Here is a 56,026-nt window from a genome sequence, read left to right as displayed (position 1 = left end):
TACCCGGGTTGACCACGGTGCCGATGGCTGCCTGGCCCATGCGCCCGTTGCGCAGCGCGGCGATCTCGTCGTGCGCCCGGCTGAGCTCGGTCAAGGCGGTGCGCGCATGCCGCACCAGCACCTGGCCGTACCAGGTCGGCTCCACTCCCCGCGCATGGCGCTCGAACAACTTGACCCCGAGCATGCTCTCCATTTCGGCGAGCAGCTTGGACGCCGCCGGCTGGGTCATGCTGGCCGCCTGGGCCGCGCGTAGCACCGAACCGTGTTCGGCCAGCTCCAGCAACAGCGACAACTGCCGCGTTTTCAACCGCGTGGCATTGGCCCAGTTCGTACCGGTCTGACTCATGCCCCGTCCTCAGTATTCTCACGGGGAATATCATATGACGAAAATTTCATTGGTTGAATATAGCTTTACCGCGCATCGTTATGCCCCGATCGCTATGCCTGGCTCCGACAGGCGGGTCCATTGCGGCGACATCGCCGGAATCGATATGCGTTCGCGCCCGGCCCGCTGACAGGCGGCGGCAGACAGGCAACCGTAGATCCAGGGGCAGGAGACACCGGCATGGCCAGGCAGGAAGGCAATACCGATCGCCGCGGCTGCCTGCATGACCATGCGTCCGCGCAGCCGTATTTACATCTCCTGGACGCGGCCAGCCCGGCGGTCCCGGCTGCGCCGCACCAGGCGCGCGGCGACACCTTCGACCAGGCCGACATGGAAGTGACACGATGAAGATCGCCCGCGCAGAAACCTTTCACGCAGCGCCACGCTGGCTGTTCCTCAGGATCGAGACCGACGACGGCGTGGTCGGCTGGGGCGAGCCGATCATCGAGGGCCGTGCCGCGACCGTCGAGGCCGCCGTGCAGGAACTGTGCGAATACCTGATCGGCAAGGATCCCTCTCGCATCAACGACCTGTGGCAGACCCTGTATCGCGGCGGCTTCTACCGCGGTGGTCCGGTGCTGATGAGCGCCATCGCCGGAATCGATCAGGCGCTGTGGGACATCAAGGGCAAGGCCCTGGGCGTGCCGGTGCACGAGTTGCTCGGCGGGCGCGTGCGCGATCGCATGAAGACCTACCGCTGGGTCGGTGGCGACCGGCCCGCGGACATCATCGAGCAGGTGAAAACGCTGAAGGAACTCGGTTACGACACCTTCAAGTTCAACGGCACCGAGGAATTCCGCCCGCTCGACAGCACGCGTGCGGTCGATGCGGCGGTGGAAAAAGTGGCCGAGATCCGCGCCGCGTTCGGCCACTCGATCGACTTCGGCATCGATTTCCATGGCCGGGTCGGCATGCCGATGGCCAAGGTGCTGCTGCGCGAACTCGAACCGCTGCGGCCGCTGTTCGTCGAGGAGCCGGTGCTGCCCGAGCAGTGCGAATACTATCCGCAGCTCGCGGCAGCGACCTCGATCCCGCTGGCCGCCGGCGAGCGCATGTATTCGCGCTTCGACTTCAAACGCGTGTTCGAGCGCGGCGGCCTGGCGATCGTGCAGCCGGACCTGTCGCACGCCGGCGGGATCACCGAATGCGTGAGGATCGCGGCCATGGCCGAGGCCCACGATGTCGCCCTCGCCCCGCACTGCCCGCTGGGTCCGGTGGCGCTGGCAGCCTGCCTGCAGGTCGACTTCGTCGCGTGGAACGCGGTGCTGCAGGAACAAAGCATCGGCATCCACTACAACCACAACGGCGCCGACCTGCTCGACTACGTGCTCAACAAGGACGACTTCGCCTGCGTCGACGGAAGCATTGGCATCCTGCCCGGCCCGGGCCTGGGCGTGGAGATCGACGAGCAGCGGCTACGCGCCGCAGCCGCAGACCCGCCGCACTGGCGCAACCCGGTGTGGCGCCATGCCGACGGCAGCATCGCGGAGTGGTGACGGGATGAGCATGCGCGCAGCGACGGAGTGGCGAGTGGCACCGGCCTATCGCATCCGCCGCGCGCGTTGCTCGCGCCAACCGAGGGGGATCGCTTCGTGATCGCCGTCGACTGGGGCAGCAGCAACCTGCGCGCCTACCGCCTCGGCGCGGACGGCACCATCCTCGAGCAGCGTCGCGCCGACCTGGGCGTACTGTCCTGCGACGGCCGCTTCGCCGAGGTCCTCGCCCGCCAGCTCGATGGCTGGGACGATACGCGCGTGATGATGTGCGGCATGATCGGCGGGCGCGGCGGATGGATGGAAGTGCCGTACGTGGAATGCCCGGCCGGCGAACGCGAGATCGCAGCGGCGATCGTGGCCCTGGAGGGCGGTACGCCCGCCCTGGCCGAGCGCGAGCTGTTGATCGTGCCCGGGATGATCGACCAAACCTCGTCCGAAGTCGCCGACGTGATGCGCGGCGAGGAAACGCAGATCATCGGGCTGCTCGACCGCCTTGGCGACGGCGACCACACCGTGTGTCTTCCCGGCACCCACAGCAAATGGGTCGACATCCGCGGCAGCAACATCGTATCGGTACAGACCACGATGACGGGCGAGGCTTACGCGCTGTTCCGGAACCAGAGCGTGCTGGCCCGGCTGATGGCTGCGGACGAACCACCGCTGCATGTGCCGGCCTTCGATGAAGGCCTGCGCCGCAGCGGCGATGCCGGCGGGCTGCTGCATCATCTTTTCGGCGTGCGCACGATGGCGCTACTCGGCCGCCTGTCGCGCACCCAGTCGCCGTCCTATCTGTCGGGGCTGCTGATCGGCCACGAACTCCGCGGACAGGACCCGCATCCCTCCCGCGTTCACCTGATCGGCAACGATCGCCTGCAGGTCGCTTATGCGCGGGCGCTGGAAGTGTTCGGCATCCAGGTCCAGCGCCATTCGGAGGACCTCGCTGCCGCAGGTCTGCATCGGCTGGCGATGGTCAAGGCCTAGTGCCCAGCCAGGGTGCCATCGATCAGTTGACGTGTCGTTTGCAGTCGCCGGATGGGATCAGCGCGGCGTGAGCTTGAGCAGGCGTGCGTTCGCGCCATCCTCGAGCAGCCAGATGGCGCCGTCAGGCCCCTGCTCGACTTCGCGGATGCGCGCGCCCATCGCGTGGCGCCTGATCTCCTGCGCACCGCCGCTTGCGAATCGAACGCGCACCAGCGCCTGCGAGGCCAGGCCACCGATGAACCCTTCGCCGCGGAAATAGGGAAAGAGGCTGCCGCTGTAAATGATGAAGCCCGAGGGCGCGATCACCGGCGTCCACCATGCTTCGGGCGCGTTGAACTCCGGACGCGTCGAGTGATCGGGAATCGGGGTGCCGTCGTAGTGATCGCCATTGGAAACGATCGGCCACCCGTAGTTGCTGCCGCGTTCGATCCGGTTGAGCTCGTCGCCGCCGGCCGGTCCCATCTCGTGGGTCCATAGCGTTCCGCCCGCATCGAATGCAATTCCCAGCAGATTGCGGTGGCCCAGACTCCAGACCTGCGCGGCGATGCCCCCCTGGGCGGCGAATGGATTGTCCGACGGAACCGAGCCGTCGGCGTTGAGCCGCAGCACCTTGCCCAGGTTCTGCTGCAGGTCCTGCGCCGGATCGAACTTCTGGCGGTCGCCGGAGGTGATCCACAACTTGCCCTCGCGCCCGAATGCGATGCGATGGCTGTAATGGCCGTAGCCGGTCACCTTGGGTGCCTGCCGCCACACCACTTGCAGCCCCGCAAGGCTGCCGCCATTGCCGCTGGAATCCAGATCCAGGCGCGCACGCACCACGACGGCGCCACGGGTGTCGTTCGCCCCGGCCTCCACGTAGCTGAGATAGACCAGGTGGTTGCTGGCAAACTGCGGATGCAGCACCACGTCCCCCAGCCCCCCCTGACCACCATAGGCAACTGCAGGGACGCCCCGGATCTCGCCGGTCGCCCGGGCCGCGACGTCGAAAAGCCGCAGATGCCCGGTCTTCTCCGTCACCAACAAGCGTCCGTCGGGAAGGAATGTCATCGCCCACGGTTCGGTGAATCGGCCCACTTCGCGCGCGACGAAGGGCGGATCGGGAACACGGAACGCCTGTTGGGGTCCGCCGGTGCGCATCGTCTGGACCGCCGTGGCCGCGGCGGACGGCGCTCCAATCGAATCCATGTCGGCTGTACTGCCTCGAACCACCCTGCCTGAGACGAACAAGGTGCTTGGCGCAGTCCGATCGCGCGCGGCCGACTGCCGATCGCTGTTGCGCTCCTGGATCCCTGCGCTGCAGGCCGCAAGCAGCAGGATGAGGGTAGCGGGGGCGAGCCTCCAGACCATGGCGACATCACGGCTGCTCGGGGGAGGCAGTATCCATACCACGATCGGCGTGCATGGGTTGCCACGAATCTGCCATCGCCATGCCGTGCCGATCGACGGTCATGGAATGACGTGGGCAACGCCGCCAGGCTTTCGCTGGGCACGTCACACGTGCGCGCAACAGCCGCGTCCGCGCGGAGCGCGACGGCATTCTGTATCCGCGATGGCTCCTGTAGGAACGCCTCTCAAGCGCGACCGAGACCGATGCCGCACCTTCGGTCGCGCCGAAGCGGCGCTCCTACAACGACGTGCCCCAGACGCAGATCGCTAGCTGCGCCTGAAAGGCGCTCCTACAAGGATTTGGCCAGACGCAGGGCGCCCACCTTCTCCGGTGCGGCGAAGCTGTCGCTGCGCGCATCGGCCCAGAACTCCTGGAACACGGCATGCCTGGGAACCCGGTCCAGCAGTTCACCGGGCTGCAGATACGTATAGAGCGCCGCGAGCGAGCGGATCTCGACCGGCGACACGCGCCGCAGGATGTGCTCGGGCCCCAGCTGCTGCGGATGCTCCAGCCCCGCTGCGCACAGCAGGTCACGCAGTGCCTTGAGCGTGTTCTCGTGGAACTGGAACACACGCGTCGCCTTGTCGGGCACATCGAGCTTGCGCCAGCGTCCGGGGTTCTGCGTGGCCACGCCGGTCGGGCACTTGTCGGTGTGGCAGGCCTGCGACTGGATGCAGCCCAGCGAGAACATGAAGCCACGCGCCGAGTTGCACCAGTCCGCGCCCAGGGCGATGGTCCGGGCGATGTCGAACGCGCTGACGATCTGCCCGGCCGCGCCGAGCTTGATCCGGTCGCGCAGGCCCAGGCCGACCAGGGTGTTATGCACGAGCAGCAGGCCCTCGTGCATCGGCACGCCGACATGGTCGATGAATTCCGCCGGAGCCGCCCCGGTACCGCCCTCGGCGCCGTCGACCACGATGAAGTCCGGCAGCAGCCCGGTCTCGCGCATCGCCTTGGCGATCCCGAACCATTCCCAGGGGTGGCCGATGGCCAGCTTGAAACCCGCGGGTTTGCCGCCGGACAGTTCGCGCATGCGCGCGATGAACTCGAGCAATCCCACCGGCGTGTCGAACACGCTATGCCGCGCCGGCGATACGCAGTCCACCCCGATCGGCACGCCGCGGGTTTCCGCGATCTCACGCGTGACCTTCGCCGCCGGCAGCACTCCGCCATGACCCGGCTTGGCGCCCTGGGACAGCTTCAGCTCCACCATCTTCACCTGCGGGTCGCGCGCCACCGCAGCGAAGCGCTCCGCGCTGAAACTGCCGTCGGCGTTGCGACAGCCGAAGTAGCCCGAACCGATTTCCCAGACGATGTCGCCCCCATGCTCCCGGTGATACGGGGAGAGCGAGCCCTCGCCAGTGTCGTGGTAGAAGCGGCCACGCCTGGCGCCGGCATTGAGTGCACGGATCGCGCTGGCCGAAAGCGAACCGAAGCTCATCGCGGAGATGTTGAACACGCTGACCGAGTACGGTTGCGCGCAGCCCTCGCCCACCAGGATGCGGAAGTCGTGGCGATCGCCCGGCACCGGCGCCATCGAATGGTTGATCCATTCGTAGTCCACGCCATAGGGATTGAGCTCGCTGCCGAACGGCACCGTGTCCTGCACCGACTTGCTGCGCTGGTAGACCAGCGCGCGCTGCTCTCGCGAGAACGGCGCCTTCTCGATGTCGGCCTGGATGAAGTACTGGCGGATTTCCGGCCCGATCGATTCCAGGCCGTAACGAAAGTGAGCGAGGATCGGATAGTTGCGGCGCAGCGTGCTCCGGCGCTGCAGCAGATCCCAGCTCCCCACCAGCGCCAGCGCCGCGGAGATCACGGCTACCACCGCCCACCCATCGCGGCCGCGCCACCACAGCATGCCCAGCGATACCAGCAGGGCGGTCACGCTCAGCACGTACACGGCATAGCGCAGCGTCCCCGAGTCCAGCGGGAAACGGGGCAGATGCCGCAGCCGTGCCTTCATTTCATAGCCGTCCGTCGACGGTGTCTTTGGGGAAGATGCTCTTGATGTCGTAAACCACGACGTCGGGCTGGCCCAGTCGGCGCACGCCCTCGATCCCGAGCGCGCGGTACTGGTCGTGCGCCACCGCCAGCAGGACGGCGTCGTAATCGGCCTGGTGCGGCAGCGTGCCCAGCAGTTCGATCCCGTATTCGTGCCGGGTCTGTTCCGGATCGGCCCACGGGTCGTGGATGTCGACCTTCGCACCGTACTGTTCGAACTCCCGCGCAAGTTCCACCACGCGCGTGTTGCGCAGGTCGGGGCAGTTCTCCTTGAAAGTGAGGCCCAGGATCAGGATCCGCGCATCGGACAGCGAGATGCGTTTCTGGATCATCCGCTTGATCACCGACGCGGCCACGTGGCGGCCCATCGAATCGTTGATCCGGCGCGAGGCCATCAGGATGTCCGGGTAGTAGCCCAGCGACTGCGATTTCTGGATCAGGTAGTAAGGATCCACGCCGATGCAATGCCCGCCCACCAGGCCGGGTCGGAACGGCAGGAAGTTCCACTTGGTCTCGGCCGCCTCCAGCACATCGTGGGTGTCGATGCCAAGGCGCTGGAAGATCAGCGCAAGCTGGTTAATCAGGGCGATGTTGACGTCGCGCTGGGTGTTCTCGATGACCTTCGCCGCCTCGGCCACCTTCAGGCTGGATGCCTTGTGGGTGCCGGCGCGGATGATGCTCGAATACAGCGCGTCGATGAAATCCGCCGCTTCCGGCGTCGAGCCGGAGGTGACCTTGGGGATGTCCGGCAGCCGGCGCAGCTTGTCGCCGGGATTGATGCGCTCGGGGCTGTAGCCCACGAAGAAATCCTGGTTGAAGCGCAGGCCCGAGACGCGCTCGAGTTCCGGAACGCAGATCTCCTCGGTGGCACCGGGGTACACGGTCGACTCGTACACCACCACGTCGCCCGGCTTGAGCATCGCGCCGATGGTGCCGCTGGCCTTCACCAGCGGCGACAAGTCGGGCCGCTTGTGCTCGTCGACCGGCGTGGGCACGGTGACGATGTAGACATTGCGATCGCGCAGCGCCTGTGGGTCGGCGCTCAACTGCAGGCGGGTGGCCGCGGCGATCTCGGCCGGCTCGCACTCGCCGTTGCTGTCGTTGCCCTGCTGCAGGCGGCCCACCCGCGCCTCATCGATGTCGAAGCCGAGCGTCTCGTAGCGCTTGCCGAATTCGACCGCCAGCGGCAGCCCCACGTAGCCCAGGCCGATCACGGCGACGCGGGCATCTTCTAGCTTGAGCATGCTGTTCCTTGGATTGGTGCCCGGAGTCGGGATCGAACCGACATGGCCTTGCGGCCGAGGGATTTTAAGTCCCTTGCGTATACCAGTTTCGCCATCCGGGCGGTGCGGGACATAGGGTGCCTGACGCGGGCCGGGGAAGAAACCGGCCATGAATCCGCCCATGACGGAGAGGACCAGCCCGCCCAGGCAGTCGACCGCAGATCAAGTGGCCACAAACACGAACCCCGGCCGCGCCGCGATCAACCTCCGCCGTGACTGCCTTCGCGCCGCCGCAGCGGCCCTGGAAACCCGCCAGCCCATGCTTCAAAAGGAAAACCCGGCCGAAGCCGGGTTTAGCGTGCGCGCGAGGCAATCGCGCGAATTGGAGGCCGAGGTCGGAATTGAACCGGCGTACGCGGATTTGCAGTCCGCTGCATAACCACTCTGCCACCCGGCCGGTGACTGCTTCATTCTTTCACATCGCGTCGCCGGATGGGCCGGCGATGGGCATGAAAAACCCCGGATCGCCCGGGGTCTGGTTCCCTGGAACACTGGCCTGACTCGGCCGCAATGCGTTCAGGGAGGAACATCTTGGAGCGGGAAACGAGACTCGAACTCGCGACCCCGACCTTGGCAAGGTCGTGCTCTACCAACTGAGCTATTCCCGCGAAAGAGGCGAGATTTTAGCGTCTGCCTGCGAACTGTCAACCTTGTGCAGGTCGACCGCGTGACCTTCCCCCGCCCTGAGCACCGGCCACGCGGCGCGCAGGTATTCGTAACCCGACCACAACGTCAGCAGCGCGGCCGCCGCCAGCAGCCAGTCGCCGATCTGGAATACCACCCCGCCCATCCAGGGCTCGGGTTGCGGTGGCTTGGCCGGCACGATGGCGTACAGCAGGCAGCTGATCGCCACCATCTGCACGATGGTCTTGATCTTGCCGATGGCCGCCACCTGCACCCGCGCGCGCTGCCCCAGCTCGGCCATCCATTCGCGCAGCGCCGACACCGCGATCTCGCGGCCGACGATGACCGAGGCCCAGAACGCCATCCAGGCGGTCGGATGCCCCTGCACGATCAGGAACAGGGCGCTGGCGACCATCAGTTTGTCGGCGACGGGATCCAGAAAGGCGCCGAACGCCGAATACTGGTGATAGCGCCGGGCGATCCAGCCGTCCAGCCAGTCGGTGAGTGCGGCCAGGATGAACACCGCCGCACTGGCGAAGTTGGTCCACTTGAACGGCAGGTAGAACACCAGCACCAGCACCGGAATCATCACGATCCGGGCCAGCGTGAGCATGGTGGGTACCGTCAGCTTCATTGCGTTCCGAGGTCGGGCTGGGTGCCGGGCAACCCGTGCAGTGTCGCGTAAATCCGCTGCGCGAGGGCGGCATTGACGCCTTCGACACGGGCGATTTCCTCGATGCCGGCGGCCTTGAGGCCAACCAGGCCGCCGAAATGCTTGAGCAGGCTGGCGCGCCGGCGCGGTCCGATGCCGGGGATGTCCTCCAGCCGGCTGCTGCTGCGCGCCTTCTGCCGCCGGCCGCGATGGCCGGTGATGGCGAAGCGGTGCGCCTCGTCGCGGACCTGCTGGATCAGCTGCAGGCCCGGCGACTGCGCGCCGGGCCGCAGTTCGCGCCCTGGCTGCCCATTCACGCCCGGCAGCAGCAGCGTTTCGTGGCCGGCGCGGCGCTCCTCGCCCTTGGCCACGCCCACCACCGTCACATCGTTCACGCCGAGGTCGGCCAGCACCGCATTGGCCTGCGCCACCTGCCCCGCCCCGCCGTCGATCAGCAGCACATCGGGCAGCACGCCGTCCTCCTCCACCGCGCGCCGGAAGCGGCGGTCCAGCGCCTGGTGCATGGCGGCGTAGTCGTCGCCCGGCTCGATCCCGGCAATGTTGAAGCGCCGGTACTGGCTGCGCACCGGGCCGTTGGCATCGAAGACCACGCACGAGGCGACCGTCGCCTCGCCCATGGTGTGGCTGATGTCGAAACATTCGATCCGCTGCGCCGGCGCTTCCAGCCCCAGCAATGCGCGCAGGTCCTCCGCGCGCGCCGCCTGCGCGGCATGGCTGCTGATTTCGCTGGCCAGCGACAGCTCGGCGTTGCGCCGCGCAAGATCCAGATAGCCGGCGCGGTCGCCGCGCACGCTGGTCTTGATCGAGACCTTGCGCCCCGCCGCGTCCGACAGCGCCTGCTCGAGCAGCTCGAGATCGGCGATCTCGCGATCCAGCACGATCTCGCGCGGCGCCGGCAGCTCGGCGTAGTACTGCGACACGAAGGCCGACAGCACTTCCTGGGCGCTCTCCTCGCCATTGGTCCTGGGGAAGAAGCTGCGCGTGCCCAGGTTGCGCCCGTCGCGGAAGGCCAGCAGCAGCACACAGGCAGCGCTGCCCTGCATGGCGACAGCCAGGACGTCGAGCTCGGCGGCCTTGCCGTCCACGTACTGGCGCGCCTGGATCTTGCGCAGGGTCGCGACCATGTCGCGCAGGCGCGCTGCCTGTTCGAAATCCAGCCGCCCAGCGGCCGCTTCCATCTCCTGCCCGAGTTCGGCGTTGAGCTCATCGCTGCGCCCTTCGAGGAACAACGCGGCCCGTCGCACCGCATCGGCATATTCGCCCGCCTCCACCAGCCCCACGCACGGCGCGCTGCAACGTCCGATCTGGTACTGCAGGCAGGGGCGGGAGCGATTGCGGAACACGCTGTCCTCGCAGCTGCGCAACTTGAACAGCTTGTGCATCATGCCCAGCGTCTCGCGCACGGCACCCGCGCCCGGATACGGGCCGAAGTAACGCCCCGGCATGCTGCGCCCGCCGCGATGGAACGCGATCCGCGGCCACTGCTCGTCGGTCAGCAGCACATAGGGATAGCTCTTGTCGTCGCGCAGCATCACGTTGTAGCGCGGGCGGTGCGCCTTGATCAGCTGGTTTTCCAGCAGCAGCGCCTCGCCTTCGGTGCGGGTGACCGTGACCTCCATGGATGCGGTCTGGGCCAGCATGGCCTGGGTGCGCGGCCCCTTGGGGGCGCTGTTGAAGTAGCTGGCGACGCGCTTCTTCAGCGCACCGGCCTTGCCCACGTACAGCACGCCGCCATCGGCCGCGAGCATGCGGTAGACGCCAGGCGCGGTGCTCAGGCCGCGGACGAAGGCCTTGCCATCGAAGACGGGGGTAGTGGCGGGCTTGGCGACGCTCATACGCGGCCATTATCCCGCAGGATCGAATGCGGGTCGGCGCGACGACGTCGATGCGTCGTCGACTCGGCCTGCGGGGAGGCGACGCATGCCTGCGCACGCGTCGGGGGCGCGGCGGCTACCGGGACAAACGGCCAACGATGGCCCGCGCCATGCCGTCGGCCAGTTCCCAGGCATAGTCGAACTCGGGCGTCCCGCCTGTATATGGGTCCGGGATCTCCACCTCGCCCTGCCCTGCGTAGGCCGACAGCAGCATGCAGCGTTCGCGCGCGCCATCGGGTGCGAGGGCGGCCGTCTCGCGCAAGGTGCTGCGATCGGCGCACAGGATGTAGTCGAACGCCTCGAAGTCGCGGCGCGACAGCTGCCGGCCGCGCAGGCCGGCGATGTCGACGTTGTTGCGCGCCGCGCAGGCGATGGCGCGGCGATCGGGCGGCTGACCCACGTGCCACTCGCCGGTGCCCACCGAATCGACTTCCACCACCTCGTCCAAACCGGCTTCGCGCAGACGCGCACGCAGCGCGCCCTCGGCCATCGGCGAACGGCAGATGTTGCCCAGGCAGACCACCAGCAGGCGCAGCGTCTCAGCCATGCGTCCCGGCCAGCCGTGCCTCGGCGCGCGCCAGGTCTTCGGGTGTGTCCACGCCGGGTGGAAAGGGTTCCGGGGTCAGGTCGACCGCGATCCGCCAGCCCGCTTCCAGCGCGCGCAGCTGTTCCAGCGACTCGAGCCGCTCCAGCCGTCCCGGCGGCAGGCGCGTGAACGCGCGCAGCGCGCCGGCACGGTAGCCGTAGATGCCGATATGGCGCAGGCATTCGCCCGGTTCCACCGCTGCTCGATCGTACGACCAGGCATCGCGATGCCACGGCACCGGCGCGCGGCTGAAATACAGCGCGTCGCCGGCTGCGTTGCGCACCAGCTTGACCGCATCGGGATCGAACATCGTTTCCGGATCGAGGATCGGCGCGGCCAGCGTGGCCATCGGCGCGCCGCTCGAGGCGACCAGCTCGGCCACGCGGCGGATGCCGCTGGCCGGGGCGAAAGGCTCGTCGCCCTGCAGGTTGACCACGATGGCATCGTCGTTCCAACTCGCGAGATCCGCGCATTCGGCCAGGCGATCGCTGCCCGACGCGTGCGCCGGCGAGGTCATCGCGATGCGCACGCCCGAGCCTTCCAGCGCCCGGACGATCCGCTCGTCATCGGCCGCGACCCAGACCTCGCGCGCGCCGGCGGCCAGCGCGCGGCGCGCCACGTGCAGCACGAGCGGCTCGCCGCCGAGCGGCCGCAGCGGTTTGCCCGGCAGGCGCGTGGCGGCGTAGCGCGCGGGGATGGCGACGACGAATTCGGGCGCGTTCATGGCGCGGCGGGGCGCGCGTGTCGCACGCGATCGAGCAACGCCACCCAAAATGCCTCCGGAAGCTGCGCCTCCACCGGAACGGCATAGTGGCGATCGCTGGCGAAGCCGGTGCACTTGACCGCGTCCTTCTCGGTCATCAGCACCGGCAGGTCGCTGCCGAACTGCAGGTCCTCGGCGACGTAGGCGTGATGGTCGGCGAACGCATGCGGCACCACGCCGATACCCAGCGCGCGCAGCATGGCGAAGAAGCGTTCGGGGTCGCCGATGCCGGCCACGGCATGCACGCGCTGGCCGGCGAACGCCGAGAGCGGGCGGGCGCGCACGCCGACCAGCGGCATCGCGCGTTCGGCGTGCAGGCGCATCGGCCATTCACCGAAGCCCGCGTCGTCCGGCGTATCGGCCTCCGCCGGCGACGTGGCCAGGTTGACGACCCTGAAATCACATTCCGCGCCACGCGCGGGCGGCTCGCGCAGCGGTCCGGCCGGCAGCATCAGGCCGTTGCCGTAGCGCCGGCGTCCATCGATCACTTCGATCTCGAGATCGCGCGCCAGGCGGTAATGCTGCAGGCCGTCATCGCAGACCACCACGTCGCAACCCGCATCGATCAGCGCCCTGCCCGCAGCCACCCGATCGCGATCCGCACGCACTTTCATCCCGGTGCGCCGGGCCACGAGCACCGGTTCATCGCCGCCCTCGGCAGGATCGGTGCGCGCGTCGACCCAGAGCGGTCGCGTCTCGTCGCGGCGTCCGTAGCCACGGGTGGCGACACCGGGCGTGAACCCCTCGTCGCGCAGGCGCTCGACGATGGCGATGGTGAGCGGAGTCTTGCCGCTGCCGCCAGCGATCAGGTTGCCGACCACCAGCACCGGCCGGCCGATGCGGATGCGCCTGCGCCAGCCGCGCGCGAACAGGTCGCGTCGCAGCGCGACGGCGCGCGCGTACGCCTGCGACAGGACGCGCGCGCCCAGCGGCACGCCGATGCCGGCGTCGAACCAGTAGCCGGGCGTGCGGGCCTTGCGCTGCGGACTCATGCCGGCGCGCCGTCGTCGGCTTCCGCTGCGGGCGGCTGGTCGCGGAACTGGCTGCGGTGCAGGTGCGCATACAGCCCACCGCGTGCGAGCAGCTCCTGCGGCGTGCCCTGCTCCACCAGGCGTCCGTGATCGAGCACCAGCACCTGGTCGGCGTGCTCGATCGTCGAAAGTCGGTGCGCGATCACCAGGGTGGTGCGATCCGGCATCAGCCGGTCCAGCGCGTCCTGGACCAGGCGTTCGGATTCGTTGTCGAGCGCGGCGGTGGCCTCGTCCAGGATCAGGATCGGCGCGTCCTTGAGCATGGCCCGCGCGATGGCCAGGCGCTGGCGCTGGCCACCCGACAGTCGCGCACCGCTGATGCCGATGTCGGACTGCAGGCCCTCGGGCATGCGTTCGACGAATTCCATCGCATTCGCCGCGCGCACCGCATCCGCGAGCACAGACTCGTCCGCGCTGCGCATTTCGCCATAGGCCACGTTGGTCGCCACGCTGCCGTCGAACAGCATGACCTGCTGTCCGACCAGTGCGATCTGCCGGCGCAGGTCGGCCAGGCGGTAATCCTGCAGGGGAAAGCCGTCGAGCAGGATCTGCCCGCCGGCGACCTCGTAGAACCGGGGGATCAGCTTCACCAGGGTCGACTTGCCGCTGCCCGAGCGGCCGACGATGGCGGTGACGGTGCCGGGGCGCGCGGTGAAGCTGACGTCCTGCAGCGCCGGTGCGCCTTCGCCCTGGTAGCGCGCGTCGACATTGCGGAATTCGATCAGCCCCTGCGCGCGATCGAGCGTGCGCGTGCCGTGGTCGGCTTCCTCTTCCGAATCCAGGATCCCGAACAGGCGCTCGGCCGAGGCCACACCCCGCTGCAGCATGTTCTGCACGTTGGTCAGCTGCTTGATCGACGGGATGATCGCGATCATCGCGGTCATCAGGGTGACGAAACCGCCCGCCGACAGCCTGCCGGCGCTGGCCTCGTGCCCTGCGGCCAGCACCAGCACCGCCAGGCCCACCGCGCCCATCAGCTGGACCAGGGCCGAGGAAATGCTGCGGGTGGATTCGACCTTCAGCGCGAGCTTGCGGTGGTTGTCGGCGATGGCGGCATAGCGGTCGAACTCCACCTCCTGCGCGCCGTACACCTTGACTTCCTGCTGCCCGCCGAGCGACTGGTTGGCGGTCTGCATCAGCCGCGCGGAGCTTTCCTGGATGCGATGGCTGAAGCGCCGGTAGCGCTTGCCCACCTTGCCCATCACCCAGGCCAGCGGCGGTGCCAGCAGCAGCACCACCAGGGTCACCTGCCAGCTGGTCCAGAGCATCACCACCAGCGCCGCGATCACCTGGAAGGACTGCTGCAGCATCACCTTGGCCGCGTCGATCGCCGCCTGCGCGACGTGGTCGCTGTCGGTGCCCAGGCGCACCAGCATCGAGGTCACCGGTTCGGAATCGAAGCGCAGCCCAGGCAGGCGCAGATACTTGCCGAAGACCTGCACGCGCATGTCGCGGGCGATGCCGCGCCCGGCCCGGGCCATGTTGTAGTCGGCCACGTAGCCGGCGATGCCGCGCACCACGAACAGGCCCACGATCGCCAGCGGCATCCAGTAGGCCGGCCCCTTGCTGCCGGCGACGAAGGTGTCGTCGATCAGCGGCTGCATCAGCTTGGTGAACGCACCGCCGGCAGCTGCCTCGAGCGCCATGCCCAGCAGCGCGAACCAGAGCAGGCCGCGGTAACCGCGGGCGAAGCCCAGCAGTCGGCGATAGACCGGCCAGGCGCGGTCGCTGGCGGGCTTGCTCAACGCGGGCTCCGGGGCGGTGCGTTTGCGCTGGCGGCCGCAGCCTCGGGCGCGGTGGCATTGGCGATCCGGCGGAAGCCGAGCTGGCCGAGCGCATCGTAGGCGGTGATCACCGCCTGCCAGGGCGTGCGCGCATCGGCCCGGATCAGCACGGTGCGGTCGCGATCGTCGCCCGCCACTTCGGCGATGCTGCGCTTGAGCGAATCCACGTCGGTCTGCAGCACTTCGCGATCGCCCACGAAATAGCGGCCGTCGGCATTGATCAGCAAGCTCAAGGGCTTGGCCTGCGCTTCGTTCGGCTCGCCTTCGGCGCGCGGCAGTTCCAGCTTCAGCACCGAGCGTGCGTCGAAGGTCGTCGTGATCACGAAGAAAATGATCAGGCACAGCACCACGTCGATCAGCGGGATCAGGTTGATCTCGGGTTCGTCGTCGGCGCGGAAATCGCGGATGCGCATACGTCAGTGACCCTAGTCCCGTCAGCTCGCAGCGATCGGCGGCGTGATGCCATGCGCGCCCGGGGCCACGCGGGCCGAGGCCGGGCGCAGTCCGCCCGCTTCATGCGGATCTTCAGGCGCGTCCAGGGTGTCGAGCAGCTGGATCGCCTCGTGCTCCATGTCCACGATGTAGCCGGCGATGCGGCCGCGGAAGTAGCGATGGAACATGAGTGCCGGAATCGCCACGATCATGCCTGCGGCAGTGCACACCAGCGCCTTGCCGATGCCGCCGGCCAGTTCGTTGGCATCGCCGATGCCGTGGTCGAGGATGCCCAGGAACATCTGGATCATGCCGACCACGGTGCCGAACAGGCCCAGCAGCGGCCCGGCGGCGGCGATCGTGCCGAGCCCGTTGAGGAAACGTTCCATCCGGTGCACCAGGTGCCGGCCCACGTCCTCGATCCGCTCGCGGATCTGGTCGCGCGGACGGTTGCGCACGTCCAGCGCCGCCGCCAGCAGCGCGCCCAGCGGCGAGGTCTGGCGCAGGGACTCGATGTGCTCGGGATTCAGGCGCCCGCGCGAGGCCCAGGCGCGCACCTCGGCGCCCAACCCGGGCGGCAGCACCGCCTTGCGCCGCAGCGACCAGAAACGCTCCACGATGATCGCCAGCGCCACCGCCGACAGCAGCAGCAACGGGATCATCGGCCATCCCCCGGCCTTCACCAGCTCCAGCACGCGCAACACTCCCGCTCTGCGGCCGCGAACGCAGCCGATCCGTCGATAGGATAGCCGCGCGGGCCTTGAGCCGCATTCCAGCGCGCTGCCGCCTTCATTCCTCGACGGATGCTTCGCCCACGTGCACAGCGCGGCGCACCGCATCCCACAACCGTGGATGCGATGTACGTCTCAGATCCACCCCCAGACCGCCACGCCCCAGCCGGATCCGGACCGCGCCGGTCTCCGCGCTGACCGGCACCTGCGCACCCGCGGCTTGCCAGCGCTCGACCACATCGCCGGCCGGATGCCGGAACCGGTTGCCGTGCCCGGCCGAGACCAGCGCGACCGCAGCGCCGATCGCTTCGACGAACCCCGGATCGGAAGAGCTGCGGCTGCCGTGGTGCGCGACCGTCACGATCCTGGCCCGGATCGCGCCCGGCCGCTCGCGCAGCAGCTTGCGTTCGATCACCTCGCCGATGTCGCCGGTCAACAGAGCAGCGCCGTGCGCGGTTTCCACCCGCAGCACGCAGCTGGAATCGTTCTTCAGATAAGGAAAATGCAGCCCCGGATGCAGCACCCGGATACGCACGCCATCCCAGCGCCATTCCCGGCCGGCGATGCAGTCGCGGGTCTCCGGCAACGGGTCGCCCGGGGCGCCGAACAGGCGCGCCGACGGGAACGCCGCCGCGACCGCCGCCAGTCCGCCGGCATGATCGTTGTCGCCGTGGCTGGCCATCGCCACGTCCAGCCGGCGCACGCCCAGCGCGCGCAGCGCCGGCACGACCACGCGTTCGCCCGCATCGAAGCCCTCCTCCACCTTCGGACCCATGTCGTAGAGCAGCGCATGGCGATGCGTGCGCACCAGCACCGACAGTCCCTGCCCTACGTCGAGCATGGTGACCTCGACTCTCCCCGGCTCCGGCAACCCCCGTGAGGGCCACAGCAGCGGCAGCCACAGCAGCAACGCCAACGGTTTGCCGGGAACGCCGCGCGGCAGCAGCAGCCAGAACGCGCCGGCCAGCGCGAGCGGCAACGCGAACCAGCGCGCCTCCGGCAGCCACCACAGCGCGAACGGCGAGCTCGCAAGCCGCTCGAACAGCGGCCACGACGCGTCGAACGCGGTGGCCGACAGCGACCACAGCACCTGTCCCGCGCCGGCGTGCAGCGACTCGGCGGCGGTGCCGAGCAAGGCCAGCGGCACCACCACCAGGCTCCACCACGGCACCGCCACCAGGTTGGCGAACGGACCGGCCAGTGAAGCCTGACCGAACAGCACCACCGTCAACGGCAGCAGGCCCAGCGAAGCCACACCCTGCGCCCCGAGGAACTCGCGCAACGGATGCTGCCGTCCCTGCGGCAGACACCACAGCAGCCAGGCCACGCCCGCGAAACTCAGCCAGAAGCCAGCCCCTAGCGGCGCCAACGGGTCCACCAGCAGCACCGCGATCGCCGCCAGCGCAAGTGCATCCGCAGCCGGCTGTTGCCGGCGCCACAGACGCGCAGCCACCACGATCACGATCATCAGCAGCGTCCGCACCGTGGGGAGCGCGAAACCCGCCACCGCGGCATACACCAACCCTCCGCAAGCAGCGGCCAGACCCGCCGCCTGGGTGCGCGGCCAGCGCCGTCCAAGCGCGGGCCACAGCCACCACAGGCCCCGTGCGAACAGGGCGAAGAAGCCGGCCGCAAGTCCCACGTGGAAGCCGGAGATCGCGATCAGATGGGTCAGGCCGTTCGCGCGCAGCACGTTCCAGTCGGCATCCTCGAGGCCGCCGGTGTCGCCGAGCGCAAGCGCCCGCACGAAGCGGGAAGACGGCTTCGGCACGGCGGTCGCGATGCGTCGCGACATGCGATCGCGCCATGCGTCGATACCATGACCGGGCGCCAGCCTGCGCGCCTGTTCCGGATCGCGCACGTAGCCCATCGCGGCGATGCGCTGCGCCAGGGCATGGCGCTCGCTATCGAAACCGCCGGGATTGCGCAGCCCACGCGGCGCGCGCAGTTTCACCCGCAGGCGCCAGCGTTCGCCCGCATGCAACCGCATGCGCGGCCCGGGTGTCGTGCTGCCGTACTCGTCGTACCACGCCAGCCGCAGGCGCTTGCCGCGCAGTGCGGCCGCCGATGCCATGTTTGGCGCCGTGTTTTCGACCAGGAACAGGAAGCGCGTGCGTCGGGTTTCGACCTGGGGCAGTTCGAGCACGCGCCCGCTGAGTTCCACTTCACCGCCTTCCAGCGCCGCCGGAAGCTGTCCGTCCAGCGCGCCCGCAGCGTGCAGGCCCGCGAGACCGAAGCCCAGCAGCGCAGGCCCGACCAGACTCAGATGCCCGCCGCGCAGCCAACTACCCAACCCGCAGGCGAACGCCAGCGCGAGACATGGCCACCAAGGCAAAGCGGGCAACAGCAGACAGCCCAGCGTGCCCGCCACCAGCGACGCTGCCGCGGCGATTCCCAAGGGCGTGCGCATCGCTCAGCGGTCCAGCGGACTGAGCACGCCGCCGGCGCCACGCTGCAGCACGTGCGTGTATATCTGGGTGGTGGCCACATCGCTGTGCCCGAGCAGCTCCTGGACCGTGCGGATGTCGGCGCCAGCGTCGAGCAGATGGGTCGCGAACGAATGACGCAGCGTATGGCAGGTGGTGGGCTTTTCGATCCGCGCCGTTTCGCGTGCGACCCTGACCGCCCGCTGCAGCACGCTTTCATCGACATGATGACGACGCACGCGTCCGCTGCGCGGATCCTGCGACAGGCGCGGCGCCGGAAACACGTACTGCCAGCCCAGCTCGCGACCGGCGTTCGGGTACTTCTTCGCCAACGCGTGCGGCAGCCACACCTCGCCCGCGCCCTGGGCCAGGTCGTGCGCGTGCAGCACCCGCACCCGCTCCACCGCCGAGGCGAGCGCGGCGCGCAACCGCTGCGGCAGCGGCACGCGGCGGTCCTTGCCGCCCTTTCCGTCCCGCACCACGATCTCGTTGCGCGCGAAGTCCACGTCCTTGACCCGCAGGCGCACGCATTCCATCAGGCGCATGCCGGTGCCGTACAGCAGCGCCGCCATCAACCAGGGCTGCCCGTCGAGCACCGCAAGCAGGCGGCCAACCTCCTCGCGCGTGAGCACCGACGGAATCCGGCGCGGCCGCTTCGCCCGCACCACATCCTCCATCCACGGCAATTCGACGCCCAACACCTCGCGGTACAGGAACAGGATCGCCGCCAGCGCCTGGTTCTGGGTCCCGGCAGCCACGTTGCGGTCGGTCGCCAGCCGGGTGAGGAAGGCTTCGACTTCGCGCGCGCCCAGATCGAGCGGATGCATGCGGGCGTTCGCCAAGATGAAGCGCCGAATCCATGCCACATAGGCCTGTTCCGTCCGGCGGCTGTAGTGCCGCACCCGAATCGCCTCGCGCACCCGATCCAGCAACCTGGGCGACCCGGTGCCCGCCCCTGTTACACCCTCCCTTGTGCCTGCGTATTTCATACGCCTCTCTTCCCGCCTGATAACGCAGGAAGGATGGCCCAACGCCTACATCCGGCCTATCGGCTAACAGATTGAATCCGGGTGGGATTTTTCTGATTGGCGGGCCGCCCCAGCTGCCGCATACTTCGCGCAACGCCCCGTTTCGGGGGTCGAATAGTTGTTAGAACTCATGCCAACCTTTCTCGCTAACTGGAAAAGGCTTATCGGCTGGGCCGTTCTGATCTTCGTCGTCTTCCAAGCCGTGGCCCTGCTTGTATTCGCAACTCCATTCGACTCCGCCAGCTACTTCGCGGCGCAGTCCTGCGCCTTTATCTTGTACTTCTCGTTCTTCCGCCGAACAACTAATCACAAGGTGTTGCTAGGCATAGCTCTATTCGTGCTAATCCAATTGATAGATCTGGCCGTTCTTTTCGTTCTATCGGGGTCCCTAAATGGGTGGCTGGACCTTCCTGGCACTGCCATCAACTTCGCCGTTTGCATGTTGGCTTACATTGCATCGCTGATGAGTTCTAACAATTCGTTCAAGCCGAAGCCGCTCCGCGGCTCGGCTTAACTCAGGTGTTAGGCCGCAAATGACAGATCTTCGCTATTTGAGATTCGACTGCGGTCCGTGGCCAGCACCTGGACGCGCAGTCAAGCTTCTCTCAATGATTCTGCCTCGTGCCAACCCAGACTTTGACGAGGCGTACCAAAGAGTCACTCATTGGTGGCTCGAGATTGACGTCGGCGGGGAAGTGCTGCGCGAGATTGGCTTTGATGCAAATGATCAGCCCGTGGCGATTGCTCCGTATCGCAACAACTATGGCATCTTTACTGACTCGGGCTCGCCTATCCAGGCAGGCTTACCGGACGTTGATCCACAGGATTTTGCGGATACTTGGCGGGCTGCAGAGCTCAGGTTTGCGGCCTAACAATTCATTCAAGCCGAAGCCGCTTCGCGGCTCGGCTTAATTCAGGTGTTAGCGCTCATGAAGGCTTTATTCCGCGTCCTTGTTGTCGCATCTATCGCCGCCGCGAGCGTCGCGTTATTGATTCCGTTTGATCACTCTTACCCAATTTCCGTCGAATTGGATCAGCCGCCACCTCTTTGGTTGGTAGCTGCGCTACTCGGAATCGTTGCTATCCCCTTACTTCTTGTCTCGGCACTTGGCCTCTTGGCCTTCCGTCGCTGGTCTAGATCACTTTCTATGCTGGCGTCCTTTTTGTTAGTTATTTCTACCGTTACCTTTCTGTCGGACTTCCCGTTTGGGAGCACTGCATCCCCAGTTGCCATTGCCCTCCTGGTGATCTCGGCAGCAGCATGGTTCGGTGCGCTGGTACTCTCTTACAACAAGCGCATCGCCCCGCAGTTCCTGGCTGAGCGCTAACAATTCATTCAAGCCGAAGCCGCTTCGCGGCTCGGCTTAATTCAGGTGTTAGGCCTCATCCGGCAGCCACTAGAGATTTGACACAAGAGCATGTTGGCCAATCGCGATTGTCGTTTGCTTCTTGAGAGGCTCTGTGTAGAGCTAGGCTTTTGCTTGCCGCCGGATGCTGCCCTCGCGATCGCAGCAGATCCGCCCGATGATGTTGAAGCCTTTGTATCGGCTGTGTTCAAGGCTGAAGGGCTTGATGCCCAACATGCAGGCCGTCGCCTCTACCGGCAGGTCAGAGACATGGTTCAATCTGCCTTCCATGACGCAGTTATCCAAAGTGACATACGGCGCGTGTCCGACAATGGGCATGAGGCCTAACAATTCATTCAAGCCGAAGCCGCTTCGCGGCTCGGCTTAATTCAGGCGTTAGGGGCTATGTCCAGCATTCTCGTAATCTTGGCCATAGGAGCTGTCGCGTACTTCTTACTGCGCGACCGCTTTAGCAGCAGTCACTCGCCTTCGGTGCAAGGGCATCTCCCCGGTCCCGGCACCTACGAGTTCGACATTGTCGGCGAGTCGAAGTATCAAGACGCGCTTGAGGCGATCTGCGGCGGTCGCACCGAGGACGGTGCCGAGCACCAAACGGAAGCAGTCTTGTACCTTGAGGATTCAAACCCTTACGACAACCTTGCTGTACGCGTGGACATCGGAGGCCATACGGTTGGCTACTTGTCGCGCAAAGACGCTCGCTCCTACCGCCAACAACTCAGGCAACTCGGGCATGAGCGGATAGTCTGTAGGTGTGATGCAATGATCGTAGGCGGGTGGCGTCGATCTCGGACAGACCAAGGACACTTCGGTGTCAAACTTGATCTACCGGTCGCATAGCCCCTAACAATTCATTCAAGCCGAACCCGCTTCGCGGGTCGGCTTAATTCAGGCGTTAGGCCGCACGTAGAACCAACATGGAGTGGTCAATTCGCGCCATGCCGCCAATCGTTCTCCGGTTTCTGTCCGACCTGGCTCGCCTTGGCGCCCGAGTGCTCTCGCGGCATCGGGGCATCGGTGCTTGGTCGACCCATGTTGCGTTTCCAGCGGCATTCTTGGGCTGCGCCCTGCCGTGGTCGGCTGCCGGCCACATGGGGCGGCGGTCCATCGCCTCCTCACTGTTCCCGGGCCGCGCTACAGTGCGGCCTAACAGTTCGTTCAAGCCGAGGCCGCTTCGCGGCCCGGCTTAACTCAGGCGTTAGGTGCCATGGGCAAGTTCTCTGCATTCATAGCTGCCACTCTCGCAACTGCCACGCCGCTTTGCCTTGGCGCGGCCCCGGGGCAGACGACTGCCTTCGAGCCGACTTCGCCGACCCCTGTCGTCGGCACCGTGATTGAGTTCAAGCAGAACGACTCGATCGTTCACTTCGACCGTGGCTCGGCAACTTTTGATGCCGTTGTAGTGCAACTGCGCCTGCCACGAGAGGCCAAAGGCGCAGTGGTCCCTGTGCTGTATCAAGGCGAGCCCATGGCGGCGGGCCAAATCATCAAGGTTGGCGACACAGTTGAATTCACCATGCCGCCGTCTGACGGTCGCGGTTATCCTTGGGGCATCTACCTCTCCCAACTGTCAGACTTCCGAGTGCTGTCGGATGGCACCTAACAATTCGTTCAAGCCGACGCCGCTTCGTTCCGCCACAGGCATGGCAGGAAAAGCTTGCCATGCCTGCAGCCTCCACTACGCAGCGCGGCTTAACTCAGGCGTTAGATTGCACACATGAAAACCTACCGCGTGATGATGACGGTCTCTATTGACGAACCTGCAGACTCTAATCATGAGATCTGGAAGTCTGTAGCCGCGTCAGATGAGAGAGAAGCTTTGGATAAGGCTCGTGAGCTTGTGCGTGCCGAGAATCCCGAGATTAATCCTGCAAAGATTTGGGCGTGGGCCATTCAGCGCAGCCGTGACTAGCATGCAAGTATCGTCGCTGGTGCAATCTAACAATTCGTTCAAGCCGACGCCGCTTCGTTCCGGCACCAGGCATGGCAGAGAAAGCTTGCCATGCCTGGCACCTGCACTACGCAGCGCGGCTTAACTCAGGCGTTAGGTGCCTATGAAAGTTCAATGGCTGTCGTTTTCTCTAATACTTGCACTCGGAGGTTGTGCCGCCAATCTAATGGGCGGTCAGTTGACCAACATCCCTCTTGCCAAAAAGCCAACCGTTCCAACCACTGAGCAAGAGTGCTCCGCTGCTGGGGCATTCTGGACGGAGCAAGGCCTTCCCGGTGGCAGCAAGTCTTGCGCCGTCAAAACGACAGACTCTCGCAAGATCTGTACTGAGAGTGCTCAATGCGAAGGTTCTTGCCTCGTTTCTGACTCTTTGCCAGCTGGTTCCAAGGCAATTGGCAGCTGCTCAGATTGGGTGGCAACCTTTGGCTGCTACAAGTTCATCGAGGGTGGTCTTGTCCGTGAGATTTGCGCGGACTAGGCACCTAACAATTCATTCAAGCCGAAGCCGCTTCGCGGCTCGGCTTAATTCAGGCGTTAGGGCCCTATGCAATCAGTGCTAATTCTTGAGAGTTCTTTAGAGCATGACGGCGACGGGCTTGTTCGCTATTACCTGACAGTCGAGAGCGATCGATTTCGCGCAAGCACCTCTGCTTGGGGATACGAGGACGAGCATCTAAAGTTTGCCGGCTCGCTCGCTGGGTTTCCGGCGGCATCGTCTTCCAGCCTCAACTACAAATTCGGCACTGACGGCACCGGCACTTGCATGCTGGAGTTCGCCTGCTTGGACAATCTCGGCCACCTGGGTGTATGGGCCACGCTTGAGGCAACCTATCCCGTGGGCCGCTCGGGGCGCTATGAGCATGCGTCCGTGTTTCATCGCACTGATCCGGCAAGTATTGATCAGTTCGTTTCGGAGATCCGAGCGTTTGTGGCAGGCTCACCCAATCGGGCCCAGCTATCCGGGTCATGGCCCTAACAATTCATTCAAGCCGAAACCGCTTCGCGGTTCGGCTTAATTCAGGCGTTAGGCAGCATGGGTAGGTCGCCAATAGTCTTCAGGTGCATTTCGGAAGCTGAGTTGGCTGTCCTGGAGCGGGCCGTCCGGAAGGCACAGTGCTCAGACACTAAAGAGCCACCTGATCTAGCGCAGGCTGCGTCGCTTCAGGTCGTGGGTCGCTGCGACTGCGGGTGCGCGTCCGTAGACTTCTCGCACCTCCCGCCGGGAGAGATTGCGGAGCTCGTAGCGGACGCTGTCGCAGAGTCGCCCTCCGGTGAGCACCTTGGTGTATTTGGTCTGGGCCAGCCGAGGGCGCTATACCGGCCTTGAAATTGTCGGGTACAGCGACAATCCGGCTCCTCTTCCCGCTTTAGAAACGATACGCGGCTGGGGACCTGAGGAGACGTAGAATGCTGCCTAACAATTCGTTCAAGCCGACGCCGCTTCGTTCCGGCCACAGGCATGGCACAGAAAGCTTGCCATGCCTGCAGCCCCCACTACGCAGCGCGGCTTAACTCAGGCGTTAGGCATGTCTCACTTTACGGAGGAGTTCTGATGAACAGAGTCGTCTTCATCCTCAGTTTTGGAATTGCATCATCGCTTCTTTCGTCTGCGTCGTGTCCGGCAAGTGCGCAGAGTAGCCCCCGCTCGGCAGCAGTAGAGAACACGCTTCGCCGTGGTCAGCCGCTAAGAGCTACGCTAAACGGAGCTCAAGCTGTACCCGCTGTTCTGACGCCCGGCTCAGGGGAATTCAAGGCTTTCATCGAAAACTCGCAGCTCATCCGCTATGAGCTGCGATACTCCGGCTTAATCGGTGGTTCCGTTGGCTTTATCAGCATACATTTTGGTCAACCTGGAGTTAATGGCGGATTTATCGCCATCTTGTGTGGGGTCAATGAGCCCCCGTGTCCTTCGTCCGGAAACCTTCAAGGTTCAATTACTGCTTCGGACATTCGGGGCCCCGTGTCGCAGGGGGTTCCAACGGGAGACCTTGCCGCAGCGATACGCGCCCTCCAAAGCAAAAACAGTTACGTTGTCATTCGCACCAATAGGTTTGCCCCTCCTGGCGGCGAGATTCGAGGACAAATCCGCGCTGGAAGACCATAGGCACATGCCTAACAGTCCATTCAAGCCGAGGCCGCTTCGCGGCTCGGCTTAATTCAGGCGTTAGGCAACACCAAGGATCCTCCATGCGAAGTCTGCTGCTATCGCTCTTATTGGTACCGCTTTGCGCGTCTGCCGTTGAAAGCACGCCTGAGGCGGCGGTTTCCACGCTGTGGAGCGCTTTGTCCAACGATCCTGGCACCAGTGCGGATCTCGCCGCACTCAAGCGGATTTTCCATGAGGATGCCGTGATCTTCGGCGGGCGGTACCAGGCGGGTGTCCCTGTCATGCGCCGCTCGACAGCCGAAGATTTCCTCAAGCACTACGAGAGCGCCGGGGAGAAAGGCTTCTATGAGTGCGAGGTCTCACGAGTCATACAGACCTACGACCGTTTCTCGGTCGCGTATAGCGTCGTGGAGTCGAGGACCGACAAGACTTCAACCGCCCCCGATTTCGTCGGCGTCAACAGCGTCCAGCTGTACAAGGTGGGGTCGCAATGGCAGGTCCTGTCGCTGTACTACCATGTGGAAAAGCAAGGGCTGCCCATTCCTCTAGGTGGTGGAAGCTCAGGCAAGTGCGTTGCCTAACAATTCACTCAAGCCGAACCCGCTTCGCGGCTCGGTTTAATTCAGGCGTTAGTCGTTGCTCACCGTTGGGAGACTCATGTCTCGTAGATCAATGATCGGCATCGCCACCTTCTTCTTAATCGCATTCGGCATTCCATGGGCCGGGTGGCTTCTCGTCCGCGACGAGAACATGAGTCTTTGGTTGTTCCCGCTGTTCGCGAGCATCGCTGGGTTCTCGGCCGCCTATGCAGAGGGTGGCAAGGAAGGACTGAAAGTGTTCTCGCGCCGGGTTTTCGCAATTGCTCCCTCAGTGCCGTACGTGTTGGCGGGGGTAGCACTTCCGCTGCTTCTTGGTCTGAGCTATCTGCTCACAATGGGTGTACCTCTTTTCAGCATGCCGTGGTCCCCTGCAGCCGTACTGGCGCTGTCGCTCGGTGCCGCACTCGTGACAGGTCCCATCGCTGAAGAGTTTGGATGGCGCGGCTATCTCCAGCACCGCCTACTGAACCGTTTTGCACCGTTTTGGACGGCGCTGATTGTTGGCGCCATCTGGTGGGTGTGGCACTTTGCGTTGTACCGCGCGTCGGTCTTTGCCTCTCCAGTCTCGGCATTCAATTTCTTTGCCTACCTCGTAACTTGGTCACTTTTTATGGTCTTTCTTGTGGAGAGTGGCGGTGGCTCTGTCTGGCCCGCCGTTGCTCTCCACTGGGCAGCCAATACGCACCCGAGTGTTTTGCAATCGCTGCTGCCATACGTAGACGGCGGCATCCTGCCAGGCGGCTCCAAGGGCTCGCTGTTCTATCTCGGTGCTGCATGCGCCTTTGCTGCCATCAACCACCGGTTTTTCTTTGCCAAACGTGCAAGCGGGTCCGTATCGCACGCAACGGCCGACAATTCGTTCAAACCGAAGCCGCTTCGCGGCTCGGCTTGATTCCGGCGTTAGGCTTCAAGCAAGGTCCTCGTGAATCTCAACCAACTCACCCTGCCCGTTACAGACTTTGATCGCTCCGTCGCGTTCTACCGTGAAATGGGCTTTAAGCTGATCGTTCACTCGCCGCCACGCTATGCCCGCTTCGGGTGCCCGGACGGTGACTCAACGTTCTCACTACACACAGTGGATCATCCGGTAAACACCTCCGGCGTGGTCGTGTACTTCGAGTGCTCCGACCTGGACACACGGGTTCAGCGCTTGCTCGCAGCAGGGTTCGAGTTCACGCAACTCCCCACGGATGAGCGCTGGCTCTGGCGCGAGGCGCGTCTCACGGATCCTTCTGGCAACATTCTCTGCTTGTTCTGGGGTGGCAACAGTCGCAAGAATCCACCCTGGCGTGTTGCGACCTAACGGTTCATTCAAGCCGACGCCGTTCCGTGGCTCGGCTTTACTCAGGTATTAGGGCTCACACCCATTTTCACGCGAGCCGTCATTGCGTTTCTGGCGTTGCCTGGGGTCGTGGCTTTTTTTGTGCCTGTCGCCTGGGCCTGGCTCGCCCGACTTCCACTGCAGTCGCCCTTCGGCTTGGTTCTTGTCGTGCTCGGGACCTTAGGCTTGCTATGGTGTGTTCGCGACTTCTACGTGTCCGGCAAGGGCACGCTCGCCCCATGGGCTCCGCCGCAAAAACTGGTGGTTGTCGGCCTTTACCGGTACAGCCGTAACCCGATGTATGTGGCCGTGGCTGTCATCTTGCTCGGCTGGGCGGCCGCATTCCGCTCGGCCGGCATGCTGGCCTATGCGTTTGCCGTCGTCGTTGCTTTTCACCTACGGGTCGTGCTCGATGAGGAGCCTTCGCTGGCCCGGAGGCATGGCACGGCTTGGCAGCAGTACACTCGTCGCGTTGAACGTTGGTTCTAAGCAGGGTTCCGTCAGTGAACCCTCACAATTCATTCAAACAGAACCGACTTGGTAATGAACATTCCGGGGAAAAGTTGATGACGCAAGATTTCTCGATGGCCGAGCCAAGAACCAAGGGATTGGCGCTGCACTTGAAACCTGGTGATGAGCATTACCGTGCTTATGTCGGGCCTCCGAAGGATTACGATCTTGTTTCTGCCATGGCATTCAACCTCCTTACATGCCTTGGCCTCCGCCAACATCATCGCGTGCTGGATGTAGGCTGTGGATCGCTGCGCATAGGAAGACTTCTCATACCCTATTTGAACGAGAGCCACTACATTGGAGTTGAGCCAAATAAGTGGCTGGTAGATGACGGAATCGCGAATGAACTAGGTATGGACCTCGTTAGAATAAAGAAGCCACGGTTTTCATTTCGCGCGTCAATGTGCGACTTCAAGGATTCCTTGCATCTTGATTACGCGATAGCACAATCAATTTTCAGTCATTGTGGCGACGATCTGATCAGGCAATGGCTGTCGCAGATGTCTTTCCATTTGAAAGACGACGCAGCGATTGTGGCCACATTTCTAATTGGCAATGAAGACTATCGTGGAGACGGCTGGGTATACCCCGGGTGCGTAAGGTATAAACCAGAAACGCTAGCCGGAATAGCTGCTGAGTTTGGCCTCGACTTTCGCGTACTCGATTGGAGTCACCCGCGCCAAACCTGGGCGCTGTTTTCAAAAAGATGCTACGACACGTCACTGATTGATGGCGGCCCTATATCGTGGAATCGATTTGTTGCGAAGACCGTGAAGTCCAATACCTAGCAGATGATTCATGAAGCGATGCTTCCCTTCGCAAAGAGCGCACAAATGACGCCATCAATTTGTTTTCTGATGCACGGAAGGAAATTGTCTGCCCATCGGTAGCTCTTCAATACGGGCATCAATAGGACGTGCCCGGGCTCCGTTACACAAGACAGAAAATTTGTGATAGAAGGGCGTAGGGAGACGGCTCAAGCCCATATTGGTTGCTCTGGCAGCTGGCCGCACCCCGGGGGAATATCCGTGCATGCGGCTGAGGAAGCTTGGATCGCTACTGGTCCTAGAGTTTGGCCGCCTGCCGCGCGGAATATCCGCGCAGATAAATCAAATCACTCATCATGCCTTTCGGGGAAACTGTCATGAGCCTTAAAAGAGCAGTATTTCGCAATTCGTTGATCATGTCGTTCCTGCTCCTGCTCCTGCTTGCGAGCGGGGCTGCTTTTGCCCAGGCAACGCGCACATGGGTGTCGGGCGTAGGTGACGATGCCAATCCCTGCAGTCGTACTGCCCCATGCAAGACATGGGCTGGCGCGATTTCCAAGACGGCGACAGGCGGCATGATCAACTGCATCGACCCAGGCGGTTTTGGCGCAGTAACGATCACCAAATCGATTACGATTTCATGCAAGCATGTCGAGGGTTCTGGCCTAGCGTCCCTCAGCAACGGCATCGTCATCAATGGCGCTGGCATCGATGTTGTGCTTCGCGGCCTCGATATCGACGGCAGCCCGACTGCCTCGCCAGGTCTCAACGGCATCCGCTTCCTTCAAGGTGCATCACTGATCGTCGACGATTGCGTGATCCGCGACTTCAAGGGTGGGGCGCCGAATGGCAACGGCATCATCGTCATCAACAGTGCGCTTGTCGCCAGCGTCCATGTCATCAATTCGAACATCAGCGGCAATGGCACAGGAACAACCGGAGCCGGGATCCAGATCGCACCAACCGGCACAGGTGGCGCCAATGTCACCATCACGAACTCCGTCTTCTCGAACAACATCGTTGGTGTCCGCGCGGACTCAGCCGCGACGAGCGGAGCGATCGACGTGACCGTCACCGATTCGACAGCGGCCGGCGCGCCTTTTCATGGGTTTGTCGCGCTGGGTGCCGGCGGCCCCGTTCGCATGATGCTGAATCGGGTGACCTCGACCAACAATCTCGGAGAAGGAGTGCGGGCCGCCGGCGCCAATGCCGATATCCGGATCGGCAGTTCGGTCGTGACAGGCAATGGAACCGGCCTCGCCGCTGCCAGCAGCGGCCAGATCCTGTCCTACGGAAACAATCAGATCAATGGCAACACGGTGGACGGCTCAGCGACGGCTGTCCCTCTGAAATAGCACCGCCGCGTGCGGGCAGTCATGGTCGCGCTTTATATCGTCAATGGCTGTTCCCGTCATGCCCGCCGCCTGAGTGGCGGCGGGCTGACGGGCTCGCGAGCCATCCAGGCAAGGCGCATTTCGCCCGAACGCATCCACAGACGAAGAACGACGGCTATGGATAACGCAGCATCCGTCACTGCGGCATAGCGTGCAATGTCTCAGGGCGCTGCGAGCGAATAGGGATTGCTATGTTGCGATGACGCCAGCGTCGGCACGCCCAGGGCCGCCTTTGCTGGGCAACCTTTAGCTGCCAGGGGATTGCGTGCAAACGCGGGGTTTTCCAGCCCCCTGCAAGTGGACAAGGTCGCCGTCGCGATACAAGGACAACTCCTCGCCTAGGTAGGCCTCGCCGCTGCCGTTGGACACGGATTCTGCGCGCGACAACATGGTCGACCCTGTGGGCAATTTCACCAAGGCACCATGTTCGTCGTAAGTGACGGCCAGACCGCTTCCATCATCGCAAGCGTATACGACCATGCTGCCGGGCTCAGGATCGATTGCGGGAACGGCTGGCGTGGGCCCTGGCGATTCGGCAGTGGGCAGTGGTTCGGACATGGACTCCGCCGGTTGCTCGACCTCAGGTTGGTTTGGGGGTGGGGACGGGCTGCAAGCCGCCATCGTTGCGACAAGTATCAATCCGGTCATCATTCGTACGCGCTGACTCATTCGAGTTCTCCTGCCACACCGGTCAGAATGATAGTCCGTGTCACACGATCACGCAGCGGCGGTCCCCTGCCCTAAAAATGACTACAGAGACAAGATTTCGGTCCATGCGGCGTGGGCCGCGAATTGCGCGTGGATATTAGTTACCCGAAACCAAACTCGGTGGCGTTCTATCGGGACGGTCAATGCGGGATGAGACGACTTTGCCCTGCACAGGGAACCATGTCCGGAAACGGCTGGTTTCATTACTGCCGTCCGGGTATCTACCGGTCACAATACCCACTGCACTGACCCGGAGCCCACCATGCGACTGCTGCCCTGCCTGCTGTTTTCGATCGCCCTGCCGATCTCGTTCGTGTCTTCGGCATCGCAGAGCGAGGACGTGGCGGCCATCCTCAAGGTCGAGCGCGAGATCTGCGCAGCGTTCGAACGTGAGGATGCGGACTGGCTGGAGGCGCACCTGGATCCGACCTTCACCCTGACCAGTTCCACCGGCAAGGTGACGTCGGCGGCGCAGGAAGTCGCGGATCTGCGCGGCGGCACGCAGTACGACGTGTTCCGCAATCGCGACGCGAAGATCCGCCTCTATGGCGATGCCGCGGTGGTCACCGGCATCACCCGGGTAGAAGGCAAGAGCGATGGCCAACCGTATGCGCTCGAATTCCAGTTCACCGACACCTACATCCGCAAGCCCCAGGGCTGGGTGATGGTGGCCAGCCACGCCTCACGCCTGGGGCAATGAACCGCGCAATACCGGCAGGCACCGGGCGACCCGGTCCTTGTCCGGAAACGGCGAGTAATCCCGCGGACCCAGGCGCATAACTCCGATCGCGCCGCATGTCACGCGGCGCACCGAACCACGACTTCCACGCCGATCGCGTTCGCGCATCGCGACGGGATCGGCCGCCCCGGAGAAAGCCATGAAACGCGCGATTCCACATTCCGTGCTCGCCACCGCACTGCTGTCCGCCTGTTACCTGCTGCATGCCGGCTCCGCGCATGCGCAGGCCGCGGACGCCACGACGGCCCGCTACACGGTGAAACTGCTCAGCAAGGATCTGGGCGCCAAGCCCACCATCGGCTACAGCATCAACAACCTGGGCTGGGTCGCCGGCCGCGCACAGACCACCCAGGGCGGTCGCCAGGCGATCCTGTGGCGCGATGGCAATCCGACCCCGCTGGGCGCACTGGGCAAAGACAGGAACAGCATGGTGCGCTGGCCGGTGAAGAACACCATCGGCCTGGTCTCGGGCATTTCCCATACCAGCCGGATCGATCCGCTCAACGAAAGATTCAGCTGCGGCGCCTTCCTGCCGGCCGCCGCCAGCTACGTCTGCCGCGGCTTCGTCTGGCGCAACGGTGCGATGCGCGAACTTCCCACGTTTGGCAGCGCGGACACCCACGGCTTCGCCACTGGCACCAACAACCATGCGCAAACCGTCGGCTGGGCGGAATTCGACGCACTCGATGCCAGCTGCGTCCCCGGCAACGCCTTCAACCAGCAGCGGCGTTTCTCGGCCGCGTTGTGGGGGCCCGAACCCGACCGCATCCGCGAACTGCCGCCGCTGCCACTGCCAGGCCACAGCACCAGCGCGGCCACCGCGATCAACGACCGTGGCCAGGTGGTCGGAATCTCCGGCAAGTGCGATCAGGGCGTCGGCCGCGAAAGCGCGCTGGAAGCCGTGCTCTGGGAAAACGGCCTGCCGCAGCGCATTCCGAATCTCGGCGGCAACGGCTGGCACACGCCGAACATGATCAACGAGAACGGGGTCGTGGTCGGCTTCTCCGCCTACGACCCGGCCTTGCCAGCCGATAGCGCCAAGACCCAGGGCTTCCTCTGGAGCCAGGCCACGGGCCTGGAGCCGATCGCGTTCCTCGCGGGCGATGACGACGCAACCGCCAACTCGATCAATAATCACGATCAGGTGGTCGGGATGTCGTGCGGCGCGGTCTGCCGCGCGTACGTGTGGCAGGACGGGCGCAGCGTCGATCTGAACGCGTTGCGCCAGCCCGGTTCAAGTTCGAATGCCATTCTGGTCAGCGCCAACGACATCGACGATCTCGGGCGCATTACCGGGCAGGCGCTGTATCGACCGAAGGGCGCCAGCGCGGATGTCGTCGTGGCCTTCGTGGCCAGCCCGGTCCAAGACTGAGTCATCGATCCGCCGGCCGCCTGCCCCTCCCCTGGCTGGCGGCGCTTCGGCCGGGCGCCTTGCGTCCGGCCGTCTTTTTTTGCGGCGCATCAGCGCACGGATCGGCGCGGGCGGGCTTTGTCGCGGGGCCGCTCACATTTTTTCGCCTGGCGTGTCGATTCCGGACATGCCGCCTCGTCGTACTTGTCGAACGCCGGCAACAAGCCGCCGGCACCCTGCCACGACATTGCTTTAAGCAACGGGAGCGAATGATGCGCGTCATCGTGATGGTCAAGGCCAGCCAGCAATCCGAAGCGGGCGTCATGCCCAGCCAGCAGCTGCTGGAGGACATGGGCCGATACAACGAAGCGCTGGCGAAGGCCGGCATCCTGCTCGCGGGCGAGGGCCTGCATCCCAGCAACAAGGGCGTGCGCGTGCGCTTCGAAGGCGCGACCCGGACGGTGATCGATGGACCCTTCGCCGAAACTGGCGAGCTGCTGGCCGGATTCTGGCTGTGGCAGGTGCGCTCGATGGAGGAAGCCATCGAATGGGTGCGCCGTTGCCCGAATCCGCATGACGAGGCTTCCGAAATCGAAATCCGACCAGTGTTCGAAGCCGAGGATTTCGGCGAGGAACTGACGCCCGAGCTGCGCGAACGCGAAGAGCAGCTGAGGGTCGAACTGGCCACACGCCACTGATTCCCCAGCCGATTGCCGTTGATTTCCCGTTTCCAACCATGCAAAGGAAAGATCCCATGCAGCTCGTCGCCTACCTCAACTTCGAAGGCAATGCCAGGGAAGCCATGGATTTCTACGCCCATGCGCTTGGTGGCAAGGTCACCCAGCGATTCACCTACGGCGCATCGCCGATGGCCGAGCAATGCGGCCCGGCGGCCGCCGACCATGTGATGCATTCGCAGGTCGAAGCCGGCGGCGCGATCCTGATGGGCGCAGACGGTCCGCCGCCACATGCGGCGGGCAGCACTTGCGTCAACATCCTCACCGAGACGCCCGAGGAAGCCGAACGCGTTTTTGCGGCGCTATCCGAAGGTGGCACCGTGCAGATGCCGATCGCCGAGACGTTCTGGGCGCACCGCTTTGGCGGGCTGCAGGACAAGTACGGCAAGGGCTGGCTGGTGAATTGTCTCAAGCCGCTCGACGCCTGAACCGCGCGACCTCTTTCCCTCCTCCAAACACCCAACCGCAAGGACTCCCCATGCCCCGCCAGCTGTTCGTCAATCTCCCGGTCAAGAACCTGGACCGTTCCGTGAAGTTTTTCACCGCGCTCGGCTTCGAATTCAACCCGCAGTTCACCGACGAGAACGCCACCTGCATGATCATCGGCCAGGACTGCTACGCCATGCTGCTGGTGGAAAAGTACTTTGCCACCTTCACCGACAAGCCGATCGCCGACGCGACCAAGGGGGTCGAGGTGATCAATGCCATCGGGCTCGACAGCCGCGAAGAGGTCGATGCCATGGGCGACAAGGCGCTGGCTTCCGGCGGCAGCCCGTTCGCGGAGCCCAAGGATTACGGCTTCATGTATCAGCGCAGCTTCCAGGATCCAGACGGCCACTTGTGGGAAGTCTTCCACATGAGCGGCGAGCCGCCCGCGGCCTGAGTCCAGGCTTCAGCGGCGCGCAGGTTGCTGCGCTCCGTTATCTCACCCTTGCAGCGGAGCAGACTCCGCTGTGCGGCAACCCCGAAGAGGAGATTGGTCATGTATGTCGATGGATTTCTGTTGGCGGTTCCGGAAAAGAACCTGGACGCGTACCGCAAGATGGCACGCAAGGCCGGCAAGGTCTGGAAGGAGTACGGCGCGATCGATTATGTCGAATGCGTCGCCGATGATGTCCAGCCCGGCAAGGTCACTTCGTTCCCGCAGGCGGTAAAGCTCAAGCCTGGCGAGGTGGTGGTGTTCTCATGGATCACCTACAAGTCGCGGAGGCAGCGCGACAGCATCAACAAGAAGGTCATGGCCGATCCGCGCATCGCCGCCATGGGACCACCCAACGCAATGCCGTTCGACGGCAAGCGCATGATGTGGGGCGGGTTCAAGTCGATCGTGGAGATGTAATCGTTGCCAACGACCGGGGCATGGGTGTGCATGTCCTTCGACTTCGATGGCCCCGGCGTCTGCGCCCAGGACGAACGGGAACATTCAACGCCGTTCGTCCCCGGTCCAAGTCCGGGCCGCGCCCGGAGAGTAGGCGCGTGATGGTGAGGTCGCAGGAAGTGCGGCACTATCGTCGCTGGAAGACCAAACCCAGGGAACGGAATCTGCAACGAACCTGGAGAATACCCACCATGACCGATGCCAACAGCGTCAACTGGTTCGAGATCTATGTGCAGGACATGCCGCGCGCGCGCGCGTTCTACGAAACCGTCTTTGCGATCAAGCTGGAGACGCTCAAGGTACCGGAAGATCCAGCGGGCGCGGGGCTGGAAATGCTGGCCTTCCCCGGCGACATGGAACGCTACGGCGCCAAGGGCGCGCTGTGCCGGATGCCCGGGGCGCCGTCCGGCCCCGGCGGCACGCTGGTGTACTTCGCCTGCGAGGACTGCGCGGTGGAAGCCGGACGCGTCGAAGCCGCCGGCGGCAGGATCCATCGCCCGAAGATGTCGATCGGTGAGTACGGCCACATCGTGCTGGCCTTCGACACCGAGGGCAACATGATCGGGCTGCATTCGATGCGCTGACCCGCCATGTAGGAGCGTCCCCGGATCAAGTCCGGGGCAGGCTCTTGGCCGCGAATGCCTTCTGGTCTGGTCCCATGACGAGAAAAGCAATCGCGAGCGAGCTCGCTCCCACGTCCGAAGCGTCCGATGCGAAAGGACTCCCGCACCGCGGAGCCATTGCACCCTGCTACTGCAGTCAACCGGCGCAGGCGGCGGCGCGCCGCTCGAACGTCTCGCGCTCGCGCGCGTTGCGGGTGAGCTGGGCGGCGCGCTCGAACTCCTCGCGCGCCTCGGCCTTGCGTCCCAGGCGGTCGAGCAGATCGCCGCGTACGCCCGGCAGCAGGGCGTAGGCCTGCAGCACTTTCTCGCCGCGCAGGCCGTCGACTAGGTCGAGCGCGGCGGCCGGACCGTCGGCCATCGACACCGCCACCGCATGGTTCAGGGCGATCACCGGCGAGGGCGAGACCTCGAGCAGCTGCGCGTACAAGGCCGCGATCCGCGACCAGTCGGTCTGCTCCGCCGTGACCGCACCAGCGTGACAGGCCGCGATCGCCGCCTGCAGCGCGTAGAAGCCGCCTGTTCCGCCCAGGCGCCGGATCAGTTCCAGGCCGGCCAGTCCACGCCCGATCAGCAGACGGTCCCAGTGCGATCGATTCTGGTCGAGCAGCAGGATCGGAGTGCCGTCGGCACGGGTACGCGCCTTGAGCCGGGACGCCTGCAGTTCCATCAGCGCCACCAGCCCATGCACTTCCGGTTCCTGCGGCAGCAGGCCTGCCAGGACCCGCCCCAGCCGCATGGCCTCTTCGCACAGCGCCGGACGCATCCAGTCGTCGCCGGAGGTGGCGCTATAGCCTTCGTTGAACACCAGGTAGATCACGGCCAGCACCGATGCCACGCGCTGCCCAAGCTCCTCGCCACGCGGGACCTCGTAAGGAACGTTGCGTTCGCTCAGGGTGCGCTTGGCGCGCACGATGCGCTGGGCGATGGTCGGTTCCGGAACCAGGAAGGCGCGCGCGATCTCGTCGGTGGTCAGGCCGCCGAGCAGGCGCAGGGTCAGGGCAACCTGGGCCTCGGTCGAGAGCACCGGATGACAGGCCACGAACACCAGGCGCAGCAGATCATCGCCGACCGGATCGTCGAGGGCCTCGACGTCGAGGTCGTTCGCGGCCTGCGCCTCTTCCAGTTCGCGCGAAATGTCCACGTGCTTGCGCGCGTGCAGGCTGCGCTGGCGCAGCACGTCGATCGCGCGGCGCTTGGCGGTGGCCATCAGCCAGGCCCCCGGATTGTCGGGCATGCCGTCGGTGGGCCAGCGTTCGAGCGCAGTGAGCAGCGCATCCTGGGCCAGCTCCTCAGCGGTGCCGACGTCGCCGCCGAGCATGCGCGCCAGCACCGCGACGATCTTCGGAGATTCGATGCGCCAGAGCGCATCGATGCCGGTGGTCTGCCAGTTGGTCATGGAGGCGGATCAGAGCATCATCGCCAAGGGCGCGCAAGGTCCATCCGGACCGCCGACCACCGGAGCCGGTGGCGCGCGCGGCGCGCGGCGCAGTGCCAGACGCCAGGTTGCGTGCGGCGGCGTACATCGCTCACTCCCGGAGCGCGGCGTAGCGCAGATGCGTGACCTGCGCGGTGGCGATGCACGCCGTCGGCTGCAGGCGCGCCGTCAGGCCGTCGGGGAACAGCCGCTCGCCACCGCCCAGCAGTACGGGAACCAGCTGCACGACGACTTCGTCCACCTGTCCCGCGGACAGGTACTGCCGGGCGACGTCCGCGCCCATCAGGCGTACGTCGCGTCCCCCGGCCGCCTCGCGCGCCTGGCGCAGCACGGCATCGATGCCGGAATCGACGAAGGCGAAGCCATCCGCGAGGTCCGCAGGCGGTGGCCGGTGCGAGAGCACGAACGACGGCACCGGAAACGGGGTGCCGTCCCAGTGCGCGACCCCCAGGTCGAACGTGCGCCGCCCGAGGATCACCGCAACGGTACGCTCGACCATCTCCCGCTTCGCCCTGGCATTGTCCGGGCCCGCATCGGCGGAGAACATCCACGCATGCAGCGCTTCGCCGCCCTCCCCCATCGGCATGTCGGAGGAGACGCCGGGGCCGGCGACATAACCGTCCAGCGACATGCTGAATTCGCACAGCACCTTGCCCATGCCAGCGTCCTCAGGAGGATTTGGCCACGGAGGGTTCGGCGATCGCCTCAACCTGGATCCGCAGCTTGACGGTCATGTCGAAGCCGTATTCCTTGCCGGCAGCCATGCCGTACTCGTCGCGCTGAAAGCTGCCTTCGGCGTCGGCGCCGCAGACTTCGCGCTTGAGCATCGGATGCGACGTGCATTTGAAGGCCAGGATCTTCAGCGTGAGCGGGCGGGTCACGCCATGCAGGGTGAAGTCGCCCACCACCTCGCCCGGCTTGCCGTCGGCGAATGCCTGCAGGCGCCCGCGATAGCTCGCCTGGGGATGGCTGGCGCTATCGAACAGCTCCTTGCCCTGCGCCGCCTCGTTCAGCTTTTCATGGCCGAAATCGACGCTGGTCACGTCGATTCGGATGTCGACGCTGCCGGCCCCCGCCGTCTTGTCCAGCACGATGCTGCCTTCGGTCCGGTTGAACTTGCCTCGCCAGAGCGACAGGCCCATGTGGTCGGCCTCGAAGCTTGGATAGGTGTGTTCTGGATCGACCCTGTAGGTCGTTTCCGCTGCCTGGGCAGTTGCGGCGGCTGTGCCTGCCAGGACGAAGGCGAGCAGGAAGCGGGTATGGCGGCAGATGTCGTTCATGGCGTCGGTTCCGGAGTGGGTGGCGCCTGTCGGGCAGGCTTCACTGGAACGACGACGCGGGCGCACTGGAATCGACATCGCCCGAGGGATGCAGATGCGTATCGATCAGGGACTTGGGCGGACAAGCTCAGACTTGCAGGCCGGTTCTGCTTGCAAACTCCTGAGCGCGGGCCCGGATGCCGGGCCGGTCACCCATAAAAGCGAAGGCCCAGTCTCCCAGGTTTCCCTGGTCGGCTGAGCCTTCTTGCCGGAGCGATTGCTTTGGTTGCTTCCGACTTGCGTCTTCCGCTTCCTCTGCTTTTTCTCCGACAGGTGCAGACTAAGGCATGCTCGATTAAAAGTGTGTCAAATCGATGATCGTGCCTGAACATGCCGACGAACGGTCGCCGATGCATTCAGGCCCACGGCCACCAGTCCCGCCCGCTGCGCGCATAGCGATCGGCGGCGCGCTCGAACCGGTTGTGCACGCTGATGCCGCCGCACAGCAGATACAGCGGCAGGAACAGCGGGCCGAGCACCATGTACTGATAGACGTGCGCGCGTTCGTGGTCGGCGAGCATGATCTCTGGCTCGTCACCGTGCCCGGCGCGGTGCGCATAGGTCACGCAGGTCGAATCCAGGCTGTCGCCGGTGTGCAGGATGGTATTGCCGAGCGTGAGCGCACCACCTGGCCCCCACGGCCAGCGATGGAACACGATCGCGCGATCGCGCCGGCTCCAGTGCGCATGTGCGCCGAAGGCGATGCCGACGAGCCCTGCCAACAGTCCCAGCGCCGTGTTGGGCAGCGTCCACAGCGCACCCAGCGCGAACGCGAGGCGCCGCAACAGCGTGGAACCTCCGGACGCTGCGCTCAATCGTTGCCTTCGGGGATCAGCAGCCACAGCACCAGGTAGACCAGGATGCCCGGAAAAGCGATCGACACGATCGAGATCACCACATACAGGAAGCGCAACAGCGTGGAGTTCCAGCCGTAGCGTCGCGCGATGCCGCCGAGCACACCGCCGAAAATGCGGTCGTTGAGCGAGCGGGTCAATCCAGGCGGGCGATTCATTGGACGTTGCGATGCGTGCGTGCGATGGGCCGAGTCTAGCGCTGTGGCTGTGGAAAGCGTAGCGGCGCCGCGCCGATGCACGAAGCTGGCACTGCTCGGATCGCGCGGGCTCCGACTATTTCGAACGCTGCGACAGCCAGTCGTGGATGGTCTGCGGCACTTCCTTTTGCGCACGCCCCGAGACGTAGATGCCGATGTGGCCGCCGCGGAAGCTCAGCTCGGTGTAGTCGTCGGTGCCCACCAGGCCCTTGAGCGCGCGCGATGCATCGGGCGGGACCAGGTGATCCTGCTCGGCGAAGATGTTGAGCACCGGCATTTCGATCAGCCCCAGGTGCACTTCGTTCTCGCCTATGGTGATGCCGCCATTGACGAAGCCGTTGCCCTGGTAGAACTGCTTGATGAACTGGCGGAAGGCCTCGCCGGCCTGGTCGGGCGAGTCAAAGATCCACTTTTCCATGCGCAGGAAGTCCTCGACCGCCTTCTTGTCGTCGAGGATGTCCACCAGACCGAGGTATTTCTGCAGGTTCAGCCGGAACGGCTTGAGCGTGAGGTAGCAGGCATTCATCAGGTCGGCCGGCACGTTGCCCAGCGTGTCGACGAACAGATCCACGTCCATCTCGCGCGTCCAGTTGGACAGCATGTTGTCGGCGGTGTGGAAGTCCACCGGCGTCACCATCGTGATCAGGTTCCTGATCCGCTCCGGATGCAACGACGCGTAGCACAACGCGAATGAACCGCCCTGGCAGATGCCGAGCAGGTTGATGGCCTCCAACCCGAAACGCTGGCGCAGATGGTCGACCGCTCCGCCCAGGAACCGTTCGATGTAATCCTCGAGGGTGAGGAATCGGTCGGAACGGTCCGGATAGCCCCAGTCGATAATGTAGACGTCCTCGCCGCGCTCGAGCAGGCCCTTGACGATCGAGCGGTCGGCCTGCAGGTCCACCATGTACGGGCGGTTGACCAGCGCGTAACTGATCAGCAGCGGCACTTTCGCCGTGGGAGGTTTCTCGCCGACGAACCTGTACAGCACCACCTTGCCGTCGCGCCAGATTTCCTCGCGCGCGGTCGCACCGTAGTCCACATCATCGACCTGGCGCAGCGTTTCCAGCCCCGCGGCAAGCTTGGCCTGCATCTGCAGCGATTCGTTTGCCAGCGCGTCGGCGCCGAAGTTCAGCGGCCCGTTCATCGGCGCTTGCTCCATTTGGTGGGCTTTGCCGCGGCATCGTCCATCGCGGCCGGAGCAATCGGCGCGGTGATTCCGGACAGCAGCGACACCGGTGCGGCGCGACGCGCCGGCTTGCTCGCCGCGCGCACGGCACGCGCCGCCTTGGCGGGTTTGTTCGTCTTTTTCTTCGGTCTTGTCTTCCGCACCACCGGTGGCGACGGTGTCTGCGGTTTGCGTTTCAGTGCAGCCTGCGGCGCGGGGCCCGCGGTGCGCGCGGCGGGCTTCACGGCCTGGCTCGCATCGCGCATCCGGCGCACCTGCCGCTCCAGTTCCGCCACCTTGCGGTGCGCGGCGTCCATCTCGCTACGGGTCGGCATGCCGAGCAGCCCGCTGGCGAGCTCGACTTCCTTCTGGATGCCGCTGCGCAGCCGCATCTGCGCATTCACCAGCGCACCGTAGACGTGGCGGAATTCCTGGGACAGGGCGATCTCGGCGTAGCTTTCCTCGGCCGCGTCGATCCACAGATCGAACAGCGCACGCGCCGAGGCGAGCTGGCGGCCGGGCTCTTCGCGCTCGGCCAGCTTGTCCTCGAACAATTCGAAGGCGCGCTGTCCGGCCTTGAGCATCAGCGCGTTGTAGGCGCTGCTCTTTTCCTGATACTCGACCTGCGCGCGCGCCAGCGCCTGGAGGCGCTCCTGGTGCTCGCGGCCGATGCCGAAGGCCGGCAGCGACAGCCAGGACATGCCTTCGCGCCGCATCGCATCCAGGTAGGGCGATGCGTCCTCGACCCACTGCTCCAGCCCCTGTTGGCCGTGGCCGCGCATCGCGCGGAAGATTTCCGGAAACGGATTCTCGCCGGCAGCGCCCAGCGCCCGCTTCCACGCTTCGGCGATCTGCGCAGCACTCTGGTCCTGCCCGGAAAACTGGGCGGCGACCTGCTGCATCTGCCCGAACCAGTGCCGGGCCTGCGCATTGAAACGTTCGACCAGGTCGTTGGCTTCGGAGCGGCCGCCGTGGGCGAGCTTGCTCCACCAGTCCACGGCGTCGTGCCAGCCCTGCATGCCCGGGGGCACTACCGGCTGTCCGCTGGCCGCGCGCAGCGCTTCGCCCCAGGCATTCCAGTACTGCCGCGACAGCGCATCGAAATCCTGCCCGGACCAGTCGCCCGGATTTCCCGCCATGCCAGGGCCGAAGCCACCGAAAGGATTGTTCGCCATGGAACCTCCGTCTTCGACCGGATATTAGCAACCGGACGTGACGGAAAGCGGCGTTGCGATCAATCCCGGTTGTTCTTTGCGCACGTTCCTCGTGGATGCGGACGAAACCGCGAGGGACCGCGGTGTATTGCGGCGAATCCGCTCCCCTGTCTTCCCGGACGCAAACCCGGCCAGCTCAGGGCTTGGGGATGTGCAAGGTCTTGCTGATCATCAGCGATCCCGACAGTGCATACAACAGCACCAGCGGATGCAGCTGCCAGGGTCCGAGCTGGACCATGCCGAACCACAGCTCCGGGCCGATGCGCCCCATCCATGCGGCTACCGCCAGCAGCCCGACGATGGCCACGCTGGTCGGGATCGGTGTGCCTTCGAAATACCTGACCTTGCCCTCGTCGCCCGACAGCATTTCCGCGGTGACGTTGTAGCGCGCCAGCCTGCTCACGCCGCAGCCGACGAAGTAGCTCAACACGATCCAGTCCCAGCCGCCCTGCAGGCCGCAGGCGTAGCCCAGCGCCGCGGGCGCGACCCCGAACGAGATCACGTCGGCGAGCGAATCCAGTTCGCGCCCCAGAGTAGATGCGACCTTGCGCCAACGGGCGATGCGGCCGTCGAGCGCGTCGAAGACGAAGGCCAGCGGGATCAGGGCCATGCCGATCAGCAAGTCGCGCACATTCTGGGCAGGAGCCGCGCCTTCCTGCAGGAAGCGCATCGCGGCGAAAATCGCACCGGTGCCGCAGAACGCGTTGGCCAGGGTGAACCAGTCGGCGAGATGGAAGTCCCGCAGCATGGAGAAGTGGCGCTGCTTCATGGCGGCATCCGTGGGGCGGTGCGCGCAGCGTGCCAGAAGCGGCGTGAACCGGCGATGCCGGCGCGCGCGTTACCGCGGCAATGCGAGGTTGGCGGGCGCGAGCGGCTTGCCCGTGCCGCGGGGCGTGGTCGGGATCACCGCATCGGCCGGCAGCGGCGCGCCGCCGTCGAGGTGCGTCCAGACCCGATCCAGCGCCGCGTAGAGATACGGCAGCATCGGCAGATACTGAGCCGCATACACCGGCAGGCCGAGGAAGGCATCGAAATGCTGCGCGTGCCGGACCTGCCAGTAGCGCACGTCGCGCCCTGCCGCCTGCGCGGCCGCCACGTAGGGCGCACTGGTGAAGGCCATCGGCACCAGGCCGTCGTCGATGCCATGCAGCACCACTACGGGCAGGCCATCGCGCGGCAATCCGGCGCGGATTTCCTCGATGCCCTTGCGCACGCGGCCGGCATCGGCCCCCTGCCCGTCCCACAGCGCACGCAGGCACACCAGGCCGGCGAATGCGGGATCGGGCGACGCGTCGGCTTTCGTGTCCAGCAGGCCGACGCCTGCACCAGGCGGTATGCCGCTGGCATCGGCCCACCATGCGTTGCGTTCGGCGGTGGTCGCCGCACGCGCCGCCAAGGTCTTGTCCTGCGCCGACCAGCGATAACCACAGGGGTGCTCGTCCACGCCGTAGCGCCCGTAGGCCGAGGCATAGGTCGTGGCCACCGCACGCCACAGGTCGAAGGCCACGCTGATCGCGCCCGCGCGCAGGGCTTCATCCGTCCAGCCGTTGGCGCGTAGCGCTTCGTATGCGGAACGCTGCTGCGCGGCCGCGTCGTCGCCCGCAATCAGGCCGGCATCCTTCAGCGCCGCGCAGCGGGCCGCTGCGTACGGCATCGCCGGCACCCCCAGATGCGGCAGCGCGCAGGGCATCAGCAATGCGGCCTGGATGGTGTAGTCGTAGAGCGGGCGCGCGCCGCGCACGGAGACATTGGGTTCGGCCGCGACCACGGCGTCGAGCCAGTCATCGCCGTCCTCGGCCGCGTGCAGCACGGCACCGCCGCCGTTGGAAATGCCGACCGCGATGACCCGGGTATTGGCGAAGTCGAAGCGCCGTTGCGGGTAGGCCTCGCCCAGCACGTGCAGCGCGAACTGCGCCGCCTGTTTGACGTGCCTGCCCCAGTCGGCTTCCGGATTGTCCTGCGAGTGGGCGTGCTTGAAGGCGACGCCGCTGGCGCCGACCGGGGCATCGGGCGCGAACGCCAGATCGGCGGCTTCACCCAGCGCGCCGGTCACGCCGTCGGAGCGGATGCCCTGCTGCGCGTCGAGGTCGAAGTAATCGGTGCCTGCGCCCTTATCGGTATAGGCCACCGCGCAGCCTTTCGGCAGGCCCCAGGCACCGGCCACGGCGATCGATCCGTAGATGCCGCGCGAACCGGACGAAGCGGTCACGACGATGCATGGCTTTGCCGGATCGAACGCATCGGGTAGCTGCACCATGACCCGGTGCGGCTGGCTGGCGCCCGGCACGGTCGCGTAGGCGTGGAACTCCCGCCCCGGCACCGGCGCAACGCTCCCGTACAGCTCGCCGTATCCGCCGCCCGGCGCCAGGTCGGCGATGCCGCGCCAGTTGCTCCACAGCGCACGCCGTCGAAGTTCGGCCGCCGTAGGCGCTTCCGGATCGACGAACGCCGGCGGCGTCATCGCACGCAGGCCTTCCAGACCCAGCCCGGCGGTCAGCAGGTCGTCGCTGCCGCGATGCTCGCTGCTGCGGGCGTGGCTGAACATATCGGGGCTCGCGTCGCGGGTGCCGCCGCCGCTGGCGCACGCTACCAGGAGTGCGGCCGACGCGACGGACAGGCACAACAGGGGGAGTCTGCTCATGACGGCAAGTTAGCAAGCCGCCCGTCGCCCGGGCATCGTACTTTGGTCCGAAGCCATTCTGTGCCGCGCTTGCTAGGCTCGCGCCGCAGCAGCCTCTCTCCGAAAGCGGACGCCTTCCACATCGGGCGACGTTCCGTCGCAGGGCGCCGGCCACAGATTCCAGATGCCCTGCGCCTGCCCGAGCTACGCTGTCCGCGACCGAACCCATGGCTTCAACATGCCCACCCTGCTCATCGCCGACGACCACCCGCTGTTCCGCGCTGCGCTGAAGCAGGCCGCGGCGGACGCGGTCGCGGACCTGCGGGTGCGCGAAGCCGCATCGCTCGATGCCGTGCTGGCGGCGCTCGATGCCGAGCCGGACATCGACCTGGTGCTGCTGGACCTGCACATGCCGGGCAACCATGGCCTGGCCGGGTTGGCTGCGGTGCGCGCCCAGCACCCGGGAGTGGCGGTCATCGTGGTCTCGGCCAACGACGATCCGCGGGTGGTTCGGCGTGCGCTCGACCATGGCGCCGCCGGCTACCTGCCCAAGAGCGCGGGGCTGGAGGAACTGCGCGAGGCCATCCGCAGCGTGCTGGCCTGCGAGCAATGGCTGCCGGCCGCATTGCGCGGGGCGGTGTCGCGCGCACAGAGCTCGCCGCACGACAGCGCGCTGGCCGCGCGCCTGGCCAGCCTGTCGCCGCAGCAGTTCCGGGTACTCACCCTGGTGGCCGAGGGGCTGCTCAACAAGCAGATCGCCGACCGCCTCGACGTGCAGGAACGCACGGTCAAGGCGCACCTGTCCGCAATCTTCGAGCGCCTCGACGTACGCAACCGCACCCAGGCCGGCGTGGTGCTGCGCGAACTCGAACTCAGCGATCCGGCAAGGCAGGTCGCGTCCTCGTAGCCGCACCGCAGCGATGTCGCGCGTCGCGCCGGCAGCGCCCTCATGCCTCAGAACACCATGACCAATGCAACGGTCAGCGCGCGCTCGGTGTCGTTATCGCCGCTGGCCGCGTTGGCGACACGCACGACCGAGAATTCCGACGTGACCCGCCATTTGTTGTCGAACCACATGCCCAGGGCCAGGCCGGCAAGATCCGCCCGGCGGCCATTCGATAGCGGATCGGAGACCGCCTCGAAGGCATCGTTGTCGATGGCGATCCGGCCTACCCGCCCGGTCAGTTCGACCGCGACCGGCGTGTCCAGTCCAGGCACGACGAAATTGCCCGGATCGACGCCGCCATAGGTGCGGTCTTCGCCGGTCAGCACATAGCCGGCCTGCACTTCCCAGCCGCGATGCGCCACGCTGACGCGATCGGTGCCCAGGCGCACCGTCTCCCGCGACTGCACCACTTCGGCCTGGGCATACCGCGGCCCGCCGTAATAGTCGGCAAAACCGCTGATGCGCCCGGTCGAACCATCGGCGTACGCACCGCTGCGGTAGCGAAACCACGTGGAGCGGCCCGGCGTGCGGTAGCGCGCCAGGCGCGCATAGTCCGCATCGCCCTCGCGGTTGCCGCCGCTCACGCCCAGCCCCAGGCGGAAAGCGCCCTTCTTGTCGAGGGGAAACGTGCGCACCACGCGCGCGGCCGCTTCCGCCCCGCCATCGAGCGAACCCTTGACCTCATCATCGGCGGCGCCATCGAACACGCCGATCTCGTAACGCCAGCGGTCCTTTGGCTTGCCGTAACCGAACAGGATCCCGTTGTCGCGATTGGGCGTCATCGACGCCACCCCGCTCACTTCGGTGGCCGCGACCGCATTGGACGACTTGAGTTGATCGACGCTGGCGGAGGACTTGAACCGACCCACGCGCAAGTCCCAGGCGGCATCGGGCGTAAAGTCCACGTAGGCCTCGAGCGTCTTGTTGGTCTCGCGCGCCAGATCGGGCATGAAGCGCGCGGACCAGCGTTCGCCCTTGTATTCGAATACCGGCCGCAGGCGCCGGATCTCGGAGGTTTCGCCGGGTGGAGACGCCAGGGTGTCGTAGAAGTCGCGATAGTAGTAATGAGCGGAGCCGCTGAACTTGAACTCCCCTGCGAACGACGGGGACGATACGACAGCTGGCACGAGCAACGAGGCCGCGGCAATTCGGACAAAGGGAGTGCGCATCGGTCCTCCTGGGAACCAACGTGGACGGGAAGGATTGGCGGGAAAAGCGCCGGGGGTCAGGGGCCGTCGCGCGGCGCGAAGGCATAGCCGACGCCGGGGACGTGCTCGATCCTGTCGCCGGACTCGCCAATCCGCGTCAGCTTCATCCGCAGGCGATGCACAAGCTGCTTGAGTGCGTCGCGATCGGCGCCGTCCCGATCGGCCCAGACCGCAACGATGATGCGCTGGGCATCGACCGGGCGTCCGCGGTGCCCCATCAACAGCCTGAGCAACCGGAGTTCGAGCGGCGACAACCGGCATGGCGGACCGTCGCCGAAGCGCATCTCGCTGCGAACCGCGTCCACGACCAGATCGCCGGACTCGAGCACCGGTTCGGCACCATCGCTGCCGCGTCGCAGCAGGGCGCGCACCCGCGCCAGCAGTGCGCGCGGGCTGAACGGCTTGCGCAGGTAGTCGTCGGCGCCGAGGTCGAGCCCGCGGACCTCGTCCGCCTCGTCCGCCCGTACGGTCAGCATCATCACCGGGATGTCGCTGTCGCGCCGCAGCTTTTCGAGCACGCCGAAGCCGTCGATGCCCGGAAGGTTGACGTCCAGCACTACCAGGTCCGGCCCGGTTTGTTCAAACACCGCCAGGGCCTGCTCGCCGTCGTAGGCGACGACCACCTCGTAGCCAGCCGTCTCCAGCGCGTAGCGCAGCAGGCCGACCAGTTCGACGTCGTCATCGACAATCAGAATGCGCACGCAGCCTCCAGGGGCAGTACCACCCCGAACCTGGCGCCACTGCAGCGCTGCGGTTCGGTGATGACGATCTCGCCGCCATGGCGCTCGACCAGCGCACGCGCGATCGCCAGCCCAAGGCCGGTCCCGCGTTGCGAAGGTTCCTGGTCCGGCGCGCGGCGAAACGGCGCGAACAGGTCCGCCGTGCGCGCCATCGGCGGGATGCCCGGACCTTCGTCCTCGACCCAGAGCGACACGGTTTCCTCGCCCCAGACGATGTCGACCCAGATGGTGCTGTCATCGGGCGCGAACTTATTGGCATTGGCCAGCAGGTTGATGACGACCTGCGACAGACGCTGGGTATCGCCCGTCAGCCGTTGTTCGCTTGCGGGAAGATGCAAGGCGACTTTCTGATTGCGTTGTTCGGTCAGCGGGCGCATCAGCTCGGCGCACTCTTCCACAAGCTTCACCAGATCCACCTGATCACGTCGCAGCCGCAGTTCGCCGTGTTCCAGGCGGACACTGTCGAGCAGGTTGTCGACGAGCTGGGAGAGCCGCAGCGCCCCCCGGAATTGGGCATCGACCAGGCGTTTGGCGGTGTCATCCCCGCGCCCCGCCAGATGGTCCTGGAGCAATTCGATCGACGCGATCTGCGCGGCGATCGGCGTCTGGAACTCGTGCGAGAGATTGGCGACGATCGCGTCGCGCATGACCCGCGACGCCTCTGCAGGCGTTTCCTCGCGCACGATGGCCACTTGCCGGTTCCGGGAAGGCGCATAGCTCCTGATCACCAGCTTGCGGGCGCCGCCGCCGACCCGATAGTCGCCGGTGGCGTGCGCCGAGCCCTTCAGGCGTGCCTGCTGCAACGGCGTTGTCGCCTGCCCCGCCTCCAGACCCTGGCCTGGCAGTGCGGACAGTACGTCATCGAAGCGCCGGCCGATCACGTCCGCTTCCTTCAGGTCGAGCAGTTCCAGGAAGCGGCGGTTGGCATAGATCACGTTCTCGTCGGCATCCATGGCAACGATGCCATCGCCCACGCCGTCGAGCACCATGTCGAGTTCATTGCGCTGGTGACGCTCGTTCTCGGCCAAGGCACGGATCTGCAGGCGCATGTCCTCGAGGCTGCGCGCGAAGGCATTGGGTTCGACCAGGCGCGTATCTGGTCGCCGGATGCGGCCCTCCAGGTTGCCGACACCAAGGCGTTCTGCGGCCGCCGCGAGCTGGGCGAACGGATCGGCGATCCGTCGCGCCAGCCAGACTGCAACTGCAACGGCCACCGCCACCATGGCCAGCGAACCGGCCATGAAGGCGAACAACCATTCCAGCAGTTCGCTGATGAGCGCCGAACGCGGCAGGCTGGTCACCAGCACCGCCTCGATGCCTCCCGGCTCTCTGCGCACGGGCTCGAGGTGGATCGCGGCTGCGTCGCCGGTCGGTTCCTTCAGGGTCTCTCCCGAGCCGGTGACCAGCACGTGGCGGATCGCCGTTCCAAGTCCATCGGACGCCCGGGCGGTTGGTGCGAGCAACTGCACCCGTACCGCCTCGTCGTTCAAGTCCAGCGCTTCCACCGTCAGCTGTCTGGCGACGACCACGCGATGCCCGGGCGGAGACTCGACGGCTTCGGACGCGACCAGCCAGCGTTGCTCGCCGTCCGCGCCGAACTGCAGCCCGTTGCTCATCAGGTTCGCGGGCGGAGATCCGGACTCGGCGAACAGGACGCCATGCCGGAAGACGCCGATGTAGTCGAGCCGCCCAGTGCGACGGAAATCATCGACGAACGCGCGTGCTGCACTCGCATCGGCACGCGCCAGGAACCGACGCAACGTCGGCCGCTCCACCAGCAGTCCGGCAACGACCGCCAGGTCCTGGCGCTGGTAAAGCAACCGCGCCTGGGCCTCGGTCGCGGCCTGGGCGACCTGGGCCTGCGCCCGCTCGACCAGGGACGCATGGATGATGCCGGTTCCGGTGGCCAGCAGCAGCAACGCCAGCAGTGCGACCAGCCCGACGTGGCTGGCGAGCAACAGATGCAGGAGCCTGAGCGGCCTACCGGCGGCCATCAACCCTGCCCCCTGAGCGGATGCGCATGCTCGATCCAGCTCTTCGCAAACAGAGTGACCAGTCCCAGCATCGCAAGCAGCGACGCGACCGCGAACGCGGCGGTGAAGTCGTACTCGTTGTAGAGGATCTCGACGTGCAGCGGCATGGTGTTGGTTTGCCCACGGATATGCCCGGACACCACCGAAACGGCGCCGAACTCGCCCATGGCCCGGGCATTGCACAGCAGGATGCCGTAAAGCAGGCTCCAGCGGATCGATGGCAGCGTAACGTGCCAGAACGTGCGCCAGCCTCCGGCACCCAGCGTGTAGGCGGCCTGCTCCGGGTCGGTGGACTGCTCCTGCATGAACGCGATCAGCTCGCGTGCCACGAACGGCAGAGTCACGAACAGCGTCGCCAGCACGATGCCCGGTACCGCGAAGACCACCTTCCACCCGGTTGCCTGCAGGATGGGTTGGAACCAGCCCTGGCTGCCGAACAGCAACACCAGGACCAGGCCGGCGACCACAGGCGAGATCGAAAACGGCAGGTCGATCAATGTCACCAGCAGGCTTCTGCCACGGAAGTGGAACCGGCTCAGCACCCAGCCGGCGGCGATGCCGAACACGACGTTCAGCGGCAAGGCGATCGCCGCGACGGTCAGGGTCAGTTTCAGCGCGGCGCGCGCATCGGGCTGGTTGAGCGCCGCGATGTAAGTTTCGTAGCCACCAGCGAAGGCCTGGCTGAAGACTACGACCATGGGCAACCCGAGAAACACCAGCAGAAACACCACGGTGAGCAGGATCAGCCCCACCTTCAACAAGGGCGGATCGCGCAGAGCGGGGCTGTGGTCGCGATGCATGCTCATCCCGCTCGACGCGAACTGCTGTTCCAGCGCTGGGCGAGGTTGATGACCAGCAGCATCAGGAACGAAATCACCAGCATCGCAACCGCCAGCACCGTTGCGGATCCGTAGTCGTATTCCTCGAGCTGCACCACGATCAGCAAGGGTGCGATCTCGGACACGAACGGGATGTTGCCGGCGATGAAGATCACCGACCCGTATTCGCCCACGGCGCGCGAAAACGCCAGCGTGAACCCGGTCAGCGCAGCGGGCATGATCGCGCGCCCCACCACATGACGGATCGCCTGCCCCCGGCTCGCGCCGAGCGTGGAGGCCGCCTCTTCGAATGCCGGGTCGAGGTCCTGCAGCGCGGGTTGCACCGTTCGCACCACGAACGGCAGCCCGACGAATACCAGCGCCACCAGGATACCCAGCGGCTTGAAAGCGACTTCCACGCCCAGCGCCGCCAGCGGACGACCCAGCCAGCCGTTGCCGGCGTACAGCGTCGCCAGGGCGATCCCCGCCACGGCCGTCGGCAGCGCGAACGGCAGGTCGATCATCGCGTCCAGAATGCGACGCCCGGGAAAGCGGTAACGGACCAGCACCCAGGCCGTGATCGTGCCGAGCACCAGGTTGAGCGCGGCGGCGGTGAACGACAACCCGAAGCTCAGCCGGTAGGCGGCCAGCGCCCGTTCACTGGTGGCGATCCGCCAGATCTCCGACGGCGACACGTCGAGCAGCTTCAGGAAGGCCGCGGCGATCGGCAGCAACACGATGATGCCGAGGTAGGTCAGCGTGATGCCCAGGGTGAGGCGGAATCCGGGGTGTGCCCGGATCCGGCGCCTCGTCCCAGGCAAGCGCCCGGCGTCCGCCGCAACCGACATGCTCAGAGTTCTCGGGCCGCGAAGATGGTGTCGAAACGACCGCCATCGGCGAAGTGCTCGGATTGCGCCTTCGACCAACCCCCGAACTGCTCATCGATCGTGAACAGCTCCAGCTCGGGGAAATCCTTGGCGTATTCGGCCAGTATCTTGGGGTCGCGAGGCCGGAAATGATGCTTGGCCGCCAGGCGCTGACCGGCCGGATCATAGAGATAGTTGAGGTAGCGCTTGGCGAGCGCCTCGGTGCCGTGCTGGCGCGCGACCTTGTCGACGATGGCGACAGTCGGTTCGGCAAGGATGCTGATCGAGGGACGGACGATCTCGAAGCGCTCGCTACCGAATTCTTCCAGGGTCAGGATCGCTTCGTTCTCCCATGCCAGCAGCACGTCGCCGATCCCGCGCTGGACGAAGGTGTTGGTGGAGCCGCGAGCGCCGGTGTCGAGGACCGGCACCGACTTGAAGACACGCGTCAAGAACTGTTGCGCGTCGGCATCGGTCCCGCCGCGCCTGAGCACCGCACCCCAGGCGGCCAGGTAATTCCAGCGGGCTCCGCCTGAGGTTTTGGGATTCGGGGTGACAACTGCGACGCCGTTCCGCGCCAGGTCCGGCCAGTCATGGATGTCCTTGGGATTGCCCCGACGCACGAGAAAGACAATCGTCGAGGTATAGGGCGCGCTGTTGTCCGGGAACTCGGCCTGCCAGCCGGGTTCGATCAGTCCGCGTTCGGCGATCGCATCCACGTCCGCCGCCAGGGCCAGCGTAACCACGTCGGCCTCGAGTCCGTCGATCACGGCACGTGCCTGCTTGCCGGAACCGCCGTGCGACATGCGTACATCCACCGCCGGATGGTCGCCTGCCTGCTCCTGCCGGGAGAAGGCGGGGTTGAACTCCGCATACAGCTCGCGGGTCGGGTCGTACGATACGTTCATGAGATTGGCGACGGCGGTCGCCGGCGCCTCGGGATCGGCGCCTGCCTGCTGCGGCGCTTCCGCGCCGCAGGCCGACAGCGCGAAAGCCGCAAACATGGCCAGGGCAGCGGCGTAACCGGGTGCCACGGCGCGGGTTTTGCGCAAGGCTCGGATCGTCATCATTGTTGGCTCCAGATGCTTGAAACGGGGGGCGTCCTGGGTGGCGAGGCGACGCCGCCAAAGTACGAATGCAGATCGGTCCTGGGACGCAGTGCCAGGTCGGTGGCGTCCGGTTGCACCATCAGGAGCGTGGGGCGTCCATCCAGCGCTTGCAGCCAGGATTGCTGCCGGGCATCCAGCGCCGAGCGCGGCCCCAGATCGATGGCGATCGCGTCGGCGGAGTCGCCAAAGTAGGCGGCCGGGTCCTGCGGAGTGGTTTCAGCAGCGGGCACATCAACGGTGAACGGGATGCTGCGCAGCGCCAGCGCGTCGTGCCAGCGCGGTGGCGGTTCCGCCGGATGCACCGCACCCTCGAGATCGCGCACTTCGATTGCCGCCTTGAGCTCCTCGACCATTTCTGCCAACAGACTGATGTTGGGCTGCGCGGCCGAAAACGCGCGCAGCAGCACCAACCACCGTGCGTCCGTCCCGGCGACGAGCGGATCCACGCCGGCGGCCGCCAGCCAGAACTGGCGGGCATCGACGTTCTTGAGCAGTCCGCACACCCTGTCTGGCGACCGCATCGAGGCGGGCAACAGCACCAGGTCGTAGCTTTCGCCGGCCAGATGGACGCGTGCCGCTTCCCACAGGTCGATTCCGGAGGTTCGCGTGTTGATCAGCCGCAGATCTCCCGCGAACAACTGACGGTACTGTTCAAGCGGCGCATGCAGCTCCGGCGCGCCCACGGCGGGTCCAAGCACGGTCACCAGGGCATGCTGGCGCTCGCCGTAGGCCAACGCCGAACGCAGCAGCGCATGACCGCCGGCATCGCCGGGCGCGATCACGAGCAGACGCAGGCTGGGCCGCGAGATGGCATGCAGCTCGTTGGCGAACAACGTCACCCGATCGCCCGCCCGCAGCGGCAGCAGTCGCGCGGTGTCGATGCTGCGCAGCGACTCCAGATGATGTCGACGCCCGCCCGCTGCCTCGACCCGGACGTGCACACGCTCGCTTGCCCCCAGGTACTCCACGCGCTCGACTTCCGCCGCGTGGGTGAACACATCCCGGTCGGCGGGCACCGGCGCATCGCCGCGCAACAAAATCAGCTTTTCCGGGCGCAGCAGCACCTTGACGCGCCGGGGCACGGTATCGGCCGACGCGCGCGAGGTGTCCAGGCGCACGCGCGCGCCTTCCGACGTCAACTCTCCCGGAAGCAGGTTGGCACGCCCGACGAAACCGGCGACGAATTCGGTACGCGGCTGCACGTAAAGCTCGTGCGGCGGTCCATCCTCGAGCAGGCGACCGCGATGCAACACCATGATCCGGTCGGCTACCGCGAAGGCCTCTTCCTGGTCGTGGGTGACGAATACCGCGGTGGTGCCGAGCTTTTTCAGCAGCTCGCGCAGCCCTTGCCGCAGCTCCTGGCGGATGCGTGCATCGAGCGCACCGAAAGGTTCATCCAGCAACAGCATGCGCGGCCGGTGCGCCAGGGCGCGCGCCAACGCGGTGCGCTGGCGCTGTCCGCCGGAAAGCTGGGCCGGATACTTGCGCCCGCTTCCGCCCAGGCCCACCAGCTCCAGCAGTTCATCCCGGCGCCCCTGGCGCTGGCGGCGATCCACGCCGCGCACCCGCAGCGCGAACTCCACGTTGTCGGCCACGGTCAGGTGTTCGAACAACGCATAGTTCTGGAACACGAACCCCAGGTCGCGGGACTGCGGCGGCAACTCCGTCATGTCGGTGCCGTCCACCAGTACCGTGCCTGCGTCGGCCAGGGTCAGCCCGGCAAGGATGCGCAGGATGGTGCTCTTGCCGCTGCCGCTTGGACCCAGCAGCGCGACCAGCTCGCCAGTTCCGACTTCGAACGAGACATCGTGGACCACCGGCCTGCCGCCGAACAGCTTGGTCAATCCGCGGACTTCCAGAGACATGTGTGCGCCATGCAGAGCCAGTCGGCGCATGGTTCAACAGCCGCGGTTACGCTGTCAGTGGTCCTCCGGTTATGACCCGGTTACGAGGTCGCGGGATTCCCCGTCCTGACGGTCCGCAGCACGACGCGCGGAATGCACCCGGATACGCTCAGGTCTGCAGCACGGGCTGGCGACCGCCACCCACCAAAGGCTTGCGCGCGGACGGGAACAGCAACGCAATGGCCGCTGCCGCCAGACCCACCGACATCGACCCGATATACAGCCAGGTGTAGGTCCCGAAGCGGTCGTACAGCCAGCCGCCCAGCAGCGGACCGAGCGCCATGCCCATGCTCGAGAGCAACGACGCCGCTCCCAGCACCGTGCCGAGAATGCGCGGCGAGAACGCTTCGCGTGCCAGCGAGGCATACAGTGGCATGGTGCCGCCGTAGGCCAGGCCGAACACGATTGCCACGACGTAAAAGCCGGTGAGCTGGCTCGCACCGAGATAGGCCGCGGCCGCAAGGGCCTGCACCAGCAAGCCGGCCACCAGCACCGGCTTGGCGCCCAGCCGGTCCGCCAGGACGCCGAACAGCAGCCGTCCGCCCAGCCCGGCGGCGCCTTCCATACTGTAGATCGTCACCGCGGCGGTCACCGACAGGCCGCAGCCGACCGCGTAGCTCACCGTGTGGAAGATCGGGCCCGAATGCGCCGCGCAGCAGGCGAAGTAGGCCAGTGCCAGCACGATGAAAGGTTTTGAACGCAACGCCTGCCCTGCGGTCAGGCTTTGGCTGCCCCTGGTCGCGATGTCCTCGGCCGAGGCGGCGGGCGCCGGTGCGGCACGCACGAACCAGACCACCGGCAGGGTCAGCGCCCAGGCCAGCACGCCCACGATCAGCAGGGTGCTGCGCCAGTCGTGCTGCGTCACCAGCCAGGCCACCAGCGGCGACATCGTCATCGGCGCCACGCCGACCCCTGCCGACACGAGCGAGATCGCCAGGTTGCGGTGCCGCTCGAACGACGAGGCTGTCGCCGCGATCACCGGCGCAAAGAAGCTGGCGACCGCGACGCCCAGCAGCAACCCGTAGCTGAGTTGGAACTCCAGCAGGCTATCCGCCCGGCTCGCCAGCACGCAGGCCAGGCCCAGCAGCACCGAACCGGCCAGCACGCACACCCGCGGTCCGTAGCGATCGCTGAGCATGCCCCAGCCGAAGCCGGCGAAGCCGCCACTGACGAAAGCCAGCGTCATCGCACTGGACAGGCCGGCGCGCGACCAGCCGGTATCGCTGCTCATCGGCTGCAGCAGCACCGCCAGCGCAAACAACACGCCAATGCCCACACAACCGAGGACCGCGCCGGCCGCGACCAGGGACCAGTTGCGATCGACCGGGAGAGAAGAAGCGGATGCGGAGCTGTTCATGCGGGTGGATTGTCCTGTCTGCCTCCCATTCGACGGGTGGAGCATCCCGAAATCGACACGTCGGTCCGAATCGCGCCAGGGCGCTCATTCGCGGCCGCTATCGCTCCTCCGGGGCCATCGAACGGAGTATTCCCCACCTGCCAACTTGCGCATCGATATCGATGTCCGTATCGATCACCCCGGCGGCATCCCGTCGAACTTCGGCACGGCCGGATCAAGCTGGTCCCACGGGTATCCGCGCACGCGATAAGTCGTCATTTGCGGCTTGTACCGGCCCGGATCGTCGAGGCTGCCGGCATGCACGGTGAAAACATCCGGCGCAGCCGCAAACGTCAAATAGACCGGGGAACCGCAAGTCGGGCAGAACGCGTGTGTCTTCGTGTTGCCGCTATCGGCAACGATGTCGCGGTGGGTCGCCATGCCCTCGAGTTTCACGCGCTGCCTGCTCGGAAAGCTCAGATAGGACCCGTGCCCGGTGCCGCTTGCCTTCTGGCAGTCGCGACATTGACAGTCGTTCATGACGATCGGTTCGTCGGAGATCTCGTAACGGATCGCGCCGCAGGCGCATCCGCCGGTATAGGCCTTGCTCATGTCTGTCTCTCTTCTCGTACTGGGGTGGAAGACAGCACGCTGACCGATCGAACGAGGTTCATTGCGATCGGCCCACACGTTCGGCATGCATCGTGGCGCAGGTGCTGGAGTGCTGGAGTTATGGCGCTGTGGCCGGATGGAGTCGGAGATGCACCCCGTCCACTGGCCGCCGAACAGCGCCGTCAGTGCTTCATGCCGGCAAGGCAGAGCACCTCGCGATGCGCACACAGCGCGTGCAGCAGCTCCCGCTCGTCGGCCAGGATCTTCGCCTTCTCCGTCTCGCCCAGAAGCTGGACCACGTAGCTCTGCTCGTCGTTGCCCTGGCGGTCGATGAGCGGGTACACCAGGGTCGCGGGATCGGCGAGATCTGGTTTGGCGCCGATATCCGCGTTGCTGATGCCCGGTGCGTAGTACATGAGGTGCGGCATCGCCATGGTGTGGATCTGCATGTCGGGCGGCCCGGCCGTGCGCATCACCGGCGCCACCATGTACGACACGCCCGATTTCTCGGGAGCGCGGTAGGTTCCGTCTGCGTAACGTTGCTCGACTCTTGCTTTCAACGCAGCGGCATCGATGCCGCTCACACGCAGCGCGGCCGTATCCATGA

General features: G+C 65.7%; 56 protein-coding genes and 3 tRNA genes (2 of these 59 cut by a window edge). 22 read left to right on the top strand and 37 right to left on the bottom strand.

The genetic code is table 11. From position 1 onward, the window contains the following. Positions 1 to 346, bottom strand: the 5' portion of a protein-coding gene (locus MC375_RS12495; RefSeq protein WP_242103716.1) for a LysR substrate-binding domain-containing protein. The gene continues 665 nt to the left of window position 1, outside the view; the window shows 346 of its 1,011 coding nt (coding positions 1–346); it begins with the start codon at positions 344 to 346; its stop codon lies beyond the left edge, outside the window. Between the two features lie 219 nt (positions 347 to 565). Here MC375_RS12495 and MC375_RS12490 point away from each other — a divergent pair, with 219 nt between their 5' ends. The 3 genes from MC375_RS12490 to MC375_RS12480 all read left to right on the top strand — a co-directional run bounded on the left by MC375_RS12490 (position 566) and on the right by MC375_RS12480 (position 2,862). Continuing rightward, positions 566 to 733 (top strand): hypothetical protein, encoded by a 168-nt coding sequence (locus tag MC375_RS12490; protein ID WP_242103715.1) that lies wholly within the window; start codon positions 566 to 568, stop codon positions 731 to 733. Then, positions 730 to 1,881 carry a galactonate dehydratase gene (dgoD, locus tag MC375_RS12485; protein ID WP_242103714.1) on the top strand — a complete coding sequence of 384 codons (1,152 nt, stop codon included), beginning with the start codon at positions 730 to 732 and terminating at the stop codon, positions 1,879 to 1,881. Before MC375_RS12490 ends, dgoD begins: the two co-directional genes overlap by 4 nt. A gap of 96 nt (positions 1,882 to 1,977) precedes the next feature. After that, positions 1,978 to 2,862, top strand: a complete 885-nt coding sequence (locus MC375_RS12480; RefSeq protein WP_242103713.1) for a 2-dehydro-3-deoxygalactonokinase — start codon at positions 1,978 to 1,980, stop codon at positions 2,860 to 2,862. Positions 2,863 to 2,919: 57 nt separating this feature from the next. Here MC375_RS12480 and MC375_RS12475 read toward each other — a convergent pair whose 3' ends face one another. From MC375_RS12475 to MC375_RS12400, 16 genes are all read right to left on the bottom strand, one after another. Beyond that, on the bottom strand, positions 2,920 to 3,999 hold the full coding sequence (locus MC375_RS12475) for a PQQ-dependent sugar dehydrogenase (protein WP_242103781.1): 1,080 nt from the start codon (positions 3,997 to 3,999) through the stop codon (positions 2,920 to 2,922). 539 nt (positions 4,000 to 4,538) lie between these two features. Beyond that, the gene (locus tag MC375_RS12470) at positions 4,539 to 6,110 is read right to left on the bottom strand and encodes an FMN-binding glutamate synthase family protein (RefSeq protein ID WP_242103780.1); all 1,572 of its coding nucleotides are present in this window, start codon (positions 6,108 to 6,110) and stop codon (positions 4,539 to 4,541) included. 106 nt (positions 6,111 to 6,216) lie between these two features. Continuing rightward, the gene (locus MC375_RS12465) at positions 6,217 to 7,497 is read right to left on the bottom strand and encodes a nucleotide sugar dehydrogenase (protein WP_242103712.1); all 1,281 of its coding nucleotides are present in this window, start codon (positions 7,495 to 7,497) and stop codon (positions 6,217 to 6,219) included. Between the two features lie 14 nt (positions 7,498 to 7,511). Further along, positions 7,512 to 7,598 (bottom strand) — tRNA-Leu (locus MC375_RS12460). Positions 7,599 to 7,859: 261 nt separating this feature from the next. Then, a tRNA-Cys gene (locus MC375_RS12455) sits at positions 7,860 to 7,933 on the bottom strand. Positions 7,934 to 8,068: 135 nt separating this feature from the next. Then, a tRNA-Gly gene (locus MC375_RS12450) sits at positions 8,069 to 8,144 on the bottom strand. After that, a complete protein-coding gene (pgsA, locus tag MC375_RS12445) occupies positions 8,135 to 8,794 on the bottom strand; it encodes a CDP-diacylglycerol--glycerol-3-phosphate 3-phosphatidyltransferase (protein WP_242103711.1) in 660 nt (219 codons plus the stop codon). Before pgsA ends, MC375_RS12450 begins: the two co-directional genes overlap by 10 nt. After that, positions 8,791 to 10,668 (bottom strand): excinuclease ABC subunit UvrC, encoded by a 1,878-nt coding sequence (gene uvrC, locus MC375_RS12440; RefSeq protein WP_242103710.1) that lies wholly within the window; start codon positions 10,666 to 10,668, stop codon positions 8,791 to 8,793. The genes pgsA and uvrC overlap by 4 nt, the downstream gene beginning before the upstream one ends. Before the next feature lie 115 nt (positions 10,669 to 10,783). Beyond that, positions 10,784 to 11,242, bottom strand: coding sequence for a low molecular weight protein-tyrosine-phosphatase (locus MC375_RS12435; protein ID WP_242103779.1), 459 nt, complete (start codon positions 11,240 to 11,242; stop codon positions 10,784 to 10,786). A gap of 4 nt (positions 11,243 to 11,246) precedes the next feature. Next, entirely contained in the window at positions 11,247 to 12,017 is a 771-nt protein-coding gene (kdsB, locus tag MC375_RS12430; protein WP_242103709.1) for a 3-deoxy-manno-octulosonate cytidylyltransferase, read from the bottom strand. Further along, positions 12,014 to 13,048: a tetraacyldisaccharide 4'-kinase gene (gene lpxK, locus MC375_RS12425; RefSeq protein WP_242103708.1), complete on the bottom strand. Its 1,035-nt coding sequence runs from the start codon at positions 13,046 to 13,048 to the stop codon at positions 12,014 to 12,016. Before lpxK ends, kdsB begins: the two co-directional genes overlap by 4 nt. Continuing rightward, the gene (gene msbA, locus MC375_RS12420) at positions 13,045 to 14,832 is read right to left on the bottom strand and encodes a lipid A export permease/ATP-binding protein MsbA (protein WP_242103707.1); all 1,788 of its coding nucleotides are present in this window, start codon (positions 14,830 to 14,832) and stop codon (positions 13,045 to 13,047) included. The genes lpxK and msbA overlap by 4 nt, the downstream gene beginning before the upstream one ends. Then, the gene (locus tag MC375_RS12415; protein WP_242103706.1) at positions 14,829 to 15,284 is read right to left on the bottom strand and encodes a biopolymer transporter ExbD; all 456 of its coding nucleotides are present in this window, start codon (positions 15,282 to 15,284) and stop codon (positions 14,829 to 14,831) included. Before MC375_RS12415 ends, msbA begins: the two co-directional genes overlap by 4 nt. 21 nt (positions 15,285 to 15,305) lie before the next feature. Then, positions 15,306 to 15,998, bottom strand: coding sequence for a MotA/TolQ/ExbB proton channel family protein (locus MC375_RS12410; RefSeq protein WP_343223537.1), 693 nt, complete (start codon positions 15,996 to 15,998; stop codon positions 15,306 to 15,308). A gap of 94 nt (positions 15,999 to 16,092) precedes the next feature. Beyond that, a complete protein-coding gene (locus tag MC375_RS12405) occupies positions 16,093 to 18,444 on the bottom strand; it encodes a DNA internalization-related competence protein ComEC/Rec2 (RefSeq protein WP_242103705.1) in 2,352 nt (783 codons plus the stop codon). A gap of 3 nt (positions 18,445 to 18,447) precedes the next feature. After that, complete coding sequence (locus MC375_RS12400; protein ID WP_242103704.1) at positions 18,448 to 19,449, bottom strand: integron integrase; 1,002 nt, start codon at positions 19,447 to 19,449, stop codon at positions 18,448 to 18,450. A gap of 647 nt (positions 19,450 to 20,096) precedes the next feature. Between MC375_RS12400 and MC375_RS12395 the strand changes: the two genes are divergently transcribed. After that, positions 20,097 to 20,360 (top strand): hypothetical protein, encoded by a 264-nt coding sequence (locus MC375_RS12395; protein ID WP_242103703.1) that lies wholly within the window; start codon positions 20,097 to 20,099, stop codon positions 20,358 to 20,360. A 57-nt stretch (positions 20,361 to 20,417) separates the two neighbouring features. Continuing rightward, the gene (locus MC375_RS12390; protein ID WP_242103702.1) at positions 20,418 to 20,816 is read left to right on the top strand and encodes a hypothetical protein; all 399 of its coding nucleotides are present in this window, start codon (positions 20,418 to 20,420) and stop codon (positions 20,814 to 20,816) included. A 141-nt stretch (positions 20,817 to 20,957) separates the two neighbouring features. Here MC375_RS12390 and MC375_RS12385 read toward each other — a convergent pair whose 3' ends face one another. Next, positions 20,958 to 21,125, bottom strand: coding sequence for a hypothetical protein (locus MC375_RS12385; protein ID WP_242103701.1), 168 nt, complete (start codon positions 21,123 to 21,125; stop codon positions 20,958 to 20,960). Positions 21,126 to 22,059: 934 nt separating this feature from the next. Between MC375_RS12385 and MC375_RS12380 the strand changes: the two genes are divergently transcribed. From MC375_RS12380 to MC375_RS12305, 16 genes are all read left to right on the top strand, one after another. After that, positions 22,060 to 22,455, top strand: a complete 396-nt coding sequence (locus MC375_RS12380) for a hypothetical protein (RefSeq protein WP_242103700.1) — start codon at positions 22,060 to 22,062, stop codon at positions 22,453 to 22,455. 114 nt (positions 22,456 to 22,569) lie between these two features. Continuing rightward, on the top strand, positions 22,570 to 22,764 hold the full coding sequence (locus tag MC375_RS12375) for a hypothetical protein (RefSeq protein ID WP_242103699.1): 195 nt from the start codon (positions 22,570 to 22,572) through the stop codon (positions 22,762 to 22,764). 583 nt (positions 22,765 to 23,347) lie between these two features. Then, positions 23,348 to 23,779 (top strand): hypothetical protein, encoded by a 432-nt coding sequence (locus MC375_RS12370; protein ID WP_242103698.1) that lies wholly within the window; start codon positions 23,348 to 23,350, stop codon positions 23,777 to 23,779. 1,211 nt (positions 23,780 to 24,990) lie between these two features. Continuing rightward, a complete protein-coding gene (locus tag MC375_RS12365) occupies positions 24,991 to 25,491 on the top strand; it encodes a hypothetical protein (protein WP_242103697.1) in 501 nt (166 codons plus the stop codon). A gap of 91 nt (positions 25,492 to 25,582) precedes the next feature. Then, positions 25,583 to 26,401: a type II CAAX endopeptidase family protein gene (locus MC375_RS12360; RefSeq protein ID WP_242103696.1), complete on the top strand. Its 819-nt coding sequence runs from the start codon at positions 25,583 to 25,585 to the stop codon at positions 26,399 to 26,401. 30 nt (positions 26,402 to 26,431) lie between these two features. Next, a complete protein-coding gene (locus MC375_RS12355) occupies positions 26,432 to 26,812 on the top strand; it encodes a VOC family protein (RefSeq protein WP_242103695.1) in 381 nt (126 codons plus the stop codon). 108 nt (positions 26,813 to 26,920) lie between these two features. Then, the gene (locus MC375_RS12350; RefSeq protein WP_242103694.1) at positions 26,921 to 27,319 is read left to right on the top strand and encodes a methyltransferase; all 399 of its coding nucleotides are present in this window, start codon (positions 26,921 to 26,923) and stop codon (positions 27,317 to 27,319) included. 77 nt (positions 27,320 to 27,396) lie between these two features. After that, positions 27,397 to 28,131: a class I SAM-dependent methyltransferase gene (locus tag MC375_RS12345; protein ID WP_242103693.1), complete on the top strand. Its 735-nt coding sequence runs from the start codon at positions 27,397 to 27,399 to the stop codon at positions 28,129 to 28,131. A gap of 395 nt (positions 28,132 to 28,526) precedes the next feature. Further along, entirely contained in the window at positions 28,527 to 29,465 is a 939-nt protein-coding gene (locus MC375_RS12340; RefSeq protein WP_242103692.1) for a hypothetical protein, read from the top strand. Positions 29,466 to 30,474: 1,009 nt separating this feature from the next. Further along, on the top strand, positions 30,475 to 30,912 hold the full coding sequence (locus MC375_RS12335) for a nuclear transport factor 2 family protein (protein ID WP_242103691.1): 438 nt from the start codon (positions 30,475 to 30,477) through the stop codon (positions 30,910 to 30,912). Between the two features lie 178 nt (positions 30,913 to 31,090). Continuing rightward, the gene (locus MC375_RS12330; RefSeq protein WP_242103690.1) at positions 31,091 to 32,323 is read left to right on the top strand and encodes a DUF3466 family protein; all 1,233 of its coding nucleotides are present in this window, start codon (positions 31,091 to 31,093) and stop codon (positions 32,321 to 32,323) included. 251 nt (positions 32,324 to 32,574) lie between these two features. Further along, on the top strand, positions 32,575 to 33,000 hold the full coding sequence (locus MC375_RS12325) for a YciI family protein (RefSeq protein ID WP_242103689.1): 426 nt from the start codon (positions 32,575 to 32,577) through the stop codon (positions 32,998 to 33,000). A 56-nt stretch (positions 33,001 to 33,056) separates the two neighbouring features. Next, on the top strand, positions 33,057 to 33,467 hold the full coding sequence (locus MC375_RS12320; protein ID WP_242103688.1) for a VOC family protein: 411 nt from the start codon (positions 33,057 to 33,059) through the stop codon (positions 33,465 to 33,467). Between the two features lie 50 nt (positions 33,468 to 33,517). Continuing rightward, positions 33,518 to 33,922: a VOC family protein gene (locus MC375_RS12315; protein WP_242103687.1), complete on the top strand. Its 405-nt coding sequence runs from the start codon at positions 33,518 to 33,520 to the stop codon at positions 33,920 to 33,922. 99 nt (positions 33,923 to 34,021) lie between these two features. After that, positions 34,022 to 34,378, top strand: a complete 357-nt coding sequence (locus MC375_RS12310; RefSeq protein ID WP_242103686.1) for a DUF1428 domain-containing protein — start codon at positions 34,022 to 34,024, stop codon at positions 34,376 to 34,378. Positions 34,379 to 34,608: 230 nt separating this feature from the next. Beyond that, the gene (locus tag MC375_RS12305; protein ID WP_242103685.1) at positions 34,609 to 35,001 is read left to right on the top strand and encodes a VOC family protein; all 393 of its coding nucleotides are present in this window, start codon (positions 34,609 to 34,611) and stop codon (positions 34,999 to 35,001) included. 175 nt (positions 35,002 to 35,176) lie between these two features. Here MC375_RS12305 and MC375_RS12300 read toward each other — a convergent pair whose 3' ends face one another. From MC375_RS12300 to MC375_RS12260, 9 genes are all read right to left on the bottom strand, one after another. Continuing rightward, complete coding sequence (locus MC375_RS12300) at positions 35,177 to 36,436, bottom strand: RNA polymerase sigma factor (RefSeq protein WP_242103684.1); 1,260 nt, start codon at positions 36,434 to 36,436, stop codon at positions 35,177 to 35,179. Between the two features lie 130 nt (positions 36,437 to 36,566). Then, the gene (locus tag MC375_RS12295; protein ID WP_242103683.1) at positions 36,567 to 37,133 is read right to left on the bottom strand and encodes a dihydrofolate reductase family protein; all 567 of its coding nucleotides are present in this window, start codon (positions 37,131 to 37,133) and stop codon (positions 36,567 to 36,569) included. Positions 37,134 to 37,143: 10 nt separating this feature from the next. Continuing rightward, positions 37,144 to 37,755 (bottom strand): YceI family protein, encoded by a 612-nt coding sequence (locus MC375_RS12290; RefSeq protein ID WP_242103682.1) that lies wholly within the window; start codon positions 37,753 to 37,755, stop codon positions 37,144 to 37,146. A gap of 395 nt (positions 37,756 to 38,150) precedes the next feature. Further along, on the bottom strand, positions 38,151 to 38,609 hold the full coding sequence (locus MC375_RS12285) for a hypothetical protein (RefSeq protein ID WP_242103681.1): 459 nt from the start codon (positions 38,607 to 38,609) through the stop codon (positions 38,151 to 38,153). Then, positions 38,606 to 38,806, bottom strand: a complete 201-nt coding sequence (locus MC375_RS12280; RefSeq protein WP_242103680.1) for a PspC domain-containing protein — start codon at positions 38,804 to 38,806, stop codon at positions 38,606 to 38,608. The genes MC375_RS12285 and MC375_RS12280 overlap by 4 nt, the downstream gene beginning before the upstream one ends. Positions 38,807 to 38,921: 115 nt before the next feature. Next, on the bottom strand, positions 38,922 to 39,992 hold the full coding sequence (locus MC375_RS12275; protein WP_242103679.1) for a class III poly(R)-hydroxyalkanoic acid synthase subunit PhaC: 1,071 nt from the start codon (positions 39,990 to 39,992) through the stop codon (positions 38,922 to 38,924). Next, complete coding sequence (phaE, locus tag MC375_RS12270; RefSeq protein WP_345779287.1) at positions 39,989 to 41,152, bottom strand: class III poly(R)-hydroxyalkanoic acid synthase subunit PhaE; 1,164 nt, start codon at positions 41,150 to 41,152, stop codon at positions 39,989 to 39,991. The genes MC375_RS12275 and phaE overlap by 4 nt, the downstream gene beginning before the upstream one ends. Before the next feature lie 211 nt (positions 41,153 to 41,363). Further along, a complete protein-coding gene (locus MC375_RS12265; protein WP_242103677.1) occupies positions 41,364 to 41,996 on the bottom strand; it encodes a CDP-alcohol phosphatidyltransferase family protein in 633 nt (210 codons plus the stop codon). Positions 41,997 to 42,065: 69 nt separating this feature from the next. Continuing rightward, the gene (locus tag MC375_RS12260; RefSeq protein ID WP_242103676.1) at positions 42,066 to 43,868 is read right to left on the bottom strand and encodes a D-(-)-3-hydroxybutyrate oligomer hydrolase; all 1,803 of its coding nucleotides are present in this window, start codon (positions 43,866 to 43,868) and stop codon (positions 42,066 to 42,068) included. Between the two features lie 217 nt (positions 43,869 to 44,085). Here MC375_RS12260 and MC375_RS12255 point away from each other — a divergent pair, with 217 nt between their 5' ends. Next, on the top strand, positions 44,086 to 44,754 hold the full coding sequence (locus MC375_RS12255) for a response regulator transcription factor (protein ID WP_242103675.1): 669 nt from the start codon (positions 44,086 to 44,088) through the stop codon (positions 44,752 to 44,754). A 47-nt stretch (positions 44,755 to 44,801) separates the two neighbouring features. On the opposite strand, the gene MC375_RS12250 is transcribed toward MC375_RS12255, so the two are convergent. The 10 genes from MC375_RS12250 to MC375_RS12205 all read right to left on the bottom strand — a co-directional run. Then, on the bottom strand, positions 44,802 to 45,962 hold the full coding sequence (locus tag MC375_RS12250) for a porin (protein ID WP_242103674.1): 1,161 nt from the start codon (positions 45,960 to 45,962) through the stop codon (positions 44,802 to 44,804). Positions 45,963 to 46,018: 56 nt separating this feature from the next. Further along, positions 46,019 to 46,702, bottom strand: coding sequence for a response regulator transcription factor (locus MC375_RS12245; protein ID WP_242103673.1), 684 nt, complete (start codon positions 46,700 to 46,702; stop codon positions 46,019 to 46,021). Further along, positions 46,690 to 48,735: an ATP-binding protein gene (locus MC375_RS12240; protein WP_242103672.1), complete on the bottom strand. Its 2,046-nt coding sequence runs from the start codon at positions 48,733 to 48,735 to the stop codon at positions 46,690 to 46,692. Before MC375_RS12240 ends, MC375_RS12245 begins: the two co-directional genes overlap by 13 nt. After that, positions 48,735 to 49,574 (bottom strand): sulfate ABC transporter permease subunit CysW, encoded by an 840-nt coding sequence (gene cysW / locus MC375_RS12235; protein ID WP_242103671.1) that lies wholly within the window; start codon positions 49,572 to 49,574, stop codon positions 48,735 to 48,737. Before cysW ends, MC375_RS12240 begins: the two co-directional genes overlap by 1 nt. Before the next feature lie 2 nt (positions 49,575 to 49,576). After that, on the bottom strand, positions 49,577 to 50,446 hold the full coding sequence (cysT, locus tag MC375_RS12230) for a sulfate ABC transporter permease subunit CysT (protein ID WP_242103778.1): 870 nt from the start codon (positions 50,444 to 50,446) through the stop codon (positions 49,577 to 49,579). Further along, positions 50,443 to 51,528: a sulfate ABC transporter substrate-binding protein gene (locus MC375_RS12225; protein ID WP_277929455.1), complete on the bottom strand. Its 1,086-nt coding sequence runs from the start codon at positions 51,526 to 51,528 to the stop codon at positions 50,443 to 50,445. Before MC375_RS12225 ends, cysT begins: the two co-directional genes overlap by 4 nt. Further along, entirely contained in the window at positions 51,525 to 53,432 is a 1,908-nt protein-coding gene (locus tag MC375_RS12220) for an ABC transporter ATP-binding protein (protein WP_242103670.1), read from the bottom strand. Before MC375_RS12220 ends, MC375_RS12225 begins: the two co-directional genes overlap by 4 nt. Before the next feature lie 148 nt (positions 53,433 to 53,580). Next, positions 53,581 to 54,828: an MFS transporter gene (locus tag MC375_RS12215; protein ID WP_242103669.1), complete on the bottom strand. Its 1,248-nt coding sequence runs from the start codon at positions 54,826 to 54,828 to the stop codon at positions 53,581 to 53,583. 174 nt (positions 54,829 to 55,002) lie between these two features. Beyond that, a complete protein-coding gene (locus tag MC375_RS12210; RefSeq protein ID WP_242103668.1) occupies positions 55,003 to 55,419 on the bottom strand; it encodes a GFA family protein in 417 nt (138 codons plus the stop codon). A 182-nt stretch (positions 55,420 to 55,601) separates the two neighbouring features. Beyond that, positions 55,602 to 56,026: the 3' portion of a hypothetical protein gene (locus MC375_RS12205; protein WP_242103667.1), read on the bottom strand. 325 nt of this gene lie beyond the right edge of the window; only the last 425 of its 750 coding nucleotides appear in the window; its start codon lies beyond the right edge, outside the window; it ends in the stop codon at positions 55,602 to 55,604.

The organism is Lysobacter sp. M2-1, assembly GCF_022662495.1.
Classification (GTDB): Bacteria; Pseudomonadota; Gammaproteobacteria; order Xanthomonadales; family Xanthomonadaceae; genus JAKPBU01.
The sequence above is the reverse complement of the archived record's forward strand: the minus strand, read 5'-3'. Positions and strand labels throughout refer to the sequence as shown.

Excerpts from the sequence above, each read along its gene's own strand:
- uvrC (WP_242103710.1), bottom strand. The coding sequence starts at position 10,668 with ATGAGCGTCGCCAAGCCCGCCACTACCCCCGTCTTCGATGGCAAGGCC.
- MC375_RS12340 (WP_242103692.1), top strand. The coding sequence starts at position 28,527 with ATGTCGTTCCTGCTCCTGCTCCTGCTTGCGAGCGGGGCTGCTTTTGCC.
- MC375_RS12220 (WP_242103670.1), bottom strand. The coding sequence starts at position 53,432 with ATGTCTCTGGAAGTCCGCGGATTGACCAAGCTGTTCGGCGGCAGGCCG.
- MC375_RS12240 (WP_242103672.1), bottom strand. The coding sequence starts at position 48,735 with ATGGCCGCCGGTAGGCCGCTCAGGCTCCTGCATCTGTTGCTCGCCAGC.
- kdsB (WP_242103709.1), bottom strand. The coding sequence starts at position 12,017 with ATGAACGCGCCCGAATTCGTCGTCGCCATCCCCGCGCGCTACGCCGCC.
- MC375_RS12300 (WP_242103684.1), bottom strand. The coding sequence starts at position 36,436 with ATGACCAACTGGCAGACCACCGGCATCGATGCGCTCTGGCGCATCGAA.
- MC375_RS12475 (WP_242103781.1), bottom strand. The coding sequence starts at position 3,999 with ATGCGCACCGGCGGACCCCAACAGGCGTTCCGTGTTCCCGATCCGCCC.
- MC375_RS12295 (WP_242103683.1), bottom strand. The coding sequence starts at position 37,133 with ATGGGCAAGGTGCTGTGCGAATTCAGCATGTCGCTGGACGGTTATGTC.
- MC375_RS12325 (WP_242103689.1), top strand. The coding sequence starts at position 32,575 with ATGCGCGTCATCGTGATGGTCAAGGCCAGCCAGCAATCCGAAGCGGGC.
- MC375_RS12335 (WP_242103691.1), top strand. The coding sequence starts at position 30,475 with ATGCGACTGCTGCCCTGCCTGCTGTTTTCGATCGCCCTGCCGATCTCG.
- cysW (WP_242103671.1), bottom strand. The coding sequence starts at position 49,574 with ATGCATCGCGACCACAGCCCCGCTCTGCGCGATCCGCCCTTGTTGAAG.
- MC375_RS12255 (WP_242103675.1), top strand. The coding sequence starts at position 44,086 with ATGCCCACCCTGCTCATCGCCGACGACCACCCGCTGTTCCGCGCTGCG.
- MC375_RS12400 (WP_242103704.1), bottom strand. The coding sequence starts at position 19,449 with ATGAAATACGCAGGCACAAGGGAGGGTGTAACAGGGGCGGGCACCGGG.
- MC375_RS12470 (WP_242103780.1), bottom strand. The coding sequence starts at position 6,110 with ATGCTGTGGTGGCGCGGCCGCGATGGGTGGGCGGTGGTAGCCGTGATC.
- MC375_RS12275 (WP_242103679.1), bottom strand. The coding sequence starts at position 39,992 with ATGAACGGGCCGCTGAACTTCGGCGCCGACGCGCTGGCAAACGAATCG.
- MC375_RS12260 (WP_242103676.1), bottom strand. The coding sequence starts at position 43,868 with ATGAGCAGACTCCCCCTGTTGTGCCTGTCCGTCGCGTCGGCCGCACTC.
- MC375_RS12210 (WP_242103668.1), bottom strand. The coding sequence starts at position 55,419 with ATGAGCAAGGCCTATACCGGCGGATGCGCCTGCGGCGCGATCCGTTAC.
- MC375_RS12360 (WP_242103696.1), top strand. The coding sequence starts at position 25,583 with ATGATCGGCATCGCCACCTTCTTCTTAATCGCATTCGGCATTCCATGG.
- MC375_RS12415 (WP_242103706.1), bottom strand. The coding sequence starts at position 15,284 with ATGCGCATCCGCGATTTCCGCGCCGACGACGAACCCGAGATCAACCTG.
- MC375_RS12395 (WP_242103703.1), top strand. The coding sequence starts at position 20,097 with ATGATTCTGCCTCGTGCCAACCCAGACTTTGACGAGGCGTACCAAAGA.
- MC375_RS12380 (WP_242103700.1), top strand. The coding sequence starts at position 22,060 with ATGGGCAAGTTCTCTGCATTCATAGCTGCCACTCTCGCAACTGCCACG.
- MC375_RS12390 (WP_242103702.1), top strand. The coding sequence starts at position 20,418 with ATGAAGGCTTTATTCCGCGTCCTTGTTGTCGCATCTATCGCCGCCGCG.
- MC375_RS12405 (WP_242103705.1), bottom strand. The coding sequence starts at position 18,444 with ATGCGCACGCCCTTGGGAATCGCCGCGGCAGCGTCGCTGGTGGCGGGC.
- MC375_RS12370 (WP_242103698.1), top strand. The coding sequence starts at position 23,348 with ATGCAATCAGTGCTAATTCTTGAGAGTTCTTTAGAGCATGACGGCGAC.
- MC375_RS12490 (WP_242103715.1), top strand. The coding sequence starts at position 566 with ATGGCCAGGCAGGAAGGCAATACCGATCGCCGCGGCTGCCTGCATGAC.
- MC375_RS12465 (WP_242103712.1), bottom strand. The coding sequence starts at position 7,497 with ATGCTCAAGCTAGAAGATGCCCGCGTCGCCGTGATCGGCCTGGGCTAC.
- MC375_RS12265 (WP_242103677.1), bottom strand. The coding sequence starts at position 41,996 with ATGAAGCAGCGCCACTTCTCCATGCTGCGGGACTTCCATCTCGCCGAC.
- MC375_RS12280 (WP_242103680.1), bottom strand. The coding sequence starts at position 38,806 with ATGAATCGCCCGCCTGGATTGACCCGCTCGCTCAACGACCGCATTTTC.
- dgoD (WP_242103714.1), top strand. The coding sequence starts at position 730 with ATGAAGATCGCCCGCGCAGAAACCTTTCACGCAGCGCCACGCTGGCTG.
- MC375_RS12345 (WP_242103693.1), top strand. The coding sequence starts at position 27,397 with ATGACGCAAGATTTCTCGATGGCCGAGCCAAGAACCAAGGGATTGGCG.
- MC375_RS12290 (WP_242103682.1), bottom strand. The coding sequence starts at position 37,755 with ATGAACGACATCTGCCGCCATACCCGCTTCCTGCTCGCCTTCGTCCTG.
- MC375_RS12375 (WP_242103699.1), top strand. The coding sequence starts at position 22,570 with ATGAAAACCTACCGCGTGATGATGACGGTCTCTATTGACGAACCTGCA.
- MC375_RS12215 (WP_242103669.1), bottom strand. The coding sequence starts at position 54,828 with ATGAACAGCTCCGCATCCGCTTCTTCTCTCCCGGTCGATCGCAACTGG.
- MC375_RS12225 (WP_277929455.1), bottom strand. The coding sequence starts at position 51,528 with ATGATGACGATCCGAGCCTTGCGCAAAACCCGCGCCGTGGCACCCGGT.
- phaE (WP_345779287.1), bottom strand. The coding sequence starts at position 41,152 with ATGGCGGGAAATCCGGGCGACTGGTCCGGGCAGGATTTCGATGCGCTG.
- MC375_RS12310 (WP_242103686.1), top strand. The coding sequence starts at position 34,022 with ATGTATGTCGATGGATTTCTGTTGGCGGTTCCGGAAAAGAACCTGGAC.
- MC375_RS12330 (WP_242103690.1), top strand. The coding sequence starts at position 31,091 with ATGAAACGCGCGATTCCACATTCCGTGCTCGCCACCGCACTGCTGTCC.
- pgsA (WP_242103711.1), bottom strand. The coding sequence starts at position 8,794 with ATGAAGCTGACGGTACCCACCATGCTCACGCTGGCCCGGATCGTGATG.
- MC375_RS12365 (WP_242103697.1), top strand. The coding sequence starts at position 24,991 with ATGCGAAGTCTGCTGCTATCGCTCTTATTGGTACCGCTTTGCGCGTCT.
- MC375_RS12250 (WP_242103674.1), bottom strand. The coding sequence starts at position 45,962 with ATGCGCACTCCCTTTGTCCGAATTGCCGCGGCCTCGTTGCTCGTGCCA.
- lpxK (WP_242103708.1), bottom strand. The coding sequence starts at position 13,048 with ATGAGTCCGCAGCGCAAGGCCCGCACGCCCGGCTACTGGTTCGACGCC.
- MC375_RS12315 (WP_242103687.1), top strand. The coding sequence starts at position 33,518 with ATGCCCCGCCAGCTGTTCGTCAATCTCCCGGTCAAGAACCTGGACCGT.
- MC375_RS12385 (WP_242103701.1), bottom strand. The coding sequence starts at position 21,125 with ATGGAAGGCAGATTGAACCATGTCTCTGACCTGCCGGTAGAGGCGACG.
- MC375_RS12305 (WP_242103685.1), top strand. The coding sequence starts at position 34,609 with ATGACCGATGCCAACAGCGTCAACTGGTTCGAGATCTATGTGCAGGAC.
- MC375_RS12320 (WP_242103688.1), top strand. The coding sequence starts at position 33,057 with ATGCAGCTCGTCGCCTACCTCAACTTCGAAGGCAATGCCAGGGAAGCC.